The sequence below is a fragment of the Caballeronia catudaia genome, assembly GCF_001544755.2.
Classification (GTDB): Bacteria; Pseudomonadota; Gammaproteobacteria; order Burkholderiales; family Burkholderiaceae; genus Caballeronia; species Caballeronia catudaia.
This window is the reverse complement of sequence record NZ_FCOF02000002.1, coordinates 1-56,352: the sequence shown is the minus strand read 5'-3', so window position 1 is coordinate 56,352 and position 56,352 is coordinate 1. Positions and strand designations below refer to the sequence as shown.

Genomic DNA, 56,352 nt, shown 5'->3' with positions numbered 1-56,352 from the left:
TCCTGCACGAGCGTGTCGCGCGGCACGTCGGCGAGCGCAAGATGCGATGCGATCTTGCGGCCATCGCGGAAAATCGTGCAGGCGTCGCACAGTTCGTAAATCTCGTCCATGCGATGCGAGATGTAGATCAGCGCGCGGTTATCGGCCTTCAGATCGCGCACGAGCTTGAACAGCACTTCCGTCTCGCGATGCGAGAGCGATGACGTCGGTTCGTCGAGCGCGATCACGCGCGCGTTGCGCAGCAGCGCCTTGCAGATTTCGACCATCTGCCGCTGCGCGATGGACAGCTTGCGCAGCTTCGCGTTCGGATCGAGATCGACGCCCATCGCCGCGAGCCGCTCGCGCACGTGGGCTTTCGCCGCGCGCTTGTCGACCCAGCCGAGCCGGTTCGGCAGCGCGCCGAGCAGCAGATTCTCGGACACGGTCAGATCCGGCACGTACTGCAATTCCTGATGAATCACCGCGATGCCCGACGCGATCGAAGCCGCCGCGCTCGCGAAATGCACTTCCCTGTCGTCGATGAGCACGCGCCCCGAATCGGGCTGATACTCGCCGCCGAGAATCTTGAGCAAAGTCGATTTGCCCGCGCCGTTCTCGCCCATCAGACCGTGAACTTCGCCGGCGTTGACGTCGAACGACACGCCATCGAGCGCGCGCACGCCTGGAAACACCTTGCCGATACTGTCAAAACGCAGCGTCGCTGACACATCGCCTCCTTGGATCATGCGCGGGCCGCACTTTCATACGGCCCGCAAAGCTTTAGTTCGACGCCAGTCCCATCTGCTGACGCACCGACGCGACGTTCTCACGCGTCGCCAGCATGCCGGTCGTGAGCGTAAGCGGCGGCGGCGCCTTGCCGTCCTTGATCCACGCGTACATCAACTCGGACGTCTCTTCGCCGTGGCGCTTCGGGCTGATGATGACGGTGCCGTAAAAGCCCGTCGGATTCGGCTTCTTGAATTCGTTCAGCGCCGAGTCCGAACCGCCGATGCCGATGCCGATCATGTTGTCCGCCTTGAAGCCGCGCCCTTCGGCCGCACGCACCGCGCCGAGCACGCCTTCGTCGTTGAGCGCGTAAGCGACCCAGTGCTTGAACTGCGGATTCTTCGTGAGCGCGATGTTCGCCGCGTTGAACGCGTTTTCCGTATCGGTTTTCGCCTGCGGCGCGGCGATGATGTTCGCCTTCGGGAAACCGGCGGCAATGAGCGCATCGGTGGCGCCGGCGGTGCGGTCATGCGCGGTCGGCAGTTGCTCGTAGGTCACGTCGATCGCGCCGACATCCTTCATGTCCCAGCCGCGCTTCTTGATCTCGGCGGCGATGCCGTCGCCCACCTGCTTGCCGATGTTGTAGGCCGAAATGCCCATGTGCGGCACGGATTCGATCGGCTTGCCGGAGCCGTCGACGAGGCGGTCATCGACCGTCATCATCTTGAGCTTGTCCGCCTTCGCCTTCGCCACGATGCCCGGTCCGAGCTTGACGTCCGGCGTGCAGATGATGAAACCCTGCGCCTTTTGCGCGGCGAGGTTGTCGATGGCGCTCATCACCTTTTCGCCCGACGGCGCGCCGATCTTCACGAGCGTGAAGCCCTTGTTCTTCGCGGCGATTTCGGCGAATTTCCATTCGTCCTGGAACCACGGTTCTTCCGGCTGCTTCACGAGGAAGCCGATCTTGATCTCGTCGGCGGCCTGCGCGACGGGCGCCGCGATCATGGACGCGCTCGTTGCCGTTGCAGCGGCGATCAGCGTGAGGAACAGTCTGCGTTTCATTTTTTGTCTCCCGACTTTTTCCGATGTCGAAAAATGCCCGCGCGCGGGCGCTACGAAGGTGTGTGGCCGTGTGTTTTATTGATGAAGCGCACCGCGGCCAGTGCGTCGTCATTCTTCTGGTGGTTCCCGGTTCGTTCAGTCGTGGTACAGCGCCGAGCGCCCGCCATCGACCGTGATGCAACTCGCGTTGATGAACGGCGCCTCGTCCGATGCGAGAAACACCGCCGTCATCGCCACTTCCTGCGGCTGGCCGATGCGCTTCATCGGCTGTAAATCGAGCGTCGCCTGGCGCGCGGCTTTCGGGTCCGCTTGCGCCTCCCACCAGTCGAGCGTCAATTGCGTTTCGATGTAACCCGGCGCGATCGCATTCACGCGCACATTGCTGGGCGCGTATTCGATACCGAGCGCGCGCGTCAGGCCGATCACGCCGTGCTTGGCCACCGGATACGGAAAGCAGCCCGGAATGATCTTGAAGCTGTGCGTCGACGCAATATTCACGATGCTCCCGCGCCCGCGCCCGACCATGCCCGGCAGCACCGCGCGGCAGCCGTTCCACACGCCGTCGAGATCGACGGCGAAGCAGCGCCGCCAGTCTTCGTCGGTCATCGTGAGCGGATCGCAGAACACGTTGATGCCCGCGTTGTTCACGAGGACATCGAGCGGGCCGAACGCGGTTTCGGTTTGCGTCACCGCTTCTTTCACCGATGCGCTCTGCGCGACGTCCGTTTGGACCGCGAGCACGCGCGCGCCGCTCGCGTCTGCGGCAATTCGTTCCGCCGTCGCGCGCGCCGCGTCGATATCGAGCTCCGCCAGCGCCACCGATGCGCCCTCGCGCGCAAACGCCAGCGCGATCGCCGCGCCGATGCCGCGTCCCGCTCCCGTGACCATGGCGACTTTGCCGGCGAGGCGGTTCATTTGGCTTCGCCTCGTGCAAGCGCCAGCCCGTCGACGAACGCCTTCGCGTGAGCCGCCGTCACTTCAGCGCTCTGGCCCGGCTTGTACAGCGCCGAGCCCAGGCCGAAACCGTTCGCGCCCGCGGCGAGGAACGGTCCCATGTTGTCCGGCGCGATGCCGCCGACCGGCACGAGCGGCACTTCCTTCGCAATCACCGCGCGCCATGCCTTCGCGATCGCCGGGCCGAGCTGCTCGGCCGGAAACATCTTCAGCACGTCCGCGCCGTTCTTCAGCGCGAGAAACGCCTCGTTCGGCGTCGCGACGCCCGGCGCGCACGCGAGACCTTGCACTTTCGCGGCGCGCACGACATCGGCGTCGCTGTGCGGCATCACGATCAGCTCGCCGCCCGCGGCCTTCACGCTATCGACGTAACTCGGATGCAGCACCGTGCCGGCACCGACGATCGCATCGGCGGGCAGCGCCTCGCGGATCGCCGCGATGCTGTCGAACGGCTGCGGCGAATTGAGCGGCACCTCGACGATGCGAAATCCCGCTTCATACAACGCGCGACCGTGTTCGGCGGCATCGGCGGGCGTGACGCCGCGCAGGATCGCGATCAGCGGACACGCGGCGAACGCATTCGCGAGACCGGCGTGCATGCCATAAGGCGCGGGCAGATTGATGGAAGGCTGCATTTTTTTGCTCCTTTCAGGCTGCGCGCACGGGCGCGGCGATCAACCCGGCTAGCGCTGCGATTCGGTAAAGGCCGCGCTCGGTGGCATGCGCGACCGTCGGGGCGTCGTGGCAACCGAAGCGTGCAAGCGCCGCGCGGTAGCGCTTGCAAAGCGCGTCGTTGCCGATCAGGCGCAGCGTCCTGCCTGCCAGCGACGATTGCTGACGCGCGAGCACTTCGTTCAGTCCGCGCAGCTCGTGGCCGATCAGAATTCCGGACAGATAATCCGGCTGCTGTTCCGCCGAAAGCTGGCCGGTGAGACCGAGCGTGCGCGTGCTGAAAATCGTCGCAAGCAGGCCGGCCTGACCGGCATCGCGCGCCGTATCGACGCCGCGCAAAAACGCCGGCTCGTCGTGCGTCGCGCCCGGATGCATCGTGCGGCCGAGAATCGTGTGATCGCGCAGCGCGCTGAAGGTCTCGCCCGTCATGAAGGTATAGAAGCGCTCGATGCGCTCATCGGCGACGAACGCCCACTTCGCGTGCGTGCCGGGCAAGCCGATCAATGCGCCGCTCGTCCCTCCCAGCGCCGGTTCGCCGAAAAGCGCGCCGAAGATCTGCGTTTCCTCGCCGCGCATCACGTTGGGGAGAGCGCCTTGCTCCAGCACGCCCGGCGCGATATGCACGATCACGCCGCGCGCCGTTTTCACCGTGACGATGCCCGCGACGAGCGCATCGGCGCCCGCGGGCGTTTCGACATACGGCGCTTCGATCCAGCCCTGCGCGCTGCCGACCATGCCCGCGGCGATGACCGGCAACTGCGCCCGCAGCGGCGCATGCGCGTCGAGCCACACGCCGCAGGTGTCTTCGAACGCCTGATCGAAGCCGCCAGCGGGCAGGTTCATGATGCCCGCCGACGACGTGCGTGTATCGAGCGCGACGCCGTCGCTGCCGAGCAGATAGGCGCGCAGCGAGGTCGTGCCCCAGTCGAGCGCGATGAGTGCGGGCAAGGTCATCGCTTGATCCTGCGTGCAGCCTGCGGCGCGCGCCAGCCGAGTTCCTCGGAAATCGCGCGCGCCTCGCGCTGCACGACCGGAATCAGTTCTTCCATGCGCTCGTGCGGCATGTAGGGAATGGTGCTCGCCACCGACAGCGCCGCGACGATCGCGCCCGACGCATCGCGCACGGGCGCGGCGACGCAGCGGATCGACGCTTCGTTCTCTTCGAGATCGAAGGTAAAGCCGCCTTGCGAATAGCGCGTCATGCGCTGCAGGAAGGTATCGAAATCGGGGCGATTGTCGGGCCTGAAGCTCATCTTCGCGAGCGCGCGATGCGACGCTTCGAGCAGCCTTTTCCACGCGTTCGCTTCGAGGTCGAGCATCATCGCCTTGCCGATGCCCGTCGACGCGAGCGGCATGCGATGCCCGACGCGCGAGCGCATTTCCAGCCCGCGCGTGCCGGGAATCTTGTCGATGTAGAGAACGTCGTCGCCGTCGCGCACGCCGAGGTGGATGGTGTCGTGCGTGTGATCGGCGAGCGCCTGCAAATGCGGGCGCGCGACGGTGGTGAGCGGCATTTGCTCCAGCGCGATCGTGCCCAGTTCGATCAGCTTCGGCCCGAGCAGATAGCCGCCCGGCACCTGCCGCAGATAGCGCGCCTGCACGAGCGAGCTGACGAGCCGGTGCGTCGTGCTGCGCGTCGTGCCGAGCGCGGCGCCGAATGAGCGCAGATCGCGCGCGCCGTTCGCGGCGGCTTCGAGGATCGCGAGACCGCGCAGCAGCGTCTGCGTGCCGGCCTGCTGCGGCGTGATGTCGACGAGCGCGCTCGGCAACGCGATCGCGTCGGGATCGGGCGCGTGCTTCGGCGCGCTCGCGCCGATGCTCTTCACGCGGGAACCGCTCGCATGCGCGGCTTGCGCTTCGGCGGCGTCGGTTTCCGGGTTCTGGAATTTGGTCATGGCGCGGGGCTCCCGGCTGTCACGATGCACGTCGGACCGCGCACACACGTGCTGTGGATCGGGCGTGCAGGTCGAGCGAAGAGGCCCGCGCGTGCGGGCGAGCGATCGGATGCATGACGTGTCTCCATTGTTCTGGTCGTGCACGCCGAGGGTTGCGGTCGTCGCACGCAGGTGCCGTTTCGGGCTTTGGTCGGATTGTAGTTCCGGCTCTTGGAATTATTCAATATGTGACCGTACCGCTCACATAATGGGAAGAAATCTGACAGCCGACAGCATTCCGAAAACAAAAAAGCCCTGATAAATCAGGGCCTTAAAATGTTTAGCGTGGCGAACTAAATTTCACTGCGGCAGTTCCGCCGCCCCCATCCGGCGCGCGATGACGCCTGCCCGCTGCGACAGATACGGCGCGTTGCGATGGTCGTCGAAATATTTGGGCCGCGGCAGCATCACGGCGAGGCGCGCGCTCTGCCACGCGGTGAGTTTCGCCGCCGACGTCTTGTAGTAGTAACGCGCCGCCGCTTCCGCGCCGTAGACGCCGTTGCCCCACTCGACCGAATTCAGATAGATCTCGAAGATGCGTTCCTTGGTCAACAGGAGTTCGAGCATCCACGTGATGACGAGCTCCTGCGCCTTGCGCACGTAGCTCTTCTCGCGCGACAGGAACAGATTGCGCGCGAGCTGCTGCGAAATGGTCGAGCCGCCCGCGACGATCTTCCCGCGCGCCTTGTTCTTTTCCCACGCCTGCAGAATGGCGTCGGTTTCGTAGCCGTTGTTGTTGACGAAGTTGGCGTCTTCCGACGCGATGATCGCGCGCTTCAGATTGCGCGAAATCTGATCGTAGGGCACCCACGTGCGTTGCAGCGCAATGCCGGGATGTGTCTTCGCGAGCGTCCATGCGTCGGCGCGCATGAACGCGGTCGGACCAGGATTCACGACCGCCCAGACGCCGATCTGCGCGAAGAAATAAATCTGCGTCGCGATGAACGCGATGCCCAGCACCGACACGCCATACGCGATCCAGCGCGCCGGCCCGAGCCGCACCGCCTTGTGCGCACGTGGCGAGCGGCTGCCGACCGGCGCGGTGGTCATCAGGCTTTGGCAGCGAGCGTGTGGCGCAATTCGCGCAAGACGGCGCCGCCGTCCGGACGCACGCCGCGCCAGATGAAAAACGATTCGGCGGCCTGCTCGACCAGCATGCCGAGTCCATCCGACGCACGCGCGCCGAGCTTCCTCGCGTGCTGCATGAAGACGGTCGGCTGCGCGCCGTACATCATGTCGTAGGCGAGCGTGCTCGCGCCGAACGCGCTGTCGTCGCAATCGGGCAAGGCGGCGTCGAGGCTGCCGGCAGTCGCGTTGACGATCACGTCGTAAGGTCCGCTTTCTGCGCTGTCCGCGCCGCCGCCCGAGAATCGCACGCCGCAATCGGCCGCGTTCTGCGTGAATTGATCGACGAGCTGATGGGCCTTCGCCGCCGTCCGATTGACGATCGTGAGCGACGCGGGCGCGCGATCGAAGATCGGCAGCACGACGCCGCGTGCAGCGCCCCCGGCGCCGAGCAGCAGGATGCGCGCGCCCTTGAGACTCACGCCGAGGTTCACTTCGATGTCGCGCACGAGTCCGACGCCGTCGGTGTTGTCGCCGCGCACGCCATCGGCTTCGAAGGCGAGCGTATTCACCGCGCCGGCCGCCGCCGCGCGCGGCGACAGCGAATCCGCGAGCGCGTGCGCTTCGAGCTTGAACGGCACGGTGACGTTCATGCCGCGCCCGCCCGACGCGATGAAGCGCTTCACCTCGCGCCCGAAGCCGTCGAGGGGTCCGAGAATGCGCCCGTATTCGATCGGCTCGCCGGTCTGCGCGGCGAACTTTGCGTGAATCCACGGCGATTTGCTGTGCTCGATCGGATTGCCGATCACCGCGTATTGATCTTTCATGGCGTCGGTTCCTGCGTGTTTCCGGGCGTTTCCGATTGTGGCTGCTCCGCCGATGCCTCGGCTTGCGCTTCGGCTTCGCTTTCGGCGGAAAGATCGTTGGCTTCGATGATGTCCTCTTCCGCCTCATCTTCCTCGGCCGCTGCGCCCGGCGCATCGATCACATGCAGCAGACGGCACGACGCTTCGACGGTCAGCTCATCGATGGACACGACTTCCAGCATCACACGCGTGCCGCGCGCATGCACGCCGAGGCCCGGCACGTGCAGGATCAGCGGAATCTCTTCGAGGCGCACGAGATCGTCCTTGATCACCGACGCCGGAACCTGCCGCCTGTTTTCCTGCTTCAGCCAGCGCAGACACCAGAAGTACTCCATGCGGCGCTGATGATCGGCGTACGCGGTGTACGTATCGTCGAAACCCTGCACGACGGCGAAGAGATCCGCGTCCTTCGGCTTGAACGGCGCGGCGAGCTTGGCGGTGACGCCATGCTGCACGCACGCGATCAGTTGCCATTGATTGACGAGATCGACATAGCGGCGCAGCGGCGACGTGCTCCACGCATATTGCGCGACGCCGAGGCCTTCGTGCGGCGCGGGCGTCGTCTGCATGCGCGTGCGCTTCGGGCCCGGTCCGCCGAATCCGCGCTGCGAGCGGTAGATGCCCGGCACGCCGTGATCGTTGAGGAACGCGCCCCACGACGAGTTCGCGAGAATCGCGAGCTCCGCGACGATCAGATCGAGCGGCGAACCGCGACGGCGCGGCGTGATCGTGATGTGCTCGCCGTCGACATAGAAGTTGAAGTCGTTGTTGCGCTGCACTTCGCGCCTTAGGCCGTACGTGGCGCGCGCCTGCTGGCGCTTTTCGAAGAGCGCCTGCGCGAGCGGCCAGAGCACGGCGATGTCCGCCTTGTGCGGATACTCGCCCGTGCCGGCGGCGAGGCTCTCCTCGGTGACGTGCTCGTCGAGATGGTTGTGGCGCAGATTGCTCTTCACGAATACGCGTTCGGCGCGCGTTTCGGTGGCGACAATATCTTGCGTCTCGCGATTCACGATGATGTACAGCGACAGCGCCGGACGAAAGTCCCCTTCGCCGAGCGTGAACACGTCGACGACGTTGTCGGGCAGCATCGTGATCTTGTCGCCGGGCATGTAGACGGTCGACAAACGCCCGCGCGCGATCGCATCGGTGGCGTCGCCGCGCGTGATGCCGAGCGCCGGCGCCGCGATATGGATGCCCACACGCACGCGGCCATCGGAGAGATGCTCGACGGAGAACGCGTCGTCGATTTCGGTCGTGGTGACGTCGTCGATGGAAAACGCTTCGACATTCGCCTCGGGCAGATCGTCCGGCAACGGCCCCGGCTGCACCGACGGAAAGCCGACGCCGTGCGGAAAGTATTCCGACAGAAAACGCGCTTCGTGCAGCGCGCGCGGCGACGCGATGCCGCCGCATTCGAGCATCAGCCGCGCCTGCGAAATGCCGCGCGCGGCCGCCGCCGCTTCGAGCGCCTTGTATTCGATGGAATTCTTGTCGGGCTTCGTGAGCAGGCCGAGCGCCTTGTCCTTCAACGCGTCGGGCAACCTGCCTGCTTTCAGTTCGTCTTCGTAGCCCTGCTGCACGAGCGCCTGCTGACGCTTGCGCTCGAGGCCGGCGAGCGCCATCTGCAATTGCTCCTGTGGCGCGCGCTGATACTGGCCGCGTCCCTTGCGACGGAAATACACGGGCGCGCCGTGCATGCGCAGCACGAGCGCGGCGCGTTCGGTGGGGCCGAATTTATCGCCGAAATAATCGGCGCCGAGCGCGGCGAACGGAAATTCATCGTCGGGTGCGCATTCCCACAGAAAGTCGAGATCGATCTCCTGCGCGATGGCGTCGGCTTCCTGCATCAGGTCGCCGGCCGCGGGCTTGTCGAACTCGATCAGCACGTCTTTGGCGCGCACCTTCGCGCGCCGCCCGCCCGGCAACTCGACCTGAAACGCGTCGCCCTGTTTGGACAACACCGAGCCGGCCTTGAAACTACCCGATTCCTCGAAGAAAACGTTCACTCAATACTCTCGTAAGACGGTGGACCGGCCGCACTGTGACAAGGCGCGCCGGTGTGAATGGGAGTCAGGCGGCCGCTGGCGCAACCAAGGGCGGCGGCGCCTGATCGCAGAACGCGATGACATCGGCGAGATAGGACGGAAAGTCGCTGATCGCGTGATCGCCGCCCTGAATCAGCGTGGTCCGCACGCCGGGATAGTGATCCAGCATCGTGCGGTAATCGAGCACTTCGTCGCCCGTCGCCGCGATCAGATAGTAGCGCTCGGGCCGCGTGACCGATTTGACCGCGAGCGCGCGAAGCTCGTCCAGATGACGCGGCAACACGGTGATGCTGCCGTCGCCGTGCCACAGCGGCTGCTCGCCGAGATAGTGGCTCAGATCGCGGTCCGGCACCACGGCGGGATTGAGCAGCACGGCGCGCCAGCCGTGTTTTTCCGCGAGATACGTGGCGTAGTAGCCGCCGAGCGAACTGCCGACGACGGTCACATCGCCCGCTTTTTCGCCCGCCGCGAGCGACTCCGCCAGCGCGACGGCATCGCAGGGCGACACCGGCAGCGTCGGACACCGCCATTCGCCGAGCCGCCCGAGTTCAGCGAGACGCGCATGCATCACGCGCGCCTTGAACGACTGGGGAGACGAGCGAAAGCCGTGCAGATAGAGAATCACGAATGTCCTCCTGCGCCACGCGCCGAAAGCGCGTCGAGCAGTTTCTGATGAACGCCGCCGAAGCCGCCGTTGCTCATCACGAGCACGTGGTCGCCGGGGCGCGCGGCGGCCGTGACCGCCCGCACCAGAGGTTCGATTTCGTTGAACGCCTGCGCCTTGTCGCCGAGCGGAAACAGCGCTTCGGCGAGATCCCAGCCGAGCTTGTCGCGGCCTTCGCGCGCGCCGTATCCGAATACGAGGTTCGCATCGGCGAGACTGGCGGGCAATTGCGCTTTCATCGTGCCGAGCTTCATCGTGTTCGAACGCGGTTCGAGCACGGCGAGGATGCGGGATTGGCCGACGCGGGTGCGCAATCCGGCGACGGTCGTTTCGATCGCGGTCGGATGATGCGCGAAGTCGTCGTAGACGGTGACGCCATCGACGCTGCCCTTTATTTCCATGCGCCGCTTGACGTTGCGAAACGCGGCCAGCGACTTCACCGACTGCGCCGCCGGCACGCCGACCGAGCGCGCCGCCGCGATCGCCGCGAGTGCGTTCATGCGATTGTGCTCGCCCTGCACTTGCCAATCGACGATGCCCAGCCGCTCGCCTTCCCAGTACACCGCGAACCGCTCGTCGACGCGCGCGCCTTCCTCTGCCGGCAACGCCTGCCATCCACCATCGACGCCGAAACGCTCCACGCCCGACCAGCAGCCGCGCGTGAGCACGCGTTCGAGCGCCGCTTCCCGCCCGTTCGTCACGATGCGCCCGACGCCCGGCACCGTGCGCACCAGGTGATGGAATTGCGTTTCGATCGCGGCGAGATCGGGGAAGATATCGGCGTGATCGAATTCGAGATTGTTGAGCACGGCCGTGCGCGGGCGATAGTGAACGAACTTCGAGCGCTTGTCGAAGAACGCGGTGTCGTATTCATCGGCTTCGATGACGAAGAAGCTCGAATCGGTCAGACGCGCGGAGATGCCGAAGTTGAGCGGCACGCCACCGATGAGAAAGCCCGGATTCATGCCGGCGTCTTCCAGCAGCCACGCGAGCATCGAACTCGTCGTGGTCTTGCCGTGCGTGCCCGCGACCGCAAGCACCCACTTGCCGTTCAGCACGTGCTCACCGAGCCATTGCGGGCCGGACGTGTACGGCAGGCCGCGATCGAGGATGGCCTCCATCAGCGGGTTGCCGCGTGACACCACGTTGCCGATGACGAAGAGATCGGGTTCCAGCGCGAGCTGCTCGACGCCGTAACCTTCGATCAACTCGATGCCCTGCGCTTCAAGCTGCGTGCTCATTGGCGGGTAGACGCCCGCGTCGCAGCCGGTGACCTTGTGGCCCGCTTCGCGCGCCAGAACAGCGAGTCCGCCCATGAAGGTGCCGCAGATGCCGAGGATGTGGATGTGCATAAACCGTGTCGCGCCCGCGCGGGCGATTGAAATGCGGAAACAGGGACGGCGCCGTTGCGTGAATCAAAGGTTGCATGAACCTAAGGGCAAACCCGTGCAGAAAGGCGCCTGTAGGCGCATATTGTAACCGAGCGCGCGAAGCGTTTTTCTGCCCGCGCACGCCCGCCGCACCGGGTCTGCAAAAGGGCCGCCTGAGGTTATCTAGTATCATTCCGGCATGGTTCGCAAATCACATTTCGACCCGCAGCGCGTGCGCGAGGAAATCGCGATCGCGGCTGCACGGATGATCGCCGAAGACGGTCTCGACTACTCCACCGCCAAGCGCAAGGCCGCGAAGCTCGTGGTCGGCGAGACCAAGATCGGCGGCGAATTCCTGCCCGATAACGACCAGATCGAAGAAGAAATCCGCGAATATCAGGCGCTTTTCCAAAGCGACAGTCAGCCTGCCGTGCTGCGCCGCATGCGCGAAATCGCGCTCGACTGGATGGAACGTCTCAAGCCGTTCGATCCTTATTTGACGGGCGCGGTGCTCAACGGCACGGCGGGCGAGCATTCCGATATTCATCTGCAATGCTTCTGCGACAATCCCAAGGAAGTCGCGATTTACCTGCTGAACGCAAACGTGCAGTACGACGTGTCGGAGACGCGGCATTTCGCCGGGCGCGGCTACGTCGAGACGCTGAGTTTTCTGCATCGGACGCGCGGCGAGGAGCCGGTCGGCCTGCATATCGCGCTCTATGGAACCGATGACCTTCGCGGCGCCGTGCGAGCGGACGGCCGCGGACGCCTCGCCCGTGCGAACATGGCGGCCGTGCGCGCGCTGCTCGATCATCCCGACGCCCCGCCGCTCGAAATCGGCGGCTGATCCAATCTCCGGACGCTCATGAAAAGCACACGCATTCCGGCGGCCCTCGTGGTCGCGGTGGCTGCGACCGTCGGCGGCTTCTACGCCGGTCACGTCTTCACCGGCAACGACACCGTGGCCGCGACTCAGGCGGGCGGGAACGCCGTCGATCAGCTCTGGAAAGCGACGCCGCCCGGCGCTTCCGGCACGGCCCAGCCGCTCGCCGCGTTCAAAGGCAAACCGGTCGTCGTGAACTTCTGGGCGTCGTGGTGCGGACCGTGCGTCAAGGAAATGCCGACGCTCTCCGCAATGCAGCGCGAGTACGAGAAAAAAGGCGTCACGTTCATCGGACTTGGCGTCGACAGCGAGAAGAACGTCAACGACTTCCTGCGAAAAGTACCGGTCGCTTATCCCGTATACGTCACTGGCTTCGGCGGCGCGGATCTTGCGCGAAGCTTCGGCAACAACGCCGGCGGCTTGCCTTTTACCGTCGTGATCGATTCGAAAGGCCAGGTGCGGTCGACAAAACTGGGCGAAGTCGATCCCGCCGAGCTTCGCCACACGCTCGACAGCCTGTAAAAATTCGCAGACGGTAAGCAATGAATTGCATGGATTAAGCTGCGATTTAGGGTGCTTTACGCCGAACTTGCGGAAAATTCGCCGTATCGAGCCGGGCTGCGCGGTAATTTGTCCCGTCGTTTCGGAATCATCCGCACGGTAAAACTAGACAAAATTCTCTAAACGGCGCTAAAGTGCGCCCAATTCCGCACAACCCGAAGCGACTATGACTACTCCGCTGGCGCCAAGAGGCAACCTCGCCGTCGAATCCGGCTTCCGTGAGTCCGGTGCCGGCCGCGGCGATGCTTCCGCAGCAGTCATGCGCATGGCGCTCGGGCGCGCGCTTCTACCCAGGCACGCCGTCGCGTTCGATGCGAACGCCGCTGGCGCGCCGACCGATTCTGCCGTCGATGTTTCCGTCGTCGCATGCACGGGCGCCACACAGCGTCGCGTGAGTGCGCACGCAGGGCGTCGGGCCGCGCTGGCTCGCCGCTGAAGTCAGAACACCCACAAATCAAGTAAAGTGCCGGGCCGATTCCCGGTCTCCAAGTATTGAAAGGGGATTTTTCGATGGACCTTCGTAAACTCAAAACGCTGATCGACCTCGTCTCGGAATCCGGCATCTCGGAACTTGAAGTGACGGAAGGCGAAGGCAAGGTTCGCATCGTCAAGAACGCCGCGCCCGTCTACATGCAGGCGCCGCAGCAGTACGCGCCGCAGGTGCAGGCATCGGGCGTGCCGCATTTCAGCGGCTCGGGCGAAGCAGGCGCGCCGGCAGCGGCAACGCCCGCCGTGGTCGCGCCGCAGGGCCATATCGTGACCTCGCCGATGGTCGGTTCGTTCTACCGCGCGCCGTCGCCGGGCGCGGACCCGTTCATTCAGGTCGGCGATACGGTGAAAGAAGGCCAGACGCTCTGCATCATCGAAGCGATGAAGCTCTTGAACGAGATCGAATCGGACAAGGCTGGCGTCGTGAAGGAAATCCTCGTCGAGAACGGCCAGGCGGTCGAGTACGGCCAGCCGCTCTTCGTGATCGGCGACTAAAGGCGCATCGGGCCGTGCCGCGGTTGCGCCTCGCAGCCGCCGCCGGCTTCACCGCGCCGGCGCATAGCGATCGATCCGTCGAGACGCGCGCCGCCGATTCGATCCCCGAGGGCCGCTCACGCGAGCCCGTTGATGAGCCGACCCACTATGTTTGAAAAAATTCTCATTGCGAACCGCGGCGAAATCGCGCTTCGCATCCAGCGCGCGTGCCGCGAACTGGGCGTCAAGACAGTCGTCGTCTACTCGGAAGCCGACAAGGAAGCGAAGTACGTCAAGCTGGCCGACGAAGCCGTGTGCATCGGACCGGCGCCTTCGAATCTCTCCTACCTGAACATGCCGGCGCTCATCAGCGCGGCCGAAGTCACCGACGCCGAAGCGATCCACCCCGGCTACGGCTTCCTCTCTGAAAACGCCGATTTCGCGGAACGTGTCGAGCAATCCGGCTTCACGTTCATCGGCCCGCGTCCCGAAACCATCCGGCTGATGGGCGATAAAGTCACCGCCAAGCAGACGATGATCAAGACCGGCGTGCCGTGCGTACCGGGCTCGGAAGGTGCATTGCCGGACGATCCGCGCGAGATCGTGAAGATTGCGCGCACGGTCGGCTACCCCGTGATCATCAAGGCGGCGGGCGGCGGCGGCGGCCGCGGCATGCGCGTGGTGCACACCGAAGCGGCGCTCGTGAACGCGGTCAACATGACGCGCGAGGAAGCGGGCCGCGCCTTCGGCAACCCGCAGGTGTACATGGAGAAGTTCCTCGAGAACCCGCGCCACATCGAGATTCAGGTGTTGTCGGACTCGTTTCGCAACGCGATCTGGCTCGGCGAGCGCGACTGTTCGATGCAGCGCCGTCACCAGAAGGTGATCGAGGAAGCGCCCGCGCCGGGCATCGCGCGCCGGCTGATCGAGCGTATCGGCGACCGCTGCGCCGACGCGTGCAAGAAGATGGGTTATCTCGGCGCGGGCACCTTCGAGTTCCTGTACGAGAACAACGAGTTCTACTTCATCGAAATGAACACGCGCGTGCAGGTGGAGCATCCGGTGACGGAGCTCATCACGGGCGTCGATATCGTTCAGGAACAGATTCGCATCGCGGCGGGCGAGAAGCTCTCGATCCGCCAGAAGGACATCCAGTTCAAGGGCCACGCGATCGAATGCCGCATCAACGCGGAAGATCCGTTCAAGTTCACGCCGTCGCCGGGACGCATCACGTCGTGGCATACGGCGGGCGGTCCGGGCATTCGCGTCGATTCGCACGCTTACGCCAATTACTTCGTTCCGCCGAACTACGATTCGATGATCGGCAAGCTCATTGCCTACGGCGCGACGCGCGAGCAGGCGATCAACCGCATGCGCATCGCGCTGTCGGAAATGGTCGTGGAAGGCATTTCGACCAACATCCCGCTGCATCGCGAGATGATGATCGACGCGAAGTTCGTCGAGGGCGGCACGAGCATCCACTATCTCGAGAACAAGCTGGCCGCGCGTCAGGCGGCTGTCGCCGAAGAGTCGTAAGCCGTCACTAGCAAGAGAAAGAGCATGAGTTACCGGGAACTGATCGCCGAGCTGGATCGCGAGCACGCCGAAGCGCTGTCGGATGCGCTGCTTGAAATCGGCGCGCTGTCGGTGTCCGTCGAAGACGCCGACGCTGACACGCCCGACGAGCAGCCGCTCTTCGGCGAGCCCGGTCTCGTGCCGGAAAAGAGCGCGTGGAAGCACTCCCGCGTGGTCGCGTTGCTCGCCGAAGACGCCGATCCGGCCGTGCTGCTCACGGCCGCGGCGAACGAGATCGGCTTGCAGAATGCGCCAGCGTTCACGGTGCGCGAAGTCGAGGAGCAGGACTGGGTGCGTCTGACGCAGGCGCAGTTCGATCCGATTTCCATCGGCGAGCGCATCTGGGTCGTGCCCTCGTGGCACGACGCACCCGACCCGGACGCACTCGTGCTCGAACTCGATCCGGGCCTCGCGTTCGGCACCGGTAGCCATCCGACGACGCGTCTTTGCATGGAATGGCTGGAGCAATCGGTGAAGCCGGGGCAATCGGTCCTCGATTACGGATGCGGCTCCGGCATCCTCGCGATTCTCGCGAAGAAGTGCGGCGCGAATCCGGTCGTCGGCATCGACATTGATCCCCAGGCGGTCGAGTCGGCGCGTCAGAACAGCGAGCGCAATCGCGCGGACGTGACTTACGGTTTGCCCGATGCCTGTCCCGCCGGCGAGTTCGATATCGTCGTCGCGAATATCCTTTCGAATCCGCTCAAGCTGATGGCGTCGATGCTCTGCGCAAAGGTCAGGCCGGGCGGCAGAATCGCGCTGTCGGGCGTGCTCGCGCGGCAGGCCGACGAAGTCGCGGCGGTCTACGCGAAGTGGATCGACATCGGCGTCTGGCGCGAACAGGAAGGCTGGGTGTGCCTCGCCGGAACGCGGCGCGAAAGCCTTTAAAATAGCGCCATCCTCCACGACGGCCGTCAGGCCCACGGCACTTCTTATATGGCGCTGGCAACCCGCTGCCCCCACTGCGAAACCGTATTCAAGCTGGACCCGCATCTGCTCGCGCCGCATGACGGCCGCGTGCGCTGCGGACATTGCCAGGAAGTTTTCGATGCCGCGCATCATCGCTTCGAGCTTCCCGACGAGCCGGCTGCGGCAAGCGTCGCGCAACATGCCGCGATCCTCGACGACGACGTCGCCGTCGGTCCCGCGACCAGTTCGGGCGCCGGTCCCGCAACCGCGCCGAAACCGCCCGCGCGCGCGGCGGCCATCCCCGAGCCACCGCTGAAGCCGAAACCCTTCGCGCCGCGCAACCTCGACCTCGGCGCGTCAAAGCACGGCGATGTGCCTTCCCCGCCGGCGAGCGCGCCGCCCGAGGAGCACGACGAGCGCACCGTGTACGCCAACGCTCCCGGGTCCGCGAACGCGCCGGGGCAGACGCGGCCCACACCGCCGCGCTCCGAGACGGCGCACCACGCGGCGAACGAGCCTTCCGCGCTGCCTTCGCAACCCGGGCCGATGAAGCAATTCGTTCGCGTGGGTGCGTCGCATCCCGAAGCGGCGAATTCCGCTCGAACCGGCGCCGATGCGCTGCCCGGCGATACGCCCGCTCCGCCGTTCGTCGCTCCGCTGGATGATCGCGCCGAGCCGTTCATCGGACCGGCTCCTCGAACGGACGCTCCGCTGGCGCGCCCGGCGCCCGAGCCACCTGCGCCCTCCGCGTGGCCCGACGACGCCGAGCCCGGTTTCGGCGACAAGCCGCCCGCTGGCGCTCGCCGTGCAAGCGCGAACGAAGCCTTTCCGGTCATCCGCGAAACGCGTGAATCGCGCGACACGCGTGAATCGCACCAGCCTCGCGAATCCCGCGCGCCGGCGCGTCCGGAGACGAGCAAGGGCAAGCGCATCGCGGGCATCATCCTCGCCGTGTTGCTGGCGTTGCTGCTGATGGTGCAACTGGCATGGTGGCAACGCGAAAGCGTGATGGTGCTCGTGCCCGGCTCGCACACGCTCTACTCGGACGCCTGCGATCAGATCGGCTGCACCACCTCGCCGCCGCGCGACATCGACGGATTGCAGATCGAGAGTTCCGGCCTGCGCCAGGTCGACGGCCCGCACAAGCTCGAACTGAAGCTGTCGCTGCGCAACCGGCTGGATGTCGCGCTTGCGTATCCGGCGCTCGAGCTCACGCTGCTCGACGACAAGAACAACGTCGCGGTCCGACGCGTGCTCTGGCCGCAGGATTACGCGCGACCGGGTACGATATTCGCCGTCGGCCTTGCGCCGCAAAGTGCGCAACCGGTCATCGTCCGGCTGGATACGGGCGACGCGGTTGCCGCGAATTACCGGGTTCAGGTCTTTTATCCCTGATGCCGCGACGGCCGCGCGGTTTCGAGTCCGCGCCGTCCGTCATGCACAGGGCTGAATCCCGCCGCACGACGCGCGTTGCTGCCCTCACGGCTCGGCACGCGCGATTTTCCCGTCAGCATCCGACCATTCTCTGGAGCGCAACATGAGTCAAGTTACCCTCGGCGGCAATCCCATCGACGTCAACGGCACGTTTCCGGGCACGGGCCAGCAGGCGCCCGAATTCACGCTCGTCGGCGCGGATCTGGGCGACATCAATCTTGCGAAATTTGCGGGCAAGCGCAAGGTGTTGAACATCGTGCCGAGCCTCGACACGCCGACCTGCGCCACCTCGACGCGCAAATTCAACGAAGCGGCCACGAAGCTCGACAACACGGTCGTCGTCGTGGTGTCGGGCGATCTGCCGTTCGCGGCGAAGCGTTTCTGCACGACGGAAGGCATCGAGAACTGCGTGACGGCATCGACGTTCCGCGGCCACGAGTTCGCGCAGGCCTACGGCGTCGACGTGACGAGCGGCCCGCTCAAGGGCCTGACGGCACGCGCGGTCGTCGTGCTGGACGAGAACAACAAGGTGCTGCATTCGGAACTCGTGTCCGAAATCAAGCAGGAACCGAACTACGACGCAGCGCTCGCTGCGCTGAAGTAAGTCTCGCGATGGACCGCTCGCATTCCGGGCGGTCCGCGCATACGAGGCGCGGTGGGAAACTCGCCGCGCGCCGCATGCGCATTCTCTTCTCCGGTTCCCAACGATAAGGACGTTCGCCTTGGCTACGCTCATCTGCGGCTCGCTCGCCTACGACAACATCATGACTTTCCAGGGCCGCTTCGGCGACCACATCCTGCCGGACCAGGTGCACATGCTGAACATCAGCTTCCTGGTGCCGACGATGCGCCGCAACTTCGGCGGCTGCGCGGGCAACATCGCGTATGCGCTGAAGCTTCTCGGCGGCGAACCGAAAATCATGGCGACGCTCGGCGCGGCGGACTCGCAGCTCTATATCGACCGACTCGACGCGCTCGGTTTGTCGAAGGAATACGTGCGCGTGCTGGCCGACCAGCACTCGGCGCAATGCTTCATCACGACCGACCTCGCGAACAACCAGATCACCGCCTTCCACCCCGGCGCAATGATGGAATCGCACCTCAACCGTGCCGACGAAGCGCAGGGCATCTCGCTCGGCATCGTCGCCCCCGACGGCGCGCAAGGCATGCGCGAGCACGCCGAAGGTCTGGCCCGCGCGGGCGTGCCGTTCGTGTTCGATCCGGGCCAGGGACTGCCGATTCTGGAAGGCGTGGAACTTTGTCGCATGATTGAACTCGCCACATACGTGGCGGTCAACGATTACGAAGCCAAGTTGCTGAGCAACAAGACCGGCTGGTCTATCGAAAACATCAAGAGCCGCGTCGACGCCCTCGTGGTGACACGTGGCGAACACGGCGCGCAGATCTATCATGAAGATGGCGTGCTCGACGTTCCCTCCGTAGAAGCGCGTCAGGTGGTCGATCCGACCGGTTGCGGCGACGCATTCCGCGGCGGCCTGTTGTACGGCATCGAAAACAAGCTTGGCTGGGAGAAAACGGGTCGTCTCGCAAGTCTGATGGGTTCGCTGAAAATCGAACATCAAGGGCCGCAAACCTACGCGCCGACGCGCGCCGAAATCGAAGAGCGTTTCAAGCAGGCTTTCGGAAGCAGCCTGGTCTGAATGAGTGGAGTAAAGGAATGAAAACGGTAAGTCGTATCGCGTTGGCAATGGCGCTCGTCGGCTCGGTGGCGCTGACGGGCTGCGCGTACAACAGCAGTTCTTCGGACGTCTACACGGCGTCGCAGGCGCAGCGCGAGGAAACGGTGCGCATGGCGACCGTCGAAAGCGTGCGTGGCGTGAAGATCAGCTCGAACAACGGCCAGCCAACCGGCCTCGGCACCATCGGCGGCGGCGCGCTGGGCGGCGTCGCGGCAGCAAGCGCGATCGGCGGCGGCAACGGCTCGATCATCGCGGGCATCATCGGCGGCCTGGCTGGCGCCGTGGCGGGCAACGCGGTCGAGAACAGCGTCGCGATGAAGAACGGCCTGGAGATCACGGTGCGCCTCGATAACGGCGACATGCGCGCCATTACCCAAACCGCGAACGGTGAAGTCTTCCAGGCGGGCGAGCGGGTGCGTCTGCTGTCGAGCGGCGGCGTCACGCGCGTCACGCATTGAGCTGAGGCACTGAGGCATTCAGCGGAGGAATGAGCGCTGCCGCAAAGCGAGCGCCTCGTTCTCAGACCGAAGCGCATGTATCGAAAGATGCATGCGCTTTTTCTTTGCCGCGCGAAAGCCGCGCGGCCGAGGCTCGATGCGATTCGTTGGCCGAAGTGAAAAACCCGCCGCTGAGTCTCCTCAACGACGGGTTCAGGCCGGGTAGGCCTACCCGGCTAAGGGCACAGCGCAGTGTGCCTGGGTGTCGCGTGCTGCAAGAAGTTACGGACGGCTGCCCGTCGGGAACGGCCATGCCGCTGCCGGGTTCAACGCCGTCTTGACCGCAGCGGCCGGAGCCGGTGCCGGCGCCGATACCGTCGTCGCCGTCGTGGCAGGTGCAGCAGCCGTAGTCTTCTTCACAGCGGCGGCCTTCTTCGCCGGAGCTTTCTTCGCGGGGGCCTTCTTCGCAGCAGGAGCAGGCGCAGCGGCTGCGGTCTTCGCAGCAGCCTTTTTCGCGGGAGCCTTTTTCGCAGCGGCTTTCTTCGCTGCGGCCTTCTTCGCGGGCGCCTTCTTCGCCGCGGCCTTCTTCGCAGGCGCCTTCTTCGCTGCAGCCTTCTTCGCCGCTACCTTCTTGGTCGCGACCTTCTTCGCTGCGGCCTTTTTCGCCGGAGCCTTCTTCGCCGCGACCTTCTTCGCTGCAACCTTCTTCGCCGCTACTTTCTTCGCAGCGACTTTCTTGGTTGCCACTTTCTTCGAAGCGACCTTCTTGGCCGCGACCTTCTTCGCTGCTACTTTCTTCGCCGCTACTTTCTTCGCTGCAACCTTCTTCACAGCGACCTTCTTAGCGGCAACCTTCTTCGCCGGAGCGGCCTTCTTGGCGGTGACTTTCTTTGCTGCAGCCTTTTTCGCGGCGGGTTTTTTCTTGGCAACTGCCATGATTTTCTCCTTCAGGTTTTCAGATGAGAGTCAGTTCAAACAACACCCTTCGTCAAAACCCGCTTCCCGCGTGTCGCCTTCTCGACAGCGCACGCTACGAAGCGGATTATTCATCGGCGTACGCTGATCCCACCTGCTTACGCTAATGAATACGGCAAGGCGCGCCGTGCCCCGAGGCACCGCGCGCCAAATTGAGTCAGCACCGCTCCTGAGCGGCGCCGGCCATCGCTTGATCGAGCCAGCGAGCTTGCCGCTGGCATTTTCCGGGGGGAAGTTTGCCCATCCCATTGAAGGGATCGCAAAACGCCTGTCTTCTATTCGAGCCACTCGGCCCGCCAAGTCAGTAGGCGCACTTTGCATCAGGCGACCGTTCTCCTAAACCTTGTCGGCCAGGCGCGCGTGATCGACACGCTGCTGCCAGTCCGCCCCATCGATTTCGTCTGCAACACGTCCTGGGCTTGTTGTTATTCCCAGGTCAGCGCGCCGCCGGTTTGATACTCAATCACGCGTGTCTCGAAGAAGTTGCGTTCCTTCTTCAAGTCGATCATTTCGCTCATCCACGGGAACGGGTTTTCCTCGTTCGGGAAGAGCGGGTCAAGCCCGATCTGCTGGCAACGCCGGTTGCAGATGAAGCGCAAGTAGCTCTTGAACATCGACGCATTCAGGCCGAGCACCCCGCGCGGCATGGTGTCTTCAGCGTAGCGATATTCGAGATCGACAGCCTGCTTGAAGAGCTCGCGGACCTCGGCCTTGAATTCGGCGGTCCACAGTTGCGGCTCTTCGAGCTTGATCTGGTTGATGAGGTCGATGCCGAAATTGCAGTGCATCGATTCATCGCGGAGGATGTACTGGTACTGCTCCGCCGCGCCCGTCATCTTGTTCTGGCGACCCAGCGCCAGAATCTGCGTGAAGCCCACATAGAAGAAGAGACCTTCCATGATGCAGGCGAACACGATCAACGACTTCAGCAATTTCTGGTCCGCTTCCAGCGTGCCCGTGGTGAAGGCCGGGTCGGTCAGCGTATTGATGAACGGAATGAGGAACTCGTCCTTGTCGCGGATCGATTTGACTTCGTGATACGCATTGAAGATCTCGCTCTCGTCGAGGCCCAGCGATTCGACGATGTACTGGTACGCGTGCGTGTGGATCGCCTCTTCGAACGCCTGGCGCAGCAGGAACTGGCGGCACTCCGGAGCGGTGATGTGACGGTACGTGCCGAGCACGATGTTGTTCGCGGCCAGAGAATCTGCCGTGACGAAGAAGCCGAGATTGCGCTTGACGATGCGGCGCTCGTCGTCCGACAGACCGTTCGGGTCTTTCCACAGGGCGATGTCGCGCGACATGTTCACTTCCTGCGGCATCCAGTGGTTCGCGCAGCCGGCGAGGTACTTCTCCCACGCCCACTTGTACTTGAACGGGACGAGCTGATTGACGTCGGTCTTGCCGTTGATGATGCGCTTGTCGGCGACATTGACGCGCGCTTCGCTCTGAGCAGCGATGGCGCTTGCGGAAGGTGTGGCGGTTGCGGGCGGAACGAAGCCATCGGAGAAGATGTTGTTCGCCTGAGCAATCTGATGGGCAGCTTGATGAGCCGCAGCTTGCGCTGCCTGCGTACCGAAAGTCGTGCCTTGAGCGTGACGCAACGCGTTCTGTTGCGAAGCGCTCGAGGGAGCTACGGCAGTGGTCTCGTCATCCCAGTTGAGCATAAATTCTCACCATCAATTTAGATCGGTTTGTACCATCTTTTCATGAGCGATAAAAGAGTTTGCTCATGAAAATTCTCGTTTTCATGCGATTTAGATTCGACGTTGCTACCTGCATACAACACTTGGCTCTTCACTTCATGTTCGAAGCTCGATGCCATACCTCTCGAATCGTGTGTGAAGCGGTCCTGATCGAGTGATGCCGATGGCTACGCGACGTGCTTCGACTGTTTGGTTTCGCTGCGTCGAAAGCCCCGCCGCATAAGGCGTCGCGGCTGATGCTCCGTGCGCGGCCGCTAGCGGGCGCCGCGCTTCACTGCGAACATCGACGCGTTGCTGCGTTCGATGACGAACGCATCGAAGCGTGACTCGTTGCGTTCATTGACGATGTCTCTCGGTGACACTCGATGCGATGCAAAACATGCGTCGACGAGCGATCGATTTGCCCGCTCTTCGATGACCTTCGATGCATGTCATCGAAGGCGCTCTGCTTCATTCGAAACGCGCTCTCGCGGGCATTCAAATGACGCTCTGTTGCCTGCCCTGCGCGTCGAATCCGTTGCCGAAGTCTATCATTCCGCGTCTCTTATTTCCACAATATCTTGTGCTTGCAAAACAGGCCGATACAACCTATAGCGTGTTTAAGCAAAGATGCGCCATGCCACGGAAACCCTCATCGGCCACGCAGAGGATCGAGCAGCGAACGCAGATTGTTGTGGTCGATCTCGTGCATCAATGCGAGCAGCGCACCGAGCTTGCCCTCTGGAAAACCCTCACGCGCGAACCACGCGAGATAGTGACCAGGCAGATCGGCGAGCACGCGATCCTTGTACTTGCCGTAGGGCATCGTCTGCGTGACGAGCCGTTGCAGATCGTGCGGGTCCATCGCTTCTTCATTCCTCGTTCAATGTTCATCGCAGCACGTAATGCGCTTTGATCCCTCAGCGACTGCTCCATATCGGTGCCATAATCGCCGCTCTTGCCGCCAAGAGTTGATCGCGATTCACCATGCCACTCGCCGTCAAAGCTTTCATTGCTCCTCTCATCGTCGCGTGCGCGATGTTCATGGAAAGCGTCGACGCCAATGTCATCGTCACCGCGATTCCTGAAATGGCGCGCGCCTTCGGACGCGATCCCGTTACCTTGAAAGTCGCCGTCACGAGCTATGTGCTCGGGCTCGGCGTCTTCATACCGATATGCGGCTGGGTCGCCGACCGCTTCGGCGCACGCGCCGTGTTCCGCACGGCCATCGGCGTGTTCGTCGTCGGCTCGCTGCTCTGCGCGGCATCGACATCGCTCGGGCCGTTCACCGTCGCGCGCTTCATCCAGGGCGTCGGCGGCGCGATGATGGTGCCCGTCGGCCGCATCATCATCTTTCGCTCGGTGCGCCGCTCGGAGTTCATTCGCGCGATGAACTATCTCTCCGTGCCCGCAATGCTCGGACCCGCGGTAGGTCCCTTGCTCGGCGGCTTCATCACCACCTATCTGCACTGGCGCCTGATCTTCTTCATCAACATTCCGATCGGCATCTTCGGCATCTATCTGACCAACCGCTACATCGCCAATTCGCACGAGGAACATCCGGGCCGGCTCGACTGGTTCGGCTTCTTCCTCTCTGCGGGCGCGGGCGTGCTGCTGTTGCTCGGGCTCTCGCTCGTCGGCGGCGAACTGATCCCGCAAGGCACCGCCTACGCGATGTGCGCCGCCGGCGCGCTGATGGTCGTGCTGTACTGCGTCCACGCGCGTCGCGCGGAGAAGCCGCTGCTCGACCTGCGCTTCTTCCGCGTGCCGACGTTCCAGGCGAGCGTCCTTGGCGGTTCGATGTTTCGCATCGGGCTCGGCGCCGTACCGTTTCTTCTGCCACTCGCGCTGCAGGAAGGACTCGGCATGACTGCGTTCAAGTCCGGCGCGATCACCTGTGCGTCCGCGTTCGGCGGCATGTTCATGCGCTCGCTTGCTTCGCGCGTGCTGCATCGCTTCGGCTTCCGGCAGACGCTCTTCTATAACGCGGCGTTGTCGGGCATCGCCATCGCCGCGTGCGGCGCGTTCTTTCCCGGCACGCCGACCTGGGTGATCTGGGCCGTCGTACTGCTCGGCGGCTTCTTCCCTGCGTTGCAGTTCACGAGCCTCAACTCGCTTGCGTATGCGGAGATCGAAACACGCGATGTCGGCCGGGCGACCAGTCTTGCGAGCTTCGTGCAGCAGGTGTCGCTTGGTCTTGGCGTCACGGTTGCGGGCATCACGCTCGAGCTCTCGCAATACCTGAACGGTCATGCGAGCGTGCAATGGTCCGACTTCTGGCCTGCGTTTGTCGTCGTCGGGTTCTTCTCGTTTCTTTCGATGCCGATTACCGCGCGGCTCGCGCATGACGCCGGGACGGAGATTTCGCGTGGGACGCGGGGGTGAGGGTCGCTTCTTTGCTGTTGGCGCTGCCCCCAGAGTAGCGAGTGTTCTCGTAGGTCTCACCGGGCTTGGATCGCGCACGGTCTGACACATCGCACCGCACAACTGACTGGTTCAGCACCATTTAGCTCCAGCCCGCTTCGCGGCCGATCGGTCAATCGGGTTTGCGTGCGCTTCTTTGCTAACGCTTCGATCGCGCTGCTCTCGCGGTTGATTGGCTTCCGTCGCAGACCCTGCGGCAGCGCGTAGCGCTGTGCCGGAACCCTTTCGTGCTGAACCGGTTCGCTTAACGTTATCGGGCGGCAGACCGTGCGCGATCCACGCCCGGTTAGTCCTTCGAGAGCACTCGCTACTCCGGGGGCCATTAGATCGATCGCCTGTGCCGCGGCCGGTGTGAAGTGCTTAGGCTGGGGAGAGTTGCTTTCTTTGCCTACTTTCTTTGCGTCGACCAGAGTTGGCGCTTTAGCGCTTACTCTGGTCCCGAGCAAAGAAAGTAGGTGCCGCCCCGCACAGGGGCAACGCCAATAAACCAACACGAAAACAGGATTCCCCGAAAGCCCAGAAAAACAAAAACGGACCGACACCGAAGCAATCATAAAGCTGCCCCGATACCGGCCCGCTTCGACTGGCTCAGTCGAACCTTACTGACAGGCCTCGCACTCGTCGAAACCCGGATCCCCCGGACGCATCATGCACACGGGACCATCGGCTTCGGGAGCCGCTTCGACCGCGGCGGCATTGAACCCACCATTGCCAGCCGCCGATGCACCACCGCCCACGCCACCGCCGAACCCGCCAGCCGCGCCGCTGCCACCGTCGCCCGAAGGCACCGCGTTCAACGCGCCGTGCGCGACCGTCGACTTCTCGACGTGCGTCGCCGCCATCGTGCGGAGGTAGTACGTGGTCTTGAGACCGCGCACCCACGCGAGCTTATAAACCTCGTCGAGCTTCTTGCCCGACGCCCCCGCCATGTAGATGTTCAGCGACTGCGCCTGATCGATCCACTTCTGACGGCGCGACGCCGCTTCGACCAGCCACTTCGGATCGACTTCGAACGCGGTCGCGTAAATCGCGCGAAGATCGGCCGGGATACGGTCGATGCGCGAGAGCGTGCCGTCGAAGTACTTCAGATCCGACACCATCACTTCGTCCCACAGGCCGCGCGCCTTCAGATCGCGCACGAGGTAGTCGTTCACGACCGTGAATTCGCCTGACAGATTCGACTTCACGTACAGGTTCTGGAACGTCGGCTCGATACACGCCGACACGCCGATGATGTTCGAGATCGTCGCCGTCGGCGCGATCGCCACGCAGTTCGAGTTGCGCATGCCGTACGTCGAGATGCGCGAACGCAGCGCGGGCCAGTCCATCGACTCGGACATATCGACTTCAACGTAACCGCCGCGCGCCTGCTCCAGCAGCTTCAGCGAATCCTGCGGGAGGATGCCGCGATCCCACAGCGAGCCGCGATACGTCGCATATCGGCCACGCTCTTCCGCGAGTTCCGTCGACGCGTAGTAGGCGTAGTAGCAGACGGCTTCCATCGAACGATCCGCGAACTCGACCGCTTCGCCCGACGCGTACGGCGTGCGCAGTAAGTGCAGGCAGTCCTGGAAGCCCATGATGCCCATGCCCACCGGACGATGCTTCAGGTTCGAGTTACGCGCCTTCGGCACCGCGTAGTAGTTGATGTCGATGACGTTGTCGAGCATGCGCATCGCGACGCTGATCGTGCGCTTGAGCTTCGCGTGATCCAGCGCGAACGTGCCGTCGGCCTGCTTCACCATGTGCGCGACGAGGTTCACCGAGCCGAGATTGCAGACGGCGATTTCGGTGTCGCTCGTGTTCAGCGTGATTTCCGTGCACAGGTTCGACGAATGCACGACGCCGACGTGCTGCTGCGGCGAGCGCACATTGCACGGATCCTTGAACGTGATCCACGGATGGCCCGTCTCGAACAGCATGCCGAGCATCTTGCGCCAGAGTTGCGCCGCCGGCAGCTTCTTGAACAGCTTGATCTCGCCGCGTGCGGCTTTCTCTTCGTAAGCGACGTACGCCTTTTCGAAGTCCGCGCCGAACAGGTCGTGCAGGTCCGGGCACGTGGACGGCGAGAACAGCGTCCAGTCGCCGCCTTCGATCACACGCTTCATGAACAGGTCGGGAATCCAGTTCGCCGTGTTCATGTCGTGCGTGCGGCGACGGTCATCGCCCGTGTTCTTGCGCAACTCCAGGAATTCCTCGATGTCGAGGTGCCACGACTCCAGGTACGCGCACACCGCGCCCTTGCGCTTGCCGCCCTGATTCACCGCGACGGCCGTGTCGTTCACGACCTTCAGGAACGGCACGACGCCCTGCGACTTGCCGTTCGTGCCCTTGATGTGCGAGCCGAGCGCACGCACGCGCGTCCAGTCGTTGCCGAGGCCGCCAGCGAACTTCGAAAGCAACGCGTTTTCCTTGAGCGCTTCGTAGATGCCGTCGAGGTCGTCGGCGACGGTGGTGAGATAGCACGAGGAGAGCTGCGAGCGATGCGTGCCCGAGTTGAACAGCGTCGGCGTCGACGACATGAAGTCGAACGACGACAACACGTTGTAGAACTCGATGGCGCGCGCCTCGCGGTCGATTTCGTTCAGCGACAGACCCATCGCGACACGCATGAAGAATGCCTGCGGCAACTCGATGCGCGTGCCTTCGACGTGCAGGAAGTAACGGTCGTACAGCGTCTGCAGGCCGAGATAGCCGAATTGCAGATCGCGGTTCGCGTCGAGCGCGGCGCCCAGGCGCTTCAGGTCGAACTGCTGGAGCTTGTCGTCGAGCAGGCCGGCTTCGACGCCGCGCTTGATGAACAGCGGGAAGTATTCGGCGTAGCGCTCGCCCATTTCTGCTTGCGTCACTTCGCCTTCGAGAATTTCGCGGCGGATCGTGTGCAGCAGGATGCGCGCCGTGACCTGGCTGTACGCCGGGTCCTTTTCGATCATCGTGCGCGCGGCGAGGATGGCCGAGTCGTAGACCTGCGACATCGGCACGCCGTCGTACAGGTTCTTCACCGTTTCCGCGACGATCGGCTCGGCGGACACCGCTTCGCCCAGATCCGCGCATGCGGAAACGATCAGCCCCTTGAGCGCGTCCATGTCGAGCGGATGCGTGACGCCGTTGTCCGTCACGTTGATGACGCCGCCTTCATGACCCTGCGCGTTTTGCGCGGACGAGCGCTCTTGCGAACGCTGCTGCGTGCGCTTCTCGCGATACAGCACGTAAGCGCGCGCGACGTTGTGCTCGCCGCCGCGCATCAGCGCGAGCTCGACCTGATCCTGAATGTCTTCGATGTGAAACGTGCCGCCATGCGGACGGCTGCGCACGAGCGCGCGCACGACTGCTTGCGTCAGTTGATCGACGAGCTCGCGCACACGCGCGGACGCGGCGCCCTGGCCGCCATTGACGGCGATGAACGCCTTCGTCACGGCGATCGCGATCTTCGTCGGCTCGAACGACACCACGCTTCCGTTCCGACGGATGACTTTGTAGTCGGCAAACGTCGTGTTCGGCGCGAGCGCCTCGGCGCCCACGGCTTGCGCACCGCCCTTCGGCTGTGCGGAGGCGCCTTCGAAGGAAGTCGTGGCGTTCTCGGTGGTTTGCATGTGCAAAACTCCTGGTGTTCGAATGATGCGGATGGTCCGCGGATTTATCACTTATGCCCCGCACGTCACGAAACTTCATGACCGTCGCGCGGTGTTTTGGCGGTATAGCCGGGCTGTGAATGCAGCAGGCCGGATAACACGAATCGCGGCGCTTACGGCCCGCATTGTTCTTGGCGTCTCATGCGGTGCCCGCGTTGGCGCGCGGTGTCGGTCGACGCAACTCGCGCTCGCTAGCTTGCCTTCTTCACGGTGCTGCTCGCTGACGCCCGATGCGCCCGGCGACGCTCTCCTCGCAAAGAGAACCGCCTCGCGCATCGCCCCGGGCCAGCCAAACTTCTTCTACGCCGGAGAGCCGGCGGCGCCGGCTCTGCTGAGCGGGCGCCGCCACAACAACACAAGATCTAGTGCCAAGTACGTCTTTCGGCACCAAGTATAGTGGACATCCGGGCAGTCTCAAAAAGTTTTATTTACCTTCGACATGCCACCGCGGGGTTGACTTTTGCTGTCGCAAAGCACGGCAAGGCCTCGCGCGCGACGCTGTTGCGCCGCAGCGAGAAAGACCGTACGCCGCGTCAGATGTTCGACAGAAAGGGGAAGAAGGACGGTGGCAGCGCGCTGTCGTGACGCAGGCGCGGCCAGTCGAAGTGAGGACCGGGATCGGTCTTGCGGCCGGGCGCGATGTCGGAATGACCGGCCACCGCGTCGATCGGATAGCGCTTCACGATGATGCGCGCAAGCCGCGCGAGCGCTTCGTATTGCGCGTCTTCGAACGGCACGCGGTCGCTGCCTTCGAGCTCGATGCCGATCGAAAAATCGTTGCAGCGCTCGCGTCCGCAGAACGACGAGACGCCCGCGTGCCACGCGCGTTCATCGCAGGAGACGAACTGCTGCGTCTCGCCGTCGCGGCGGATCACGAAGTGCGCCGACACGCGCGTGCCGCGCAGGTGATCGAAGTACGGATGCGCATCGTGATCGAGCGTGTTGAGGAAGAAATCGGCGATCGCGTTCGTTGTGAAATCATCGGGCGGCAAGCTGATGTTGTGCACGACGATGAGCGTCGGCGCCGCGTTGTCCGGACGCCCCTCGAAGTTTGGCGACGGCAGGCGCGTCGCGTTCGTGAGCCAGCCTTGCGCGTCGATGTGCGGATCCCGCTTCGATGGGACGTGAGCGTTCATCGCGCGTCGCGGCCGGTCGGACGAGCCGCGTAGTGGCGCGCGTGATCGGCGCAGCAGAAGCGCTGGCCCGCGACAACGATGGATTCGCTGCGCGGCGTATGCACGCCGCATTGCGCGCAGCGGATGAGCGGATCGGCGAGCTGCGGCGCGTCGTGCGAAGCGGCGCCGTTGCCGTGGTTCGTCCGACGCGCGCCGGACGCGCCTCCGGCGGTCGCGCCGCCCGCTTGTGCATCGCCCTGCTGCGCGCGCTCGTTCGCGCGGCGCAGTTTCTTCAGGAGCCACTGGAACACAAAGAACAGGACGATAAGGAAGATGAAATTTCGCATCGTTTCAAATGCCGATAAAAGTGCGCCCTTCCCGCGCTCAGACGACCGCGCGATGCAGCAGCACTTCGAACACGAAGCGGCTGCCGACATACGCGAGCAGCAGCGCGGCGAACGAAGCGAGCACCCAGCGCAACGCGGCGCGTCCGCGCCATCCGGAGATGCGGCGCGCGGTGAGCAGCGCGCCGAACATCAGCCAGGAGAGGAAGGCGAACACGGTTTTGTGATCGAGGCGCAATGCGCGATCGACCAGTTGTTCGTTGAACGCGATGCCCGACACGAGCGTGAGCGTGAGCAGCACGAAACCGGCCGCGATCAGACGGAACAGCAGTTTTTCGAGCGTCAGCAGCGGCGGCAGCGTGTCCAGCCAACTCGTGAGCCAGCCGTTGCCGGTATGACGCGTGGCCATGCCGCGCATGCGTTGCAGGCGGCGTTCGAGCATGAGCATGAGCACGGCGTGCAGCGCGGCGATCGCGAACAGCCCGTACGCGATGTTCGCGATCAGGAAGTGCAGCTTGAACATCGGCGCGGCGGAATACGAGAGCACGCGCACGCCGCCGAACAGGAGCGGCAACAGCGACGCGATGCACGCGAGCGGCAGCACGAGCAGACGCAAGCCGTCGAGCGGGAAGAAGAAACTTTCGATCCAGTAGATGCCCGCGCCGAGCCAGAACATCGCGGAGAGCGCGAACGCGAAGCCGAAGACCATCGCGTTCTGGGGGAAGATCGTCGTGTGCAGCAGCAGGCCGTGCACGAGCAGCGCTATTAATAATAGAGCGCGGCCCGAATGACCCATGCCCGCGCTCATGTCCGGCGACTTTTTGGGCGCAGCGGCCGGCGCGATGCCCGTAGGCACGCCGGCCAGCGCCGGCTCCACGGCCGTGTGGCGATGCGCGCGCCAGCCCGCCACGGCCAGTCCGCCGTAGAGAAGCGCAGTGAGGGCATACAGTACAATATCCATGTTCGAAGTTTACACTAGGCCCTTGATCCACGACGGTTTCCCCCTTGCGTCAGCGCGGGGCGGCACGTCGTTTTGCATCGAAAAAGGGCCGCATTTTCTACCATTTCCCCATGCTCGATAATCTGACTCAACGGATGGCGCGCGTCGTCAAGACGCTCCGTGGCGAGGCTCGGCTCACCGAGGCCAACACGCAAGAGATGTTGCGGGAAGTCCGTCTGGCGCTGCTCGAAGCGGACGTGGCGCTGCCGGTCGTGCGCGAGTTCATCGCGAAGGTGAAGGAAAAGGCGCTCGGCGAGGAAGTACTGTCGAGCCTGTCGCCGGGTCAGGCGCTCGTCGGCGTCGTGCAGAAAGAACTGACAGCCGTGATCGGCGGCGATTACGAAGGCAAGGCCGCCGAACTGAATCTTGCCGTCGCGCCGCCCGCGGTCATTCTGATGGCCGGTCTCCAGGGCGCGGGTAAGACCACGACCACCGGCAAGCTCGCCAAGATCTTGCGTGAGAAGAGCAAGAAGAAGGTGCTCACCGTTTCCGTCGACGTTTATCGCCCCGCTGCTATTCGTCAGTTGCAGACGGTGACCGAACAGGTCGGCGCGGATTTCTTCCCGTCGGAGCCGAATCAGAAGCCCGCGGACATCGCGCGCGCGGCGATCGACTGGGCAAAGCGCCATTATCACGATGTCGTGATCGTCGATACGGCCGGCCGCCTCGGCATCGACGAAGCGATGATGAACGAGATCAGCGAGCTGCACACGCTGCTGAAGCCCGCTGAAACGCTCTTCGTCGTCGATGCCATGCTGGGTCAGGACGCCGTCAACACGGCCAAAGCGTTCAACGACGCGCTGCCGCTCACCGGCGTCGTGCTCACCAAGCTCGACGGCGATTCGCGCGGCGGCGCGGCGCTCTCGGTGCGTCACGTCACGGGCAAGCCGATCAAGTTCGTCGGCGTCGCGGAAAAGCTCGACGGCCTCGAAGTCTTCCATCCGGACCGCATGGCGAACCGGATTCTCGGCATGGGCGACATTCTGGCGCTCGTCGAGGAGGCTCAGCGCGGCGTCGATACGGCCACCGCGCAGAAGCTCGCCGACAAGGTCAAGAAAGGCGGCGACTTCGACCTGAACGACTTCAAGGCGCAACTCGCGCAGATGAAGAACATGGGCGGCCTGTCATCGCTCATGGACAAACTGCCGGCGCAGTTCCAGCAGGCGGCGCAAGGCGCGGACATGAACAACGCCGAGAAACAGATGCGCCGCATGGAAGGCATCATCAACTCCATGACCATCAAGGAGCGCGCGAAGCCCGAGCTCATCAAGGCCGCGCGCAAACGCCGCATTGCCGCGGGCGCAGGCGTGCACGTGCAGGAAGTGAACCGCATGCTCAATCAGTACGAGCAGATGCGCGGCATGATGAAGAAGCTGAAGGGCGGCAACCTTCAGAAAATGATGCGCGGCATGAAGGGCATGTTGCCCGGCATGCGCTGACACACACTTTTATTGAACCCGCGTCCTCTTCGGTCGTCCGACTCGAAAGAAGCGCGGGTTTATCATATGGCGCACGCCGCCGTTTTTTTCCACACTAAGAAGTCAGCCTTTCCCGCTTCCCCTTATGAATCGCGAAGAAGCCCTCCATATTTTCAGCCACTCCGAAGAGATCGTGACGGCTGACGAAGTCAACGCATCCATCGGCAAGATGGCCTCGTCCATCAAGGCGGCGACGCAAGACGACTTCCCGCTCGTGCTTTCGGTGATGGGGGGCGCGGCCGTGTTCACCGGCATGCTGCTGCCGCATCTGGATTTCCCGCTCGAATTCGATTACATCCACCTGACGCGCTATCGCAACGCCATCAAGGGCGGCAGCGAGATGCAATGGCGCGTGGCGCCGGCGGAATCGGTGAAGGACCGCGTGGTGCTCGTGCTCGACGACATCCTCGACGAAGGCGAAACGATGGCCGCAATCCGCGACCGCATCATGGCGATGGGCGCGAAGACGTTTCTGTCGGCGGTGCTGTGCGAAAAGATCATCCCGAAGGCGAAGCCGCTGCGCCCGGATTTCTGCGGTTTCGAAGTGCCGGATCGGTACGTGTTCGGGTGCGGGATGGATGCGAAAGGCTATTGGCGGAATCTGCCGACGATTCGGGCGTTGACCGAGGGCGCGTGATTCGCGCCTCGCAAAAAGAAAGCGGCCGACCGGCCGCTTTTTTCATTGAAGCTGATGCACGAAAGTGCGTATCCCCGTCAACATCATCTCGACGGAAATCGCCACTAGCACGAGCCCCATCAATCTCTCGAACGCAGTGACGACACGCTCGCCGAGCCACTGCTGAATCTTCTCGGCAAGGACCAGCACCGTCGCGCAGACGATCATCGTGACGGTCAGCGCGCCGACCCATTCGAGCATCTTGCCCGGCGCCTGCGACGTCAGCAGCATCACCGTCGCGAGCGCCGACGGCCCGGCCAGCGCCGGAATCGCGAGCGGCACGATCAAAGGTTCTCCGCCGCGAGAATCGCCGCCCATCGCGCCGTCCGGATGCGGGAAAATCATCCGCAATGCGATCAGAAACAACACGATCCCGCCGCCGATGCGCAACGACAAATCCGTCAGATTCATCGCGCGCAGAAAGCGGTCGCCCGCCATCATGAACACCAGCAGGATGCCGAACGCGATCGCGACTTCCCGCAAGATCACGACGCGGCGCCGCTCTTTCGCGACGCCGCGCAACGCGTTGATGAAGATCGGAATGTTGCCGAGCGGATCGGTGATCAGCAGCAGCAGGATCGTCGCCGAAAGGAAGTTGTACTGCATTACTTCCCGAGCGCGGCCCGCACTTTTCCGATGACGGCGTCAGCGGCTTCATCGACCGGCAGCAGCGTGGCTTCGGTATCGCGGCGGCCCTGATACTCCAACTTGCCCTCCTTCAGACCACGATCGCCGATCACGATGCGATGCGGCACGCCGATCAGCTCCCAGTCCGCGAACATCACGCCCGGACGCTCGCCGCGATCGTCGAGAATCACGTCGATCCCCGCTTGCTGCAACGTTGCGTAGAGCTTGTCGGCCTGCTCGCGCACGGCGTCGCTGCGGTCGTAGCCCATCGGGCAGATCACGACTTCGAACGGCGCGATGGCTTCCGGCCAGATGATGCCCTTGTCATCGAAGTTCTGTTCGATCGCCGCGCCCAGCACACGCGTCACGCCGATGCCGTAGCAGCCCATCTGCATCGGCGCGGGCTTGCCGTTCTCGTCGAGGAACGTCGCGCCCATCGAATCCGAATACTTCGTGCCGAGCTGGAACACGTGGCCCACTTCGATGCCACGGCAGATTTCCAGTGCGCCCTTGCCGTCCGGCGACGGATCGCCCGCGACGACATTGCGGATATCCGCCACTTCCGGCTCGGGCAGATCGCGGCCCCAGTTCACGCCGGTCGTGTGGTAATCGACCTCGTTCGTGCCGACGACGAAATCGCTCATGTTCGCGACCGTGCGATCCGCGATCACGCGCACCGGCTTTTTCGTGCCGATCGGGCCGAGATAGCCCGGCGGCGTGCCGAACCATTCGATAATTTCGGCTTCCGTCGCAAAACGATAGCCCGCGAGGCCCGGCAGCTTGCTCGTCTTGATGTCGTTGAGCGAATGATCGCCGCGCAGCATCAAGAGCCAAATGGTCGGCTCGGCGCCTTCGTTCTCCGTCGCGAGCACGATCGACTTGATGGTCTTCTCGAGCGGAATGCTCAGAAGCTGCGCGACCGCCTCGCATTTCGCGGCGCCGGGCGTCGGCGTCTTCTTCAACGCTTCCGTGGGGGCGGCGCGTTGCGCGATGAGCGGCAAGGCATCGGCCGCTTCGACGTTGGCCGCGTAGTCCGAACTCGGGCAATACGCGATGTCGTCCTCGCCCGTCTCGGCGATCACGTGAAATTCGTGCGAGCCGCTGCCGCCGATCGAGCCGTTGTCCGCCGCGACCGCGCGGAAGTCGAGACCGATGCGCGTGAAGATGCGCACGTACGCGTCGTACATCTTGCGATACGTCTCGGCGAGGCCGTCGAGGTCCTTATCGAAGGAATAGGCGTCCTTCATGATGAACTCGCGGCCGCGCATCACGCCGAAACGCGGACGGATTTCGTCGCGGAACTTCGTCTGGATCTGGTAGAAGTTCACCGGCAACTGCCGATAGCTCTTGATCTCGCGGCGCGCGATGTCCGTCACGACTTCCTCGTGCGTCGGGCCCATCACGAAATCGCGCTCGTGGCGGTCCTTGAAGCGCAGAAGTTCCGGGCCGTACTGCTCCCAGCGGCCCGACTCCTGCCACAGCTCGGCGGGCTGCACGGCGGGCATCAGCAGTTCGAGCGCGCCCGCGCGGTTCATCTCTTCACGCACGATGGCTTCGACCTTGCGCACCGAGCGCAGGCCGATCGGCATGTAATCGTAGATGCCGCCCGCGACGCGGCGGATCATGCCGGCGCGCATCATCAGCTTGTGGCTGACGATCTCGGCGTCGGCGGGAGCTTCTTTCAGGGTGCCGATGAAGAAACGGGATGCTTTCATTCAAATTTTCCAAAAGCGGCGCGCGCTTCGGAGCCGGTGTGGCGCCGGAGCTGGCGTATCGAAGGTGAGCGACTGAAACGGTCGACGGCTCTGCATGAAGAAGAAGATTTTGCCGTCTTCCGCAAACCCTGGCAAAGAGCCGTGAACCCGGCGCGAGAAATTCATGCCCGCATGCAGGTGCGCGCCGCGGGTTCGAACCGATGCGCGGGGTCCGTTAACTGTTTATAATCAAAGCAATTTTAAAGGATTTGAAGGTGGCTGTATGCTGGATCGTGAAGGCTTTCGCCCGAACGTCGGCATCATCCTCTTGAACGCGCGCAACGAAGTGTTTTGGGGCAAGCGACTGCGTGAACATTCCTGGCAGTTTCCGCAAGGGGGCATCAAATACGGCGAGACCCCCGTGCAAGCCATGTATCGGGAGTTACACGAAGAAACCGGTCTGCTTCCGGAGCACGTGAAAGTTGTCGGTCGCACGCGCGACTGGCTGCGTTATGAGGTGCCGGACAAGTTCATCAAGCGTGAGGTGCGCGGACACTATCGCGGTCAGAAACAGATCTGGTTTCTGCTGCGCATGGTAGGACGCGATTGCGACATCTGCCTGCGCGCGACGGACCATCCGGAATTCGATGCCTGGCGCTGGAACGAATACTGGGTGCCGCTGGATGCGGTTATCGAGTTCAAGCGTGACGTTTATCAAATGGCTCTCACCGAGCTGTCCCGCTTCCTGCGGCGCACCAACTCCCGCGGCGAACGCGGCGAGCGTGCCGCGCATCACGGGCCGCGCTATCCGCGCGTGCTGCAGACGATGACGATCGAAGCACCTGCTGTTACTGCCTCCGGCGCGGCGGTTCAGGCAGAATGCACGGTCAGCGAAGAAGTGCATGTGATCATCCAGCGCTCCTCGTGAGACAGATCGCAGCAGTTCATTGCACACGTTGACACTCAACTCGATTGCGATCGATGGCACGGCGAACTTCTCGCCGTGCCATCTCGCTTTGTTTCGCCGGGCCGGGGCTTCGCGGTCCGCGCGCATGTTTTTCGGGAAGACCCAATTGAAAGTGAACGCCTCACTCGCGGTACTCGCAGCATCTGCGGCAGCGCTTGCCGTGCTCGCCGGCTGCTCCAGCAACAAAGCGCCGTCCACGCAAGACGACGGCGTGTTCACCTATCTGCTCGATCGCAAGCCGAACTGGACCGAGGAAAAGATCGACACGATGCCGCCCCTGCCGCAAGCATCGAATCTGCTCGCCTTCAACGTTTCGCAGAACACGCCGCTCACCTTCGCCGTCGATAAAACGTCGCTCACGGTCGGCAAAGACGGCGTCGTGCGTTACGTGATCGTCGTAACGAGTCCGGCGGGCGCGCGCAATGTCAACTACGAAGGCATTCGTTGCGACACCTACGAATGGCGCCGTTACGCAAGCATCAACGACGATCAGAACGGCTGGGATCAGGGTGTCGCGTTCGATTTCAAACGCATCGAGAACGGTGAGCTGAACGCGTATCAGGCGGCGCTCTATCAGGATTATTTCTGCGCGAGCAAGCTGCCGGTCGGCACGGCGAAGCAGATCGTCAACAACATTCAGTACAAGCGCACGCAGAGCTCGATCAACGTGCGCTGATTTCACCGCGCGCCAAAGTGAAAACGCCCGCTGGATCAGCGGGCGTTTTCGTTTTTCGCTTCAGACGAGCACGAGATTGTCTCGATGGATCAGCTCGGGCTCCAGCATGTACCCGAGCACGGTTTCGATCTCCCCGCTCGGCCGCCGATGAATCAGCCGCGCCTCCGAACTGCTGTAGTTCGTGATGCCGCGCGCGACCTCGCGCCCCTGATCGTCGATGCACGCGATCACCTCGCCGCGATCGAACGCGCCCTTCACGTCGATCACGCCGATCGGCAGCAGGCTCTTGCCGTCGTCGGTGAGCTTGCGCACCGCGCCGTTGTCGATCACGACGTGCCCGCGCACCTGCAAGTGATCCGCCATCCACTGCTTGCGCGCCGCCATGCGTGCCATGCGCGCGATGAGTTGCGTGCCGATCAGTTCGCCGGACGCGAGGCGCGTCAACACATCGGCTTCGCGACCGCTCGCGATCACCGTGTTCGCACCGCTATGCGCCGCGCGCTTCGCCGCGAGTATCTTGGTCAGCATGCCGCCGCGCCCGAGGCTCGAACCCGCGCCGCCGGCCATCTGCTCGAGTTCGGGCGTGCCGGCATCGGCCTGTTCGACGAGCGTCGCGTTCGGGTCCTTGCGCGGATCGGCGGTGAAGAGACCGCGCTGGTCAGTCAGGATGACGAGCGCATCGCCTTCGATCAGGTTCGCGACCAGCGCGCCGAGCGTGTCGTTATCGCCGAACTTGATCTCGTCGGTGATGACCGTGTCGTTCTCGTTGATGATCGGCACGGCGCCCAGGCGCAGCAGCGTGAGCAATGTGGAGCGCGCATTCAGATAGCGTTCGCGGTCGGCGAGATCCGCGTGCGTCAGCAGAATCTGCGCGGTACGGATGTTGTGCGCGCCGAAGCTGCTTTCGTAGACCTGCGCGAGACCCATCTGGCCGACTGCGGCGGCGGCCTGCAATTCATCGATCTCGCGTGGCCGCTTCGTCCAGCCGAGCCGGTGAATGCCTTCCGCGATCGCGCCCGAGCTCACGAGCACGACTTCCTTGCCCTGCTCGCGCAGCGCCGCGATCTGCGCCGCCCAGCGAGAGATGGCCGCATGGTCGAGTCCGCGCCCGTCGTTGGTGACGAGGCTGGATCCCACTTTCACTACGATTCGCTTCGCAGCGGCGATGACCGAACGCATCGTGCGCTTTCTCCTCGTGGTTGCGTTTATTCCTTCGCGGCGCCGTCGTCGCGCGCATCGTCCCGAAAACGCACGTCGGCGGCCAGATCTTCCGCTTCCGCCGCGCGTGACGCGTCCGAATGCTGCGAAATGTAATCGTAGATCGCATACGTGAGCGCTTCACAGCCCTGGCCCGTCAGCGCGGAAATCTCGAAGACCGGACCGTCCCACTCGAACCGCTCGACGAAATCGGCGATGCGCGCTTCGCGCTCGTCTTCCGACACCATGTCGAGCTTGTTCAGCACGAGCCAGCGCGGCTTCTCGTAGAGCGTCTCGTCGTACTTGCGCAGTTCGTTGACGATGGCCTTCGCTTCCGCGACCGGATCGACGTTTTCATCGAACGGCGCCATGTCGACGAGATGCAGCAGCACGCCGGTGCGCTGCAAGTGACGCAGGAAGCGATGTCCGAGGCCCGCTCCTTCCGCCGCGCCTTCGATCAGGCCGGGAATGTCGGCGATCACGAAGCTCTTGCTCGGCCCGACGCGCACCACGCCGAGATTCGGCGCGAGCGTCGTGAACGGATAATCCGCGATCTTCGGCCGCGCGTTCGATACCGACGAAATGAACGTGGACTTGCCTGCGTTCGGCATGCCGAGCAAGCCGACATCGGCGAGCACTTTCAGTTCGAGCTTGAGCATGCGGCGCTCGCCCGGCTTGCCATCGGTTTTCTGACGCGGCGCGCGGTTCGTGCTCGACTTGAAATGCAGGTTGCCGAGGCCGCCCGCGCCGCCCTGCGCGATCTGCACCTGCTGATTGTGCTCGGTCAGGTCCGCGATGATCTCGCCCGTTTCCTGATCCGAAATGATCGTGCCGACCGGCATGCGCAGCGTGATGTCGTCGCCGCCTTTGCCGTAGCAGTCCGCGCCGCGGCCGTTTTCGCCATTGCGCGCCTGATGCTTTTTGGAGAACCGGTAATCGATCAGCGTGTTGATATTGCGATCGCCGATCGCGTAGACGCTACCGCCGCGGCCGCCGTCGCCGCCGTCCGGACCGCCGAACGGGACGAACTTCTCGCGGCGCATCGACGCGCTGCCATCTCCCCCGTCGCCGGCGATGACTTCGATCCTCGCTTCGTCAATGAACTTCATGCGTTGCTCCGTCCCGTGTTTGCTGTATTTTGCCGTGACCGACTTTTGCGGTCACTCATGATTCGAGTTGATCGCACCAAATGAAAATGGCCCCGCGAACTTCGCGGGGCCATTTTTCCGGTCCTGAAGCCCGTGCGTAAAAACTTACGCTGCCGGGACGACGACGACCGTGTGCTTCCGTGCGGCGCCCTTGGTCACGAACTTCACGTGGCCGTCGGTCAGTGCGAACAGGGTGTGATCCTTGCCGATGCCGACGTTCTCACCCGGATGCATGCGCGTGCCGCGCTGGCGAACGATGATGCCGCCCGCGTTGATTGCCTGGCCGCCGTACACCTTCACGCCGAGGCGTTTCGACTCGGAGTCGCGGCCGTTGCGGGAAGACCCGCCTGCTTTTTTGTGTGCCATTTACTTAGCTCCTTACCCGATGCACTTACGCGTTGATCGCGTCGATGCGCAGTTCGGTGTAGTTCTGGCGGTGGCCAGCGTGCTTTTGGTAGTGCTTCCGGCGACGCATCTTGAAGATGGTCACTTTCTTGTGACGACCTTGCGACACGACGGTAGCTTTGACGGAAGCCCCACTGACCAGCGGCGTACCGAACTGAATCGATTCGCCTTCGCCTACTGCGAGAACCTGGTCGAGCGTGATTTCAGCGTCAATGTCTGCCGGTATCTGTTCTACTTTCAATTTTTCGCCAACGGCAACCTTATACTGCTTGCCGCCGGTTTTTATGACCGCGTACATTGAGAACCTCACTCAAAATTCTTTCCCGCTCGTGCGGGAAACTTAACTTCTTTCCACGCACCACGCGGGGAAAACACGCGATTATACAGAGAGTTACGCTCGGCGTCAAAGTGCAGCAACGGCTACGGTGAGAGGGGCCGCAAGGCGCCATCCTCGGCGAAACGACCTCGAAACACGCGCGAATTTCGCCGACGCGTCACGATTCGACATCCGGAAACGCGTCGTCCGTCGGATTCGCCTTATAATCCGCCGGATTACCTTTAATGCCGATCATGTCGTCCACCGCCACTTCCTCTCCCAACGCCGCCGCGCTGCTCGCCCCGATCGCCGAGGACATGCAGCAGGTCAATCGCGTCATCCGGCAGCGCCTGGCATCAGAAGTGATGCTGATCAACCAGATCTCGGAGTACATCATCGGCGCGGGCGGCAAGCGGCTGCGTCCGGCGCTGCTGCTGCTGGTTTCGGGCGCGCTCGGCGACACGACCGGCCATCGCCACGAACTGGCGGCCGTGGTGGAGTTCATCCACACGGCGACGCTGCTGCACGATGATGTCGTCGACGAATCCGACCTGCGCCGCGGCCGCAAGACGGCGAACGCGCTGTTCGGCAACGCGGCGAGCGTGCTGGTCGGCGACTTTCTCTACTCGCGCTCGTTCGAGATGATGGTGAGCGTCGGCAAGATGCGCGTGATGGAGATTCTGTCGGTCGCGACCAACATCATCTCGGAAGGCGAGGTGCTGCAGTTGCTCAACATGCACGATCCGGACGTCGACGAAGCGCGCTACATGCAGGTGATCCGCTACAAGACGGCGAAGCTGTTCGAAGCGGCGGCGCAACTGGGCGCGGTGCTCTCGGGCGCGGATGCGCGCACCGAAGCGGCGGCGGCGGAGTTCGGCCGGCGCATCGGTACGGCGTTCCAGATCATGGATGACTGGCTCGATTACACCGGCACGCCCGAATCGATGGGCAAAAACGCCGGCGACGACCTGCGCGAAGGCAAGCCCACGCTTCCGCTCATCTATCTGATGGAGCACGGGACGCCCGAGCAGGCGGCGCTTGCGCGCGAAGCGATCGAGCAGGGTGGCACGGACCGTTTCGACACGATCTTCCACGCGATCACGACTTCGGGCGCACTGGATCACACGCTGGAATGCGCCCGAAAAGAAGCCGAAGCAGCGGCCCATGCAATATCTTCGTTTCCTGATTCCATTTTCAAGGAAAGCTTGCTAGAATTATGTTCTTACTCGACATCGAGACAGTCTTGAACGAGACTGAAACGAAGTAAGAGTCCAAGTTGGTCGAATTCGGGGTGTAGCTTAGCCTGGTAGAGCGCTACGTTCGGGACGTAGAGGCCGGAGGTTCGAATCCTCTCACCCCGACCAGAATTGCAAAAAAACCCGCATGGTCCGCCATGCGGGTTTTTTCTTTCCGCGCACAGAACCGCGAATATTGACCAAAAGGCCGAGGGCAGGCTTCCCGGCCCGTCTGCTATATTGCCTCCCATCTCCGCCCCTACCCGATCACCGCGTGGACAACCTTCCCTTATGGGCGCAAATTTGCGCTATTTTCCTGCTTCTCGTCCTTTCCGGCTTCTTCTCGATCTCCGAAACGTCGATGATGGCGCTCAATCGCCACCGACTGAAATATCTGGCTAGCCAGGGATCGCTGCGCGCCCGCACCACGCAAGGGCTGCTCGCGAAGACCGACCAGCTTCTTTCCGTGATCCTGATCGGCAACAATCTGATCAACACGATCATCCCGGTGCTCACCACCTCGATCGCGCTGCGCACGTTCGGCCATAACAATCTCGTCCTGTCGATCACGACGGGCGTCATCGCGTTTCTGATTATCGTGTTTGCGGAGATCGCGCCGAAGATCGTCGGCGCGACGTATCCCGAAAAGGTCGCGCTGCCCGCGAGCCTCGTGCTCGCGCCGCTCATGCGCATCGCGCGGCCGCTCATCTGGTTCGTCAATCTGTTCGCCAACGCGATTCTGGCCGCGCTGCACATCAACACGAAAAACAAGCGCGATCAACGCCTCTCGCCCGAAGAGTTGCGCACCATCGTGCTCGAAACCGGCAGCTTCATGCCGACCAAGCACCGCAGCATCCTGCTCAATCTGTTCGATCTGGAGAACATCACGGTAGATGACGTGATGATTCCGCGCCGGCGCATCGAAGCGCTGGATCTCGACGCGCCGTTCGAGCAGATCCTGCATCAGCTCGAAACCTGCTATCACAACAAGCTGGTGGTCTATCAGGGCGACATTGACCGCGTGCTCGGCATCCTGCACGTGCGCAAGACGCTCTCGGCGCTGCATAACCAGGAACTCGAACGCGAAACGCTGCGTCAACTGCTCGCCGAACCGTATTTCGTGCCGGTCGGAACGCCCGTCTTCCAGCAATTGCAGTACTTCCAGGAAAGCGGCCACCGCATTGCGATCGTGGTCAACGAGTACGGCGAATTGCAAGGGCTCGTCACGCCCGAGGACATCATCGAGGAACTGATCGGCGAATTCACGACGACTATCCCGCGCGGCGCCGGCTCTCGCGGCGGCTGGGATGACAACGGCGAGTGCATCGTCGCGGGCAGCATGCCGCTGCGCGAGCTGAACCGCTGGCTGCATCTGACGCTGCCGACGGACGGCCCGAAAACGCTCAACGGGCTGATTCTCGAAACGCTCGAAGACATTCCGGACGGCGACGTTTCGATGCGCATCGGCAACGTAACCGTCGAAGTCATGCGCAGCGACGATCAGGCGATCCGCACGGTGAAGATTTTTCGGCCGGACGGGGCGCCGAAACACGCGCTGCGTTAGCCATTCGGACGACTGGCCGAAGGCGTTCGCGAGCGGGATGATCGGATCATCTCGACTCCGACCGCACGACGCCCATGATTTCCCCTTCCCGCGACGCCTTCGACACTTTCGCGCGCCCGGCGCGACCGCCCGGCGCCACGGTCGACGCGGCGGCCGACCACGAGACGCCCGCCGTCTCGCTGCTCACCGAAACCCTGCGTGACGCCGCCGAGCGCGGCGCTTCCGATATTCACGTCGAGCCGGCCGAGCACGACTGGCGCATCCGGCTGCGCGTCGATGGCGCGCTGCATGTGCTCGGGCGCCCGCCGCCACATCTGCGCGACGCGTTCGTCACGCGCATCAAGGTGCTGTCGCGCATGGATATCGCGGAGCGCCGCGTGCCGCAGGACGGCCGCTTGCGGCTGAATCTGCCGGGCGGGCGCATCGGCGACTATCGCGTCAGTTCACTGCCGACGCTCTTCGGCGAAAAGCTCGTGCTGCGCCGGCTCGACACGTTGCCGCCGGACCTGTCGCTCGCCGCGCTCGGCCTCGACGGCACGCAAAGCCGCACCCTCGAATCGGCGATTCGCGCGCCGCACGGTCTCGTGCTCGTGACCGGTCCGACCGGCAGCGGCAAGACCCTGTCGCTCTACTGCTTTCTGCAGATGCTCAACGCCGAAGCGCGCAACGTATGCTCGGTCGAAGATCCGGTCGAGATTCAGCTCGCGGGCATCAATCAGGTGAGCGTGCGCGAAAAGGCCGGGCTGACGTTCGCCGTGGCGCTGCGCGCGTTCATGCGCCAGGATCCGGACGTCATCATGGTGGGCGAAATTCGAGACGCGGAAACCGCCGATGTCGCGGTGAAAGCCGCACAGACGGGCCACCTCGTGCTCTCGACATTGCACACTAACGATGCGCCCGCCGCGATCGCGCGTCTCATCGACATCGGCGTGGCGCCTTATAACCTCGCCTCCGCGCTCAGGCTCGTCACGGCGCAGCGGCTCGTGCGCAAGCTCTGCGAGCAGTGCCGGGCGCCCTCCCCGCTGCCGCTCGCGGACGGCTTCCATCCGTTCGAGCCGCGCGGCTGTCCGGCGTGTCACGGCATCGGTTATCGCGGGCGTGTCGGTGTGCATCAGGTGATGCCGGTCTCCGATGACATACGCGAGCTGATCGTGTCGCGCGCCGCAACTCATGCGATCTCGCGCGCGGCGCAGGCGCAAGGCATGCCCGCATTGCGCGACGCGGCCTTCGCACGCGTGCGCGAAGGCGTGACGAGCGTCGCCGAGGCAACGGAAGCGACGGAGATCGATTGATGAGCGAGCTTCGTTTTGCGTGGCGCGGCATGGACGCCGACGGCCGTGAAAAGCGCGGCAAGATCATCGCGGCGGATTCGCTGTCGGCGCGCACGGCGCTACGGCGGGAAGGCGTCATCGTGATCGCGCTCGACATGCTCGGCGCCGCGCCGCCGCCCAAAGCGAAGACCGCCGAAGTCACGCTCTTCACGCGCCAGCTCGCCGGCCTGCTGCGCGCCGGACTGCCGCTCGCCGGCGCGCTCGAATTGCTTGCCGGCAGCGCAACGGACGGCGGGCTGCCGCGCATCGTTCGCGCAGTGGCCCGCGATATCACGCGCGGCGTGCCGTTTTCGGCGGCGCTCGCGCAGCATCCCGCGGCATTCGGCGCGCTGTACTGCCAGTTGGTGTCCGTCGGAGAAATGGCGGGCGCCTTGCCGGCCGTGCTCGCCCGTCTTGCCGACGATCGCGAGCGCGCCGCCTCGCAGCGCGCCCGGCTTCGCGCCGCCCTCACTTATCCGGTCATGGTGCTGCTGCTGTCGCTCGCGATCACGGCGGGCTTGTTGATCGGCGTCGTGCCGACCTTCAAGACCATCTTCGACGGCTTCGGCGCCGCGCTGCCCGCGCCAACGCGTTTCGTGCTCGCGCTCTCGGATGGCGTCGCGACCATCGGTGTGCCGCTCGTGATCGGGTGCGGGGTCGTGGCGGTCGTCCTGCTCAACTGGATGAAGCGTTCGCCCGACGCGCGCGAATCGGCCGATCGCATCGCACTGCGTTTGCCGCTCGCGGGTAAGCTACTGCGCTCGCTCGCCGTCGCACGATGGAGCCGCGCGCTCGGCACGTTGCTCGCCGCCGGCACGCCCCTCTCCGATGCCTTCGACTCGCTCACGCACGCCACGGGAAACCGCGTGTTCGACCGCGCGACCGTCGAGATCGCCGTGCGCTTGCGCAATGGCGAGCGCCTCGCCGCAGCGATGCGCGCCGCCGGATGCTTTCCGCAAGATGTCGTGCAGCCGATCGCGGTCGCGGAAGAATCGGGTTCCCTCGATTCGATGCTGCTCGATCTCGCCACACTCGCGGATCGACAGGTCGACGAGCGCATCGGCGGGTTCGCGAGCCTGTGCGAGCCGATCGTCATCACCGTGTTGGGCGCGCTCGTGGGCGGGCTCGTCATCGCGATGTATCTTCCTATCATTCAGCTCGGCAACGTGGTGTAGCATCGCGGGCCAGAGCAACCGTTCGTCCATCATGCAGCCTTCGTTCGATCCGTCCGCCGCGCACTTCGCGAGCCGCTATCTGTCGGCATTCGCCGCGCTTCCCGTCGCGGTGCAGTATGGGTTCGCCGTCGTGCTCGGCCTCGTGATCGGCAGCTTTCTCACGGTCGTCGTGCATCGTCTGCCGGTTCTGCTCGAACGCGCGTGGCGCGCCGAAATCGAAGCGGTCGTGCCGGACGCGCCGAAGTCCGGCGCCGATACGTACCCCGAGCGCTTCAATCTCGCGGTGCCGCGTAGCGCGTGTCCGCATTGCAAGCATGTTCTGCGCGCGTGGGAGAACATTCCCGTCCTCAGTTATCTTGCGTTGCGCGGACGTTGCTCGGCATGCGGCGCGCGCGTGAGTCCGCGCTATCCGCTGATCGAACTGACGACCGGCGCACTGGCGGCGCTCTCGCTCTACGCGTTCGGGCCATCCTGGCCCGCCGTGGCGGCGTTCGGGCTGTGCGCGACCTTGCTCGCGGCAGCGCTCATCGACTACGACACGCGCTATCTTCCCGATGTGCTGACGCTGCCGCTGCTGTGGGCCGGGCTCATCGTCAATTTCAGCGAAGGCGGCTTCGCAACACTGCACGATGCCGTCACCGGCGCGATCGCGGGCTACTTGTTCCTGTGGTGCGTGTACTGGCTCTTCAAGCTCGTGCGCGGCGTCGAAGGCATGGGATACGGCGACTTCAAGCTGCTTGCCGCAATCGGCGCGTGGCTCGGCTGGGCGCCGCTGGCGCAGGTCGTGTTGATCGCGGCCGTCGCGGGCGCGGCGTTCGGCATCGTGGCGACGTGGATGAAGCGCATGCGTTTCGAAGAGCCCTTGCCGTTCGGGCCGTTTCTCGCGGCTGGGGGAGCCATTACGCTCTTCGTGAGCACGCCGCTCTATGCTTTGTTCGGATGAAGGAGCGCGACGGATGTTCTGTATCGGTCTCACTGGCGGAATCGGCAGCGGCAAGAGCACAGTCGCGGATCTGTTCGCGGCGCGCGGCGTGACGCTCGTCGACACGGATCTGATCGCGCATCGGATCACAGCGCCGGGCGGCGTTGCAATGCCGCTCATCGCGAGCGAGTTCGGCGACGATTTCATCGCGGAAAACGGTTCGCTCGATCGCGCGAAGATGCGCGCGCTAGTCTTCGCCGACGACACCGCGAAAGCCCGCCTCGAAGGCATCGTGCATCCGCTGATCCGCGCTGAAACCGAGCGCCAGCGCAACGCCGCGCCTGGGCCGTATCACATCGTCGTGGTGCCGCTGCTCGTCGAGTCCGGAGAATGGGCGGCGCGGGTGTCGCGCGTGCTCGTGGTGGATTGTCCGGTCGAGACGCAAATCGCGCGTGTCATGCGACGCAATGGCTTCGCGCGGGAACAGGTGCTGGCGATCATCGCGAAACAGGCGTCCCGCGAAGCGCGCCTCGCCGCAGCCGACGACATCGTCGTCAACGACGAAACCGCGACGCTCGACGCGCTCGCGCAGCAAGTCGACGTGCTGCACGCACGCTATCTGTCACTCGCATCGGCTTGAAGAGGCGCGTTCGCCTGAGTTAGCGAAATGCTCGAAAAGTTCCCAAAATCGCGCCGAAACTGGCGCTTTGGCGCGCAAATCGGCCCCTATTTGCTAGGGTGAGGATGCGGCATTAGAATGTGCTCACTTCCGCTCAAGGAAGCAACCGACTTACGCCGAGGCGAGCGCGCTTGATCCTTTACGAGTATCCCTTCAACGAGCGCATCCGGACGCTGCTGCGGCTCGAAGATCTGTTCGAGCGCTTCACGTTCTTTCTGACTCAGGAAGACGCGCGAGAGCATCATGTCGCGCTCACGACGCTCTTCGAGATCGCCGAAGTCGCAGGCCGCACGGATCTCAAGGCCGACCTCATGAAGGAACTGGAGCGGCAGCGGCAAACGCTCGCGCCATTCCGCGGCAATCCGGGTATCGAGCAGGAAGCGCTCGAAGCCGTGCTCGGCGAAATCGAGCAGACGCTCGCCGGACTCACGGAGATGCACGGCAAGACCGGCCAGCATCTCGCCGACAACGAATGGCTCGCAAGCATTCGCAGCCGCACGATCATCCCGGGCGGCACTTGCAAGTTCGACCTGCCGTCGTACTACGCCTGGCAGCAGTTGCCCGTCGAGGAGCGTCGGCAGGACATCGCGAAATGGGTCATGCCGATGCTCGCGCTGCGCGACGCAGCAACCATCGTCTTGCGGCTCGCGCGCGAATCGGGTCAGGCATCGAAAGTGATGGCGATGCAGGGCAGCTACCAGCAGATGTTGTCCGGCCGCACGTATCAGTTGATGCAGGTGCGCGTATCGCCGGACACGCGCGTGATTCCTGAAGCGAGCGCGAACAAGTACATGTTGTGGGTGCGATTCACGGTGCAGGACGGTGACCTGAAGCCGCGCGCCGTCGATGTCGACGTGCCGTTTCATCTGACGCTTTGCAGCCTTTGAATCGGGAACGGTTTGGCCTCATATGGTCAAATACCGTCCGTCAATTCGTTCACCGGCTCGATTCGCAACTGTCATGACCACTGTCGTCAAATGCCCGACCTGCGGCAAGGATGTCCGCTGGGTCTCCGAAAACCGTTTTCGTCCGTTCTGCTCGGAGCGCTGCAAGCAGATCGACCTCGGCGCGTGGGCGGCCGAAAAATACAAGATCTCGGGGAATTCGCAGGAAACGCCGCCGGACGACGACTCGCACGGCGGCCTGAACTGAGCGCGAGCGTCTATTCGCGCTCTTCCTCTTCGAGCCATTCGAGGATCGGAATGGCCGCGGGCAGCAACGGCGCGACGTCGACAGGAAGCGTCTGCCAGGCAATCGCCTGACCTTCGCGCCCGCGCGGCGCGCCCTTCCAGCCCGTCACCTTGCAGAAAAAGAGACGCACGTACGCGTGCGGATAGTCGTGCTCGAGCGTGCGCCAGAGCTGGCACGCGGTGACGTCTATGCCCAGTTCCTCATGCAATTCGCGCCCGAGCGCCGCCTCGACGCTCTCTCCTGCTTCCAGCTTGCCACCGGGAAATTCCCAGTAACCTTCGTACGGTTTGCCTTCGGGCCGCTGAGCGAGCAGATAACGTCCGTCGTGCTGCACCATCACGCCGACCGCCACTTCGGTCACCTTGCGTCCGTCGGGCGCGATGTCGCTCGTCGAGCCGGCCGTCGAATCGGTCATTGCTTGCGTCCCGACCAGTCGCGTGCAAACTGCCACGCGACGCGGCCCGAGCGCGATCCGCGTTCGAGCGCCCAGACGAGCGCATCGCCCCGCGCGTTTTCGATTTCGGTCGCGTCGCAGCCGAAATGCTTCAGCCAATGGCCGACGATCGACAGGTAGTCGTCCTGCTTGAACGGATAGAAACTGACCCACAGACCGAAGCGCTCGGACAGCGAAATCTTCTCCTCGACGACTTCGCCGGGGTGAATTTCGCCATCGGACGTGTGCTTGTACGTCTCGTTGTCGCTCATGTATTCGGGCAGCAAGTGGCGCCGGTTCGACGTCGCGTAGATCAGCACGTTGTCGGATTGCGCCGCGACCGATCCGTCCAGCGCGACCTTCAGCGCCTTGTAGCCCGACTCGCCTTCCTCGAAGGAAAGATCGTCGCAGAACACGATGAAGCGCTCGGGCCGCGCGGAGATCAGATCGACGATATCGCCGAGATCGTGCAGATCGTCCTTGTCGACTTCGATCAGACGCAGACCGTCCTTCGAATACGCGTTCAGGCACGCCTTGATCAGCGACGACTTGCCCGTGCCGCGCGCGCCGGTCAGCAGCACGTTGTTCGCGGGCAGCGCCTTCACGAACTGCAACGTGTTCTGCTGGATCAGGCCTTTTTGTCGATCGATGTTCTGAAGGTCATCGAGCGAGATATCCGAAATGGCCGCGACGGGTTGCAGAAAACCGCGCCCCTGACGTTTGCGCCAACGAAACGCCACTGCGGACGCCCAGTCGATATCAGGCGTCGCCGGCGGCAACATGCCTTCGATGCGCGCCAGCACCGCTTCCGCGCGGCTAAGGAACTGTTCGAGTTTGTCCATGCTTACGATCGGTAGTCCGCGTTGATGCTCACGTAATCGTGCGAAAGATCGCAGGTCCAGACGGTCGCCGTCGCGTTGCCGCGGCCGAGCACGACGCGAATCAGGATCTCGCTCTTTTTCATCACGCGCTGGCCGTCTTCTTCCTTGTAGGCGGGATTGCGGCCGCCCGCTTTCGCGACGAGCACGTCATCGAGATAGAGATCGATCTTGCCGACATCGAGATCTGTCACGCCTGCATAGCCGATCGCCGCGAGAATGCGGCCGAGGTTCGGGTCCGACGCGTAGAACGCGGTCTTCACGAGCGGCGAATGGCCGATCGCGTACGCGATCTGACGGCATTCCGCCGCGTCCTTGCCGCCTTCGACCGTGACGGTCATGAACTTGGTCGCGCCCTCGCCGTCGCGCACGATGAGCTGGGCGAGATCCTGCGCGACTGCCGTCACCGCGTCGCGCAGCGCGGCGTAGGCGGGCGAATCCGTCGATGTGATTGCCGGCAGGCTCGATTTACCTGATGCGATCAGGATGAACGAATCGTTGGTCGACGTATCGCCGTCGATCGTGATGCAGTTGAACGAACGATCGGCGACATGCTTCACGAGTTCGTCGAGCACCGGTTGCGCGACCTTGGCATCGAAGGCGAGGAAGCCGAGCATCGTCGCCATGTTCGGGCGGATCATGCCCGCGCCCTTGCTGATGCCCGACAGCGTGACCACGTGCCCGTCGATCGTCACCTGACGCGACGACGCCTTCGGCAGCGTGTCCGTCGTCATGATGGCTTGCGCCGCGTCGAACCAGTGCGCGGCCTGTTGATTCGCGAGCGCGGCGGGCAGGCCGGCCTTCAGGCGATCGATCGGCAGCGGCTCAAGAATCACGCCGGTCGAGAACGGCAGAATCTGTTGCGCATTTAAACCCGCGAGGCGCGCGAGTTCCGCGCAGGTCTCGCGCGCGTGCGCCATACCCGGTTCGCCCGTGCCCGCGTTCGCGTTGCCCGTATTCACGACGAGCGCCCGGATACCCTTGCCCGCCGCCAGATGCTCGCGACAGATCGTCACCGGCGCCGCGCAGAAGCGGTTCTGCGTGAACACGCCCGCGACGCTCGCGCCTTCATCGACGCGAATGACGAGCACGTCCTTGCGATTGGGCTTGCGAATGTTCGCCTCGGCCCAGCCTAGCGTGACGCCGGCGACGGGATGAAGCGCTGCGGGATCGATCGAGGGGAAATTGACGGCCATGTTCGCGTCTCGCTGAGGGTGGCGAGTGCCGGCAAGGACCACCGGCACGCTATGAAAGACTGACGCCGCTTCGCTGAACGAAACCGGCGCCGTGAATGATGGGTCCTGCAAAGACAAACGACGCATCGCTGCGTCGCTTGAGATCCGGTCACCAGCCGATTACGCCAGCTTACCGTGACAGTTTTTGTACTTCTTGCCGCTGCCGCACGGGCAGGGATCGTTGCGGCCGACCTTCGGCACTTCGTCCGACGGGCGGGTCGCCACGCTGATGTCGTCGCCGGTGGCCATCGCCTGGCTGACCATCTGCGCGGTGGCGCTCGCCGCGGCCGCTGCGGGCGTCGGGTCCGCCGCCGGCGCGTTGAAGTCCGCGTGCGTGAACGACACGTTCTCCAGATGGCTGCCCATCTCTTCGTACTGCTCGGCGGCTTCTTCGAGTTGCTCCGGCGACTGGATCTGCACGTTCATCACCACGCGCGTGACTTCCTGCTTCACGGCGTCGAGCATGGCGGCGAAGAGCTCGAACGCCTCGCGCTTGTATTCCTGCTTCGGGTTCTTCTGCGCGTAGCCGCGCAGATGGATGCCCTGACGCAGATGATCGAGCGCGGCGAGATGCTCGCGCCAGCGGCTGTCGAGCGTCTGCAGCATGATCGAGCGCTCGAACGCGCTGAACGATTCGCGGCCCACCATCGCAACCTTCGCCTCGTACGCTTCGTCGGCGGCGGCGAGCACCGCTTCGCAGATTTCCTCGGCGTCGATCGAGTTCGACTCGTTGATCATCTCCTGAACGGCGAGATCGAGCGACCAGTCGTTGCGCAGCACTTCTTCCAGTTCCGGCGCTTCCCACTGCTCTTCGATGCTGCCCGCCGGCACGAACGTGCGCACCACGTCGCCGATCACGCTCTGACGCATCGCGGCGATGGTTTCCTGCACATCGTTCGCTTCGAGCAGCTCGTTGCGCTGCTGGTAGATCACCTTGCGCTGATCGTTCGAGACGTCGTCGTATTCGAGCAGTTGCTTGCGGATGTCGAAGTTGCGCGCTTCGACCTTGCGTTGCGCGCCTTCGATGGAGCGCGTGACCATGCCCGCCTCGATCGGCTCGCCTTCGGGCATCTTCAGGCGATCCATGATCGCGCGCACGCGGTCGCCCGCGAAAATGCGCAGGAGCGGATCATCCAGCGACAGATAGAAGCGCGACGAGCCCGGATCGCCCTGACGGCCCGCGCGGCCGCGCAGCTGGTTGTCGATACGGCGCGACTCGTGACGCTCGGTGCCGATGATATGCAGACCGCCCGCCGCTTTCACGTGATCGTGGAGCGCCTGCCATTCGTCGTGCAGCTTCTGGATGCGCGTGGCTTTCTCGTTCTCGGGAATCGACAGATCCGCTTCGATGAACGACGCCTGCTTCTCGACGTTGCCGCCGAGCACGATGTCCGTGCCGCGACCCGCCATGTTCGTCGCGATCGTGACGACGCCCGGACGTCCCGCTTCCGCGACGATCGCCGCTTCGCGCGCGTGCTGCTTCGCGTTGAGCACTTCGTGCTTCACGTTCTGCTGGCTCAACAGACCGGACAGCAGCTCGGACGCTTCGATCGAAGTAGTGCCGACGAGCGTCGGCTGGCCGCGCTCGACGCAATCGCGGATGTCGCGAATCACGGCGTCGTAACGCTCCTTCGACGTCTTGTAGATCTGGTCCTGCTTGTCGACGCGCTTCGGCGGACGGTTCGTAGGAATCACGACCGTTTCGAGGCCGTAGATTTCCTGAAATTCGTACGCTTCCGTGTCCGCGGTGCCGGTCATGCCGGACAGCTTCGCGTACATGCGGAAGTAGTTCTGCAACGTGATGGACGCGAGCGTCTGGTTCTCGGCCTGAATCTGGACGTGTTCCTTCGCTTCGACGGCCTGATGCAGACCGTCTGACCAGCGGCGGCCGTTCATCATGCGGCCCGTGAATTCGTCGACGATCACGACTTCGCCGTTCTGCACCACGTAATGCTGGTCGCGCAGGAAGAGCGTATGCGCGCGCAACGCGGCATAGATGTGGTGCATCAGCGTGATGTTCTGCGGCGCGTAGAGGCTCTCGCCTTCGCCGATCAGACCCCACTCGGCGAGCAGGCGCTCGGCCTTCTCGTGGCCCGATTCGGTCAGGAACACCTGGCGCGCTTTTTCGTCGAGCGTGTAGTCGCCCGGCTTCTCGACCCCGGTGCCGTCCGCCTTCTCTTCGCCGATCTGCTGTTCGAGCAGCGGCGGGAGCGCATTCATGCGCACGTAGAGATCCGTGTGATCTTCCGCCTGGCCGGAGATGATGAGCGGCGTGCGCGCCTCGTCGATGAGGATCGAGTCCACTTCATCGACGATCGCGAAATTAAGCGGCCGCTGCACGCGCGAATTGGTCTCGTAGACCATGTTGTCGCGCAGATAGTCGAAGCCGAACTCGTTGTTCGTGCCGTAGGTGATGTCCGCCGAGTACGCTTCCTGCTTCTGCGAATGCTCCATCTGCGACAGGTTGACGCCGCACGAGAGCCCGAGGAAGTTGTAGAGACGCGCCATCCATTCGGCGTCGCGCTGGGCGAGGTAATCGTTCACCGTGACGACATGCACGCCGCGGCCCGACAAAGCGTTGAGATACGCCGCGAGCGTCGCGACGAGCGTCTTGCCCTCGCCGGTGCGCATTTCAGCGATCTTGCCGTAGTGCAGAACCATGCCGCCGATGAGCTGGACGTCGAAGTGGCGCATCTTCAGGATGCGCTTGCTCGCCTCCCGGCAGACGGCGAACGCCTCCGGCAGGATCACGTCGAGCGACTCGCCGCCCGCAACGCGCTGGCGGAACTCATCGGTCTTGGCGCGCAGCTGGTCGTCCGAGTACTTCTCGACGGTCGGCTCGAGGGCATTGATCGCCGCAACGGTCTTTTGATATTGCTTGACCAGCCGCTGATTGCGGCTGCCAAAAATCTTCTGAAGGAAACCGGTCGTCATCGGATCAGTGTCTGCGTCGCGGCTTCGGACGGGCCGCAGCACCAAGCTGCGTCCGGGCTCGGAGAACCTCGGCGACTTAAGTCCATAGGGTGAAATCGAATCGGGAATTTTAGCACGCGAGTTTGTCAGACCTTGCGTTGCCTGCCCGCCCGCGCGTCGGCGGAGCGCGACAGTCAACGGGTTGAAAGCTTGGCTGGAGGCAGCCTCCGGATTTGACCTGCGCTGCCGGGACCGTGGCCTCCCTCGCGTACAATCGAACCGTTCCATCGGGCATCCGCCTCGACAAAAATGAGCCGCTTTTCTACAAATTCAAGATCACGTTTCGATCCGCGCCGGCCGCAAGCCGTTTCCGACGTGCTCGATCGCACCGATGCCTTCCGCGCCTTGCGCGCAGGGGTAGAGCAGGTGGCGGCGCTGCAGCGCGACCTCAGCGCGCTGCTGCCGGACTATCTGGCGTCGAACGTGGAACCCGGCTTCATCAAGGATGGCGTGCTGGCGTTGTTCGCCGCGCACAATGCGCTGGCGGCGCGCTTGCGGCATCTGGAACCGCGTCTGCTCTCGGATCTCCAGCAGCGCGGCTGGGCCGTCGATGCGCTGAAAATCCGCGTGCGCCCCCAGTCGATGAAAGAGCCCGCGCCGCCGAAGCAAGCGCGTATGTCACCAGCGGGCGCGTCAGCGCTGCAGGAGCTGGCCGAAACGCTCGAACCGTCGCCGCTGCAGGAAGCGCTCGCGCGCATGGCGGCGCGTCATCGGGCGGGGAAATAAGCCAGATGACATCGCCCGCATTCGGGCGCCGACCTTCAAACCGTTAACTCCGATTAACCGGCCCGTGGTGTTCATTCGAATACCCGATTCGCAAAACTGCAAAAATATATACGGCGCGATAACCCGCCCTTTATTGACAAATATTTACAGACGGACGGTTTTTATCACATTAGACTTCCGCTCATTGCTAGAATCCAGCGAAATCTCGTTCGCTCAGCCTCCGCCGGTCGCTGCACGTGTCAGTCAATCGTAAATAGCTTCCCAGCATGCAATCCTGGTCATTCCCATTGGCGGGAGGCAAACGCGTGCTCGGACACCGCGTCGCACATGCGCTATCGGCTGAACGAACTCAGTATCTACACCTCGGGACTTTTCCGGCCGAGCAATAACTGGCTTAGCAATGTTAAGTATTGTCGCAACCGACACCCTTATTTCCTGTTTCGTTTTTATCGCCGCGGCTTATTCGATTGCCGCCGCAATGGCGATGCCGCGATTCGAACGTCGCATTGCAAAGCAGCCTGAAACCGCAATCGACGAGCAAGGCGTGAGCGTGCTCAAACCCCTTTGCGGCGCCGAACCGCGTCTGTTCGAAAATCTGGCGACTTTCTGCGAACAATCGCACGGCGAGTTTGAGCTGATTTGCAGCGTCGCTTCATCGAGCGATGCGGCGATCGGGACGGTCCGTCGCCTGCAGGCCGCCTATCCGCAGCGCGCGATTCGCCTCGTTGTCGATTCCCGCGTGCACGGACGCAATCTCAAGGTGAGCAATCTCATCAACGCGGCGGAGCATGCGCGCCATGACCTCATCGTGGTGGCGGACAGCGACATCGCCGTGACGCCGCGCTATCTGCGCACCGTGACCGCGCCGCTCGCCGATCCGACGGTCGGCGTCGTCACGTGTCTCTATCGCGCCGAGCCGGTTGCGGAGTTTTGGTCCCGCGTCGGTTCGCTCTTCGTCAACGAGTGGTTCGCGCCTTCTGTGCGCGTCGCGCATGGCGGCGGCTCGCGACGCTATGGCTTCGGCGCGACGCTCGCGCTCACCCGCTCGACGCTCGACGCGATCGGCGGATTCCACGCGCTCAAGGACTGCCTCGCCGATGACTATTATCTGGCCGAATATCCGCGCCGTCTCGGACTGCGCACGGTGCTCGCGCCGATGATCGTCGCCACCGACGTGGCCGAATCGGGCCTCTCCGCCTTGTGGCAGCGCGAGACACGCTGGCTGCGCACGATCCGCTCGATCAATCCGGCGGGTTTTGGGTTTCTGTTCGTCACGTTCACCTTTCCGTGGATGGCCGCCGGCGCCGCGGTCGCGCTATCGAACTGGTCTTCGCCGCTGTCCGTGCCGTTGCTCGTCGCGTCATGCGCCGGCCTCGCGGCCCGGATCGCACTCCATGCGCGCGAGTCGCGCCACGCGCGTTCGTTCTGGCGCGATCTGGCTCTCGTGCCGCTGCGCGATGCGCTGCTCGCGCTCGAATGGCTCGCGGCCGTGTTCGGTTCGAACGTCGTATGGCGAGGCGTGCATTTGTCCGTCGAAGGCGGCGTGCTGCCCGGAACCGCAGGCTCGATGCCGTCGCGACGCTGAAACCGCAACCTTCATACGCGTCGCGACGGTCCAGTGCGCGGCGTTCGATCCATCTTTCATCGCAACATAAGTTGCCGGAGCTTTCATGAAGACGCTCTTTCTTCAGGCACCGTCCTTCGACGGCTTCGACGGCGGCGCCGGTTCACGTTATCAGGCGAAGCGCGAGATCCGCTCGTTCTGGTATCCGACGTGGCTCGCGCAACCCGCCGCGTTGATTCCCGATAGCCGCGTGCTCGACGCCCCCGCCGATGGCCTGTCCGTCGAAGCGACGCTCGATATCGCCGCGCA

Annotated in this window: 54 protein-coding genes, 1 tRNA gene and 1 pseudogene (1 of these 56 only partly in view); 27 read left to right on the top strand and 29 right to left on the bottom strand. The window is 63.7% G+C overall.

Annotated features, from left to right (window positions below):
* The 11 genes from araG to mpl all read right to left on the bottom strand — a co-directional run.
* A protein-coding gene (araG, locus tag AWB75_RS02480) for an L-arabinose ABC transporter ATP-binding protein AraG (protein WP_061122733.1) crosses the window boundary here: on the bottom strand, positions 1-707 show its 5' portion. 808 nt of this gene lie to the left of the window's left edge; 707 of the gene's 1,515 nt are visible here — the first part of the coding sequence; it begins with the start codon at positions 705-707; its stop codon lies off the left edge, out of view.
* A gap of 52 nt (positions 708-759) precedes the next feature.
* Positions 760-1,767: an arabinose ABC transporter substrate-binding protein gene (locus tag AWB75_RS02475; protein WP_061122504.1), complete on the bottom strand. Its 1,008-nt coding sequence runs from the start codon at positions 1,765-1,767 to the stop codon at positions 760-762.
* A gap of 135 nt (positions 1,768-1,902) precedes the next feature.
* A complete protein-coding gene (locus AWB75_RS02470; RefSeq protein WP_061122503.1) occupies positions 1,903-2,682 on the bottom strand; it encodes an SDR family oxidoreductase in 780 nt (259 codons plus the stop codon).
* Positions 2,679-3,356, bottom strand: a complete 678-nt coding sequence (locus AWB75_RS02465) for a 2-dehydro-3-deoxy-6-phosphogalactonate aldolase (protein WP_061122502.1) — start codon at positions 3,354-3,356, stop codon at positions 2,679-2,681. Before AWB75_RS02465 ends, AWB75_RS02470 begins: the two co-directional genes overlap by 4 nt.
* Before the next feature lie 13 nt (positions 3,357-3,369).
* Positions 3,370-4,347, bottom strand: a complete 978-nt coding sequence (locus AWB75_RS02460; RefSeq protein WP_061122501.1) for a 2-dehydro-3-deoxygalactonokinase — start codon at positions 4,345-4,347, stop codon at positions 3,370-3,372.
* Positions 4,344-5,288 carry an IclR family transcriptional regulator gene (locus tag AWB75_RS02455; protein WP_061122500.1) on the bottom strand — a complete coding sequence of 315 codons (945 nt, stop codon included), beginning with the start codon at positions 5,286-5,288 and terminating at the stop codon, positions 4,344-4,346. The genes AWB75_RS02460 and AWB75_RS02455 overlap by 4 nt, the downstream gene beginning before the upstream one ends.
* Positions 5,289-5,627: 339 nt before the next feature.
* Positions 5,628-6,377 (bottom strand): monofunctional biosynthetic peptidoglycan transglycosylase, encoded by a 750-nt coding sequence (mtgA, locus tag AWB75_RS02450; RefSeq protein WP_061122499.1) that lies wholly within the window; start codon positions 6,375-6,377, stop codon positions 5,628-5,630.
* Entirely contained in the window at positions 6,377-7,219 is an 843-nt protein-coding gene (aroE, locus tag AWB75_RS02445; protein WP_061122498.1) for a shikimate dehydrogenase, read from the bottom strand. The genes mtgA and aroE overlap by 1 nt, the downstream gene beginning before the upstream one ends.
* Entirely contained in the window at positions 7,216-9,264 is a 2,049-nt protein-coding gene (locus AWB75_RS02440) for a ribonuclease catalytic domain-containing protein (RefSeq protein WP_061122497.1), read from the bottom strand. The genes aroE and AWB75_RS02440 overlap by 4 nt, the downstream gene beginning before the upstream one ends.
* Positions 9,265-9,328: 64 nt before the next feature.
* Positions 9,329-9,928, bottom strand: a complete 600-nt coding sequence (locus AWB75_RS02435) for a YqiA/YcfP family alpha/beta fold hydrolase (protein ID WP_061122496.1) — start codon at positions 9,926-9,928, stop codon at positions 9,329-9,331.
* Complete coding sequence (gene mpl, locus AWB75_RS02430; protein WP_061122495.1) at positions 9,925-11,319, bottom strand: UDP-N-acetylmuramate:L-alanyl-gamma-D-glutamyl-meso-diaminopimelate ligase; 1,395 nt, start codon at positions 11,317-11,319, stop codon at positions 9,925-9,927. Before mpl ends, AWB75_RS02435 begins: the two co-directional genes overlap by 4 nt.
* 217 nt (positions 11,320-11,536) lie before the next feature.
* Here mpl and AWB75_RS02425 point away from each other — a divergent pair, with 217 nt between their 5' ends.
* The 10 genes from AWB75_RS02425 to AWB75_RS02385 all read left to right on the top strand — a co-directional run bounded on the left by AWB75_RS02425 (position 11,537) and on the right by AWB75_RS02385 (position 19,820).
* Positions 11,537-12,184, top strand: a complete 648-nt coding sequence (locus AWB75_RS02425) for a hypothetical protein (protein ID WP_061122494.1) — start codon at positions 11,537-11,539, stop codon at positions 12,182-12,184.
* 18 nt (positions 12,185-12,202) lie between these two features.
* Positions 12,203-12,742, top strand: a complete 540-nt coding sequence (locus AWB75_RS02420) for a TlpA family protein disulfide reductase (protein ID WP_061122493.1) — start codon at positions 12,203-12,205, stop codon at positions 12,740-12,742.
* Between the two features lie 205 nt (positions 12,743-12,947).
* Positions 12,948-13,217: a hypothetical protein gene (locus AWB75_RS36875; RefSeq protein ID WP_143746394.1), complete on the top strand. Its 270-nt coding sequence runs from the start codon at positions 12,948-12,950 to the stop codon at positions 13,215-13,217.
* 74 nt (positions 13,218-13,291) lie between these two features.
* Positions 13,292-13,765, top strand: coding sequence for an acetyl-CoA carboxylase biotin carboxyl carrier protein (gene accB / locus AWB75_RS02415; protein ID WP_061122492.1), 474 nt, complete (start codon positions 13,292-13,294; stop codon positions 13,763-13,765).
* A gap of 147 nt (positions 13,766-13,912) precedes the next feature.
* The gene (gene accC, locus AWB75_RS02410) at positions 13,913-15,280 is read left to right on the top strand and encodes an acetyl-CoA carboxylase biotin carboxylase subunit (RefSeq protein ID WP_061122491.1); all 1,368 of its coding nucleotides are present in this window, start codon (positions 13,913-13,915) and stop codon (positions 15,278-15,280) included.
* A gap of 24 nt (positions 15,281-15,304) precedes the next feature.
* Positions 15,305-16,207 carry a 50S ribosomal protein L11 methyltransferase gene (gene prmA / locus AWB75_RS02405; protein WP_061122490.1) on the top strand — a complete coding sequence of 301 codons (903 nt, stop codon included), beginning with the start codon at positions 15,305-15,307 and terminating at the stop codon, positions 16,205-16,207.
* Between the two features lie 48 nt (positions 16,208-16,255).
* Positions 16,256-17,623: a zinc-ribbon and DUF3426 domain-containing protein gene (locus AWB75_RS02400; RefSeq protein ID WP_061122489.1), complete on the top strand. Its 1,368-nt coding sequence runs from the start codon at positions 16,256-16,258 to the stop codon at positions 17,621-17,623.
* A gap of 142 nt (positions 17,624-17,765) precedes the next feature.
* Entirely contained in the window at positions 17,766-18,266 is a 501-nt protein-coding gene (gene tpx, locus AWB75_RS02395) for a thiol peroxidase (RefSeq protein WP_061122488.1), read from the top strand.
* Between the two features lie 118 nt (positions 18,267-18,384).
* On the top strand, positions 18,385-19,323 hold the full coding sequence (locus AWB75_RS02390; protein ID WP_061122487.1) for a carbohydrate kinase family protein: 939 nt from the start codon (positions 18,385-18,387) through the stop codon (positions 19,321-19,323).
* 17 nt (positions 19,324-19,340) lie between these two features.
* A complete protein-coding gene (locus AWB75_RS02385) occupies positions 19,341-19,820 on the top strand; it encodes an outer membrane lipoprotein (protein WP_035507755.1) in 480 nt (159 codons plus the stop codon).
* 261 nt (positions 19,821-20,081) lie between these two features.
* Here AWB75_RS02385 and AWB75_RS02380 read toward each other — a convergent pair whose 3' ends face one another.
* The 4 genes from AWB75_RS02380 to AWB75_RS02365 form a co-directional block, all read right to left on the bottom strand.
* Positions 20,082-20,735, bottom strand: coding sequence for a histone H1-like DNA-binding protein (locus AWB75_RS02380; RefSeq protein ID WP_087086450.1), 654 nt, complete (start codon positions 20,733-20,735; stop codon positions 20,082-20,084).
* Between the two features lie 30 nt (positions 20,736-20,765).
* On the bottom strand, positions 20,766-21,095 hold the full coding sequence (locus tag AWB75_RS38340) for a hypothetical protein (RefSeq protein ID WP_087086449.1): 330 nt from the start codon (positions 21,093-21,095) through the stop codon (positions 20,766-20,768).
* Positions 21,096-21,199: 104 nt separating this feature from the next.
* On the bottom strand, positions 21,200-22,441 hold the full coding sequence (locus AWB75_RS02370; protein WP_061122486.1) for a ribonucleotide-diphosphate reductase subunit beta: 1,242 nt from the start codon (positions 22,439-22,441) through the stop codon (positions 21,200-21,202).
* 670 nt (positions 22,442-23,111) lie between these two features.
* Positions 23,112-23,324: a DUF3820 family protein gene (locus tag AWB75_RS02365; protein ID WP_061122485.1), complete on the bottom strand. Its 213-nt coding sequence runs from the start codon at positions 23,322-23,324 to the stop codon at positions 23,112-23,114.
* 122 nt (positions 23,325-23,446) lie between these two features.
* On the opposite strand from AWB75_RS02365, the gene AWB75_RS02360 reads away from it, so the two are divergent.
* Entirely contained in the window at positions 23,447-24,844 is a 1,398-nt protein-coding gene (locus AWB75_RS02360) for an MFS transporter (protein WP_061122484.1), read from the top strand.
* Between the two features lie 638 nt (positions 24,845-25,482).
* Here AWB75_RS02360 and AWB75_RS02355 read toward each other — a convergent pair.
* The 4 genes from AWB75_RS02355 to AWB75_RS02340 form a co-directional block, all read right to left on the bottom strand.
* A complete protein-coding gene (locus AWB75_RS02355; RefSeq protein ID WP_061122483.1) occupies positions 25,483-28,476 on the bottom strand; it encodes a ribonucleoside-diphosphate reductase subunit alpha in 2,994 nt (997 codons plus the stop codon).
* 572 nt (positions 28,477-29,048) lie between these two features.
* Entirely contained in the window at positions 29,049-29,651 is a 603-nt protein-coding gene (gene ampD, locus AWB75_RS02350; RefSeq protein WP_061122482.1) for a 1,6-anhydro-N-acetylmuramyl-L-alanine amidase AmpD, read from the bottom strand.
* Complete coding sequence (locus AWB75_RS02345) at positions 29,648-29,977, bottom strand: PP0621 family protein (protein ID WP_061122481.1); 330 nt, start codon at positions 29,975-29,977, stop codon at positions 29,648-29,650. Before AWB75_RS02345 ends, ampD begins: the two co-directional genes overlap by 4 nt.
* Before the next feature lie 37 nt (positions 29,978-30,014).
* On the bottom strand, positions 30,015-30,935 hold the full coding sequence (locus AWB75_RS02340; protein WP_061122480.1) for a cytochrome C assembly family protein: 921 nt from the start codon (positions 30,933-30,935) through the stop codon (positions 30,015-30,017).
* Positions 30,936-31,045: 110 nt separating this feature from the next.
* On the opposite strand from AWB75_RS02340, the gene ffh reads away from it, so the two are divergent.
* Both ffh and AWB75_RS02330 read left to right on the top strand, forming a co-directional pair.
* Positions 31,046-32,413 (top strand): signal recognition particle protein, encoded by a 1,368-nt coding sequence (gene ffh / locus AWB75_RS02335; RefSeq protein ID WP_061122479.1) that lies wholly within the window; start codon positions 31,046-31,048, stop codon positions 32,411-32,413.
* 124 nt (positions 32,414-32,537) lie between these two features.
* A complete protein-coding gene (locus AWB75_RS02330; RefSeq protein ID WP_053568795.1) occupies positions 32,538-33,089 on the top strand; it encodes a hypoxanthine-guanine phosphoribosyltransferase in 552 nt (183 codons plus the stop codon).
* A gap of 42 nt (positions 33,090-33,131) precedes the next feature.
* Here the strand turns inward: AWB75_RS02330 and AWB75_RS02325 are convergent, their stop codons facing one another.
* Positions 33,132-33,734, bottom strand: a complete 603-nt coding sequence (locus tag AWB75_RS02325; protein WP_061122478.1) for a MarC family protein — start codon at positions 33,732-33,734, stop codon at positions 33,132-33,134.
* Positions 33,734-35,470, bottom strand: a complete 1,737-nt coding sequence (locus tag AWB75_RS02320) for a proline--tRNA ligase (RefSeq protein WP_061122477.1) — start codon at positions 35,468-35,470, stop codon at positions 33,734-33,736. The genes AWB75_RS02325 and AWB75_RS02320 overlap by 1 nt, the downstream gene beginning before the upstream one ends.
* Before the next feature lie 262 nt (positions 35,471-35,732).
* On the opposite strand from AWB75_RS02320, the gene AWB75_RS02315 reads away from it, so the two are divergent.
* Positions 35,733-36,377 (top strand): RNA pyrophosphohydrolase, encoded by a 645-nt coding sequence (locus AWB75_RS02315; protein WP_061122476.1) that lies wholly within the window; start codon positions 35,733-35,735, stop codon positions 36,375-36,377.
* 124 nt (positions 36,378-36,501) lie between these two features.
* The gene (locus tag AWB75_RS02310) at positions 36,502-37,092 is read left to right on the top strand and encodes a CNP1-like family protein (RefSeq protein ID WP_061122732.1); all 591 of its coding nucleotides are present in this window, start codon (positions 36,502-36,504) and stop codon (positions 37,090-37,092) included.
* Positions 37,093-37,152: 60 nt separating this feature from the next.
* Here the strand turns inward: AWB75_RS02310 and proB are convergent, their stop codons facing one another.
* The 4 genes from proB to rplU all read right to left on the bottom strand — a co-directional run bounded on the left by proB (position 37,153) and on the right by rplU (position 40,140).
* A complete protein-coding gene (proB, locus tag AWB75_RS02305; protein ID WP_061122475.1) occupies positions 37,153-38,271 on the bottom strand; it encodes a glutamate 5-kinase in 1,119 nt (372 codons plus the stop codon).
* Positions 38,272-38,297: 26 nt separating this feature from the next.
* A complete protein-coding gene (cgtA, locus tag AWB75_RS02300) occupies positions 38,298-39,398 on the bottom strand; it encodes an Obg family GTPase CgtA (protein ID WP_061122474.1) in 1,101 nt (366 codons plus the stop codon).
* Positions 39,399-39,542: 144 nt separating this feature from the next.
* A complete protein-coding gene (gene rpmA, locus AWB75_RS02295) occupies positions 39,543-39,803 on the bottom strand; it encodes a 50S ribosomal protein L27 (RefSeq protein WP_061122473.1) in 261 nt (86 codons plus the stop codon).
* A 25-nt stretch (positions 39,804-39,828) separates the two neighbouring features.
* A complete protein-coding gene (gene rplU, locus AWB75_RS02290; protein WP_008342953.1) occupies positions 39,829-40,140 on the bottom strand; it encodes a 50S ribosomal protein L21 in 312 nt (103 codons plus the stop codon).
* A gap of 272 nt (positions 40,141-40,412) precedes the next feature.
* Between rplU and AWB75_RS02285 the strand changes: the two genes are divergently transcribed.
* The 9 genes from AWB75_RS02285 (at position 40,413) to yacG (ending at position 48,195) form a co-directional block, all read left to right on the top strand.
* Positions 40,413-41,405 carry a polyprenyl synthetase family protein gene (locus AWB75_RS02285; RefSeq protein WP_061122472.1) on the top strand — a complete coding sequence of 331 codons (993 nt, stop codon included), beginning with the start codon at positions 40,413-40,415 and terminating at the stop codon, positions 41,403-41,405.
* Between the two features lie 40 nt (positions 41,406-41,445).
* Positions 41,446-41,522 (top strand) — tRNA-Pro (locus AWB75_RS02280).
* A gap of 145 nt (positions 41,523-41,667) precedes the next feature.
* Positions 41,668-42,957 (top strand): HlyC/CorC family transporter, encoded by a 1,290-nt coding sequence (locus AWB75_RS02275; protein ID WP_061122471.1) that lies wholly within the window; start codon positions 41,668-41,670, stop codon positions 42,955-42,957.
* 74 nt (positions 42,958-43,031) lie between these two features.
* On the top strand, positions 43,032-44,249 hold the full coding sequence (locus tag AWB75_RS02270) for a GspE/PulE family protein (RefSeq protein WP_061122470.1): 1,218 nt from the start codon (positions 43,032-43,034) through the stop codon (positions 44,247-44,249).
* Positions 44,249-45,442 carry a type II secretion system F family protein gene (locus AWB75_RS02265; RefSeq protein ID WP_061122469.1) on the top strand — a complete coding sequence of 398 codons (1,194 nt, stop codon included), beginning with the start codon at positions 44,249-44,251 and terminating at the stop codon, positions 45,440-45,442. Before AWB75_RS02270 ends, AWB75_RS02265 begins: the two co-directional genes overlap by 1 nt.
* Before the next feature lie 31 nt (positions 45,443-45,473).
* Entirely contained in the window at positions 45,474-46,385 is a 912-nt protein-coding gene (locus AWB75_RS02260) for a prepilin peptidase (protein ID WP_061122468.1), read from the top strand.
* A gap of 13 nt (positions 46,386-46,398) precedes the next feature.
* Positions 46,399-47,004, top strand: coding sequence for a dephospho-CoA kinase (gene coaE / locus AWB75_RS02255; RefSeq protein ID WP_061122467.1), 606 nt, complete (start codon positions 46,399-46,401; stop codon positions 47,002-47,004).
* Positions 47,005-47,174: 170 nt separating this feature from the next.
* The gene (gene zapD, locus AWB75_RS02250; RefSeq protein ID WP_061122466.1) at positions 47,175-47,930 is read left to right on the top strand and encodes a cell division protein ZapD; all 756 of its coding nucleotides are present in this window, start codon (positions 47,175-47,177) and stop codon (positions 47,928-47,930) included.
* Between the two features lie 73 nt (positions 47,931-48,003).
* Positions 48,004-48,195 (top strand): DNA gyrase inhibitor YacG, encoded by a 192-nt coding sequence (gene yacG, locus AWB75_RS02245; RefSeq protein WP_061122465.1) that lies wholly within the window; start codon positions 48,004-48,006, stop codon positions 48,193-48,195.
* A gap of 10 nt (positions 48,196-48,205) precedes the next feature.
* Here yacG and AWB75_RS02240 read toward each other — a convergent pair whose 3' ends face one another.
* From AWB75_RS02240 to secA, 4 genes are all read right to left on the bottom strand, one after another.
* Positions 48,206-48,649, bottom strand: coding sequence for an NUDIX domain-containing protein (locus AWB75_RS02240; RefSeq protein ID WP_061122464.1), 444 nt, complete (start codon positions 48,647-48,649; stop codon positions 48,206-48,208).
* Positions 48,646-49,509, bottom strand: a complete 864-nt coding sequence (locus tag AWB75_RS02235; RefSeq protein ID WP_061122463.1) for an ATP-binding protein — start codon at positions 49,507-49,509, stop codon at positions 48,646-48,648. The genes AWB75_RS02240 and AWB75_RS02235 overlap by 4 nt, the downstream gene beginning before the upstream one ends.
* Positions 49,510-49,511: 2 nt before the next feature.
* Positions 49,512-50,741, bottom strand: a complete 1,230-nt coding sequence (gene argJ, locus AWB75_RS02230; RefSeq protein WP_061122462.1) for a bifunctional glutamate N-acetyltransferase/amino-acid acetyltransferase ArgJ — start codon at positions 50,739-50,741, stop codon at positions 49,512-49,514.
* 159 nt (positions 50,742-50,900) lie between these two features.
* Positions 50,901-53,714: a preprotein translocase subunit SecA gene (secA, locus tag AWB75_RS02225; protein ID WP_061122461.1), complete on the bottom strand. Its 2,814-nt coding sequence runs from the start codon at positions 53,712-53,714 to the stop codon at positions 50,901-50,903.
* 288 nt (positions 53,715-54,002) lie between these two features.
* On the opposite strand from secA, the gene AWB75_RS02220 reads away from it, so the two are divergent.
* The 3 genes and pseudogenes from AWB75_RS02220 to AWB75_RS02210 all read left to right on the top strand — a co-directional run.
* A complete protein-coding gene (locus AWB75_RS02220) occupies positions 54,003-54,479 on the top strand; it encodes a DUF721 domain-containing protein (RefSeq protein WP_061122460.1) in 477 nt (158 codons plus the stop codon).
* Positions 54,480-54,879: 400 nt separating this feature from the next.
* Positions 54,880-56,064 (top strand): bacteriohopanetetrol glucosamine biosynthesis glycosyltransferase HpnI, encoded by a 1,185-nt coding sequence (gene hpnI, locus AWB75_RS02215; RefSeq protein ID WP_061122459.1) that lies wholly within the window; start codon positions 54,880-54,882, stop codon positions 56,062-56,064.
* Between the two features lie 85 nt (positions 56,065-56,149).
* Positions 56,150-56,352: pseudogene (locus AWB75_RS02210) on the top strand (hopanoid biosynthesis associated radical SAM protein HpnJ); the annotation flags it as partial.

Bases quoted from the DNA above. Each gene is read 5' to 3' on its own strand.
- AWB75_RS02475 (WP_061122504.1), bottom strand. From the start codon at position 1,767: ATGAAACGCAGACTGTTCCTCACGCTGATCGCCGCTGCAACGGCAACG.
- AWB75_RS02470 (WP_061122503.1), bottom strand. From the start codon at position 2,682: ATGAACCGCCTCGCCGGCAAAGTCGCCATGGTCACGGGAGCGGGACGC.
- AWB75_RS02465 (WP_061122502.1), bottom strand. From the start codon at position 3,356: ATGCAGCCTTCCATCAATCTGCCCGCGCCTTATGGCATGCACGCCGGT.
- AWB75_RS02460 (WP_061122501.1), bottom strand. From the start codon at position 4,347: ATGACCTTGCCCGCACTCATCGCGCTCGACTGGGGCACGACCTCGCTG.
- AWB75_RS02455 (WP_061122500.1), bottom strand. From the start codon at position 5,288: ATGACCAAATTCCAGAACCCGGAAACCGACGCCGCCGAAGCGCAAGCC.
- mtgA (WP_061122499.1), bottom strand. From the start codon at position 6,377: ATGACCACCGCGCCGGTCGGCAGCCGCTCGCCACGTGCGCACAAGGCG.
- aroE (WP_061122498.1), bottom strand. From the start codon at position 7,219: ATGAAAGATCAATACGCGGTGATCGGCAATCCGATCGAGCACAGCAAA.
- mpl (WP_061122495.1), bottom strand. From the start codon at position 11,319: ATGCACATCCACATCCTCGGCATCTGCGGCACCTTCATGGGCGGACTC.
- AWB75_RS02425 (WP_061122494.1), top strand. From the start codon at position 11,537: ATGGTTCGCAAATCACATTTCGACCCGCAGCGCGTGCGCGAGGAAATC.
- AWB75_RS02420 (WP_061122493.1), top strand. From the start codon at position 12,203: ATGAAAAGCACACGCATTCCGGCGGCCCTCGTGGTCGCGGTGGCTGCG.
- AWB75_RS36875 (WP_143746394.1), top strand. From the start codon at position 12,948: ATGACTACTCCGCTGGCGCCAAGAGGCAACCTCGCCGTCGAATCCGGC.
- accB (WP_061122492.1), top strand. From the start codon at position 13,292: ATGGACCTTCGTAAACTCAAAACGCTGATCGACCTCGTCTCGGAATCC.
- accC (WP_061122491.1), top strand. From the start codon at position 13,913: ATGTTTGAAAAAATTCTCATTGCGAACCGCGGCGAAATCGCGCTTCGC.
- prmA (WP_061122490.1), top strand. From the start codon at position 15,305: ATGAGTTACCGGGAACTGATCGCCGAGCTGGATCGCGAGCACGCCGAA.
- AWB75_RS02400 (WP_061122489.1), top strand. From the start codon at position 16,256: ATGGCGCTGGCAACCCGCTGCCCCCACTGCGAAACCGTATTCAAGCTG.
- tpx (WP_061122488.1), top strand. From the start codon at position 17,766: ATGAGTCAAGTTACCCTCGGCGGCAATCCCATCGACGTCAACGGCACG.
- AWB75_RS02385 (WP_035507755.1), top strand. From the start codon at position 19,341: ATGAAAACGGTAAGTCGTATCGCGTTGGCAATGGCGCTCGTCGGCTCG.
- AWB75_RS02380 (WP_087086450.1), bottom strand. From the start codon at position 20,735: ATGGCAGTTGCCAAGAAAAAACCCGCCGCGAAAAAGGCTGCAGCAAAG.
- AWB75_RS38340 (WP_087086449.1), bottom strand. From the start codon at position 21,095: ATGCAAAGTGCGCCTACTGACTTGGCGGGCCGAGTGGCTCGAATAGAA.
- AWB75_RS02370 (WP_061122486.1), bottom strand. From the start codon at position 22,441: ATGCTCAACTGGGATGACGAGACCACTGCCGTAGCTCCCTCGAGCGCT.
- AWB75_RS02365 (WP_061122485.1), bottom strand. From the start codon at position 23,324: ATGGACCCGCACGATCTGCAACGGCTCGTCACGCAGACGATGCCCTAC.
- AWB75_RS02360 (WP_061122484.1), top strand. From the start codon at position 23,447: ATGCCACTCGCCGTCAAAGCTTTCATTGCTCCTCTCATCGTCGCGTGC.
- AWB75_RS02355 (WP_061122483.1), bottom strand. From the start codon at position 28,476: ATGCAAACCACCGAGAACGCCACGACTTCCTTCGAAGGCGCCTCCGCA.
- ampD (WP_061122482.1), bottom strand. From the start codon at position 29,651: ATGAACGCTCACGTCCCATCGAAGCGGGATCCGCACATCGACGCGCAA.
- AWB75_RS02345 (WP_061122481.1), bottom strand. From the start codon at position 29,977: ATGCGAAATTTCATCTTCCTTATCGTCCTGTTCTTTGTGTTCCAGTGG.
- AWB75_RS02340 (WP_061122480.1), bottom strand. From the start codon at position 30,935: ATGGATATTGTACTGTATGCCCTCACTGCGCTTCTCTACGGCGGACTG.
- ffh (WP_061122479.1), top strand. From the start codon at position 31,046: ATGCTCGATAATCTGACTCAACGGATGGCGCGCGTCGTCAAGACGCTC.
- AWB75_RS02330 (WP_053568795.1), top strand. From the start codon at position 32,538: ATGAATCGCGAAGAAGCCCTCCATATTTTCAGCCACTCCGAAGAGATC.
- AWB75_RS02325 (WP_061122478.1), bottom strand. From the start codon at position 33,734: ATGCAGTACAACTTCCTTTCGGCGACGATCCTGCTGCTGCTGATCACC.
- AWB75_RS02320 (WP_061122477.1), bottom strand. From the start codon at position 35,470: ATGAAAGCATCCCGTTTCTTCATCGGCACCCTGAAAGAAGCTCCCGCC.
- AWB75_RS02315 (WP_061122476.1), top strand. From the start codon at position 35,733: ATGCTGGATCGTGAAGGCTTTCGCCCGAACGTCGGCATCATCCTCTTG.
- AWB75_RS02310 (WP_061122732.1), top strand. From the start codon at position 36,502: ATGTTTTTCGGGAAGACCCAATTGAAAGTGAACGCCTCACTCGCGGTA.
- proB (WP_061122475.1), bottom strand. From the start codon at position 38,271: ATGCGTTCGGTCATCGCCGCTGCGAAGCGAATCGTAGTGAAAGTGGGA.
- cgtA (WP_061122474.1), bottom strand. From the start codon at position 39,398: ATGAAGTTCATTGACGAAGCGAGGATCGAAGTCATCGCCGGCGACGGG.
- rpmA (WP_061122473.1), bottom strand. From the start codon at position 39,803: ATGGCACACAAAAAAGCAGGCGGGTCTTCCCGCAACGGCCGCGACTCC.
- rplU (WP_008342953.1), bottom strand. From the start codon at position 40,140: ATGTACGCGGTCATAAAAACCGGCGGCAAGCAGTATAAGGTTGCCGTT.
- AWB75_RS02285 (WP_061122472.1), top strand. From the start codon at position 40,413: ATGTCGTCCACCGCCACTTCCTCTCCCAACGCCGCCGCGCTGCTCGCC.
- AWB75_RS02270 (WP_061122470.1), top strand. From the start codon at position 43,032: ATGATTTCCCCTTCCCGCGACGCCTTCGACACTTTCGCGCGCCCGGCG.
- AWB75_RS02265 (WP_061122469.1), top strand. From the start codon at position 44,249: ATGAGCGAGCTTCGTTTTGCGTGGCGCGGCATGGACGCCGACGGCCGT.
- AWB75_RS02260 (WP_061122468.1), top strand. From the start codon at position 45,474: ATGCAGCCTTCGTTCGATCCGTCCGCCGCGCACTTCGCGAGCCGCTAT.
- coaE (WP_061122467.1), top strand. From the start codon at position 46,399: ATGTTCTGTATCGGTCTCACTGGCGGAATCGGCAGCGGCAAGAGCACA.
- yacG (WP_061122465.1), top strand. From the start codon at position 48,004: ATGACCACTGTCGTCAAATGCCCGACCTGCGGCAAGGATGTCCGCTGG.
- AWB75_RS02240 (WP_061122464.1), bottom strand. From the start codon at position 48,649: ATGACCGATTCGACGGCCGGCTCGACGAGCGACATCGCGCCCGACGGA.
- AWB75_RS02235 (WP_061122463.1), bottom strand. From the start codon at position 49,509: ATGGACAAACTCGAACAGTTCCTTAGCCGCGCGGAAGCGGTGCTGGCG.
- argJ (WP_061122462.1), bottom strand. From the start codon at position 50,741: ATGGCCGTCAATTTCCCCTCGATCGATCCCGCAGCGCTTCATCCCGTC.
- secA (WP_061122461.1), bottom strand. From the start codon at position 53,714: ATGACGACCGGTTTCCTTCAGAAGATTTTTGGCAGCCGCAATCAGCGG.
- AWB75_RS02220 (WP_061122460.1), top strand. From the start codon at position 54,003: ATGAGCCGCTTTTCTACAAATTCAAGATCACGTTTCGATCCGCGCCGG.
- hpnI (WP_061122459.1), top strand. From the start codon at position 54,880: ATGTTAAGTATTGTCGCAACCGACACCCTTATTTCCTGTTTCGTTTTT.